Source organism: Streptomyces sp. NPDC092952 (genome assembly GCF_044754785.1).
In the GTDB taxonomy this organism is placed as follows: domain Bacteria; phylum Actinomycetota; class Actinomycetes; order Streptomycetales; family Streptomycetaceae; genus Streptomyces.
Genome location: NZ_JBIVPT010000004.1, coordinates 279,966 through 334,996 on the forward strand (window position 1 = coordinate 279,966; position 55,031 = coordinate 334,996).

At 71.5% G+C, this 55,031-nt stretch carries 51 protein-coding genes, 1 tRNA gene and 1 pseudogene (2 of these 53 cut by a window edge); 25 read left to right on the top strand and 28 right to left on the bottom strand.

Annotated features, from left to right (window positions below; genetic code table 11):
- The 4 genes in view from ACIQGQ_RS12310 to ACIQGQ_RS12325 are tightly spaced (at most 6 nt apart) and all read right to left on the bottom strand, a layout consistent with a single transcriptional unit that may run on beyond the window.
- Positions 1–129, bottom strand: partial view of a Rieske (2Fe-2S) protein gene (locus ACIQGQ_RS12310; protein WP_402394065.1) — the 5' portion only. 543 nt of this gene lie to the left of the window's left edge; 129 of the gene's 672 nt are visible here — the first part of the coding sequence; the start codon lies at positions 127–129; the stop codon falls past the left edge of the window.
- Entirely contained in the window at positions 126–728 is a 603-nt protein-coding gene (locus tag ACIQGQ_RS12315; protein ID WP_352278151.1) for a 4Fe-4S dicluster domain-containing protein, read from the bottom strand. Before ACIQGQ_RS12315 ends, ACIQGQ_RS12310 begins: the two co-directional genes overlap by 4 nt.
- Before the next feature lie 6 nt (positions 729–734).
- On the bottom strand, positions 735–3,110 hold the full coding sequence (locus tag ACIQGQ_RS12320) for a molybdopterin oxidoreductase family protein (protein WP_402394067.1): 2,376 nt from the start codon (positions 3,108–3,110) through the stop codon (positions 735–737).
- Positions 3,107–4,231 carry an MFS transporter gene (locus tag ACIQGQ_RS12325; protein ID WP_402394070.1) on the bottom strand — a complete coding sequence of 375 codons (1,125 nt, stop codon included), beginning with the start codon at positions 4,229–4,231 and terminating at the stop codon, positions 3,107–3,109. Before ACIQGQ_RS12325 ends, ACIQGQ_RS12320 begins: the two co-directional genes overlap by 4 nt.
- A gap of 124 nt (positions 4,232–4,355) precedes the next feature.
- Between ACIQGQ_RS12325 and ACIQGQ_RS12330 the strand changes: the two genes are divergently transcribed.
- The 3 genes from ACIQGQ_RS12330 (at position 4,356) to ACIQGQ_RS12340 (ending at position 7,651) form a co-directional block, all read left to right on the top strand.
- Positions 4,356–5,519: a low temperature requirement protein A gene (locus ACIQGQ_RS12330; protein ID WP_402394073.1), complete on the top strand. Its 1,164-nt coding sequence runs from the start codon at positions 4,356–4,358 to the stop codon at positions 5,517–5,519.
- 40 nt (positions 5,520–5,559) lie between these two features.
- Positions 5,560–6,738, top strand: coding sequence for a P1 family peptidase (locus tag ACIQGQ_RS12335; RefSeq protein WP_402394076.1), 1,179 nt, complete (start codon positions 5,560–5,562; stop codon positions 6,736–6,738).
- Positions 6,739–6,880: 142 nt separating this feature from the next.
- Positions 6,881–7,651, top strand: a complete 771-nt coding sequence (locus ACIQGQ_RS12340) for a DUF6227 family protein (RefSeq protein WP_402394079.1) — start codon at positions 6,881–6,883, stop codon at positions 7,649–7,651.
- A 97-nt stretch (positions 7,652–7,748) separates the two neighbouring features.
- On the opposite strand, the gene ACIQGQ_RS12345 is transcribed toward ACIQGQ_RS12340, so the two are convergent.
- Complete coding sequence (locus ACIQGQ_RS12345; RefSeq protein ID WP_402394082.1) at positions 7,749–9,332, bottom strand: MFS transporter; 1,584 nt, start codon at positions 9,330–9,332, stop codon at positions 7,749–7,751.
- Between the two features lie 120 nt (positions 9,333–9,452).
- On the opposite strand from ACIQGQ_RS12345, the gene ACIQGQ_RS12350 reads away from it, so the two are divergent.
- A complete protein-coding gene (locus tag ACIQGQ_RS12350) occupies positions 9,453–10,415 on the top strand; it encodes a helix-turn-helix transcriptional regulator (RefSeq protein WP_402394084.1) in 963 nt (320 codons plus the stop codon).
- A 161-nt stretch (positions 10,416–10,576) separates the two neighbouring features.
- Here the strand turns inward: ACIQGQ_RS12350 and ACIQGQ_RS12355 are convergent, their stop codons facing one another.
- A complete protein-coding gene (locus ACIQGQ_RS12355) occupies positions 10,577–11,575 on the bottom strand; it encodes an RNA polymerase sigma factor RpoD/SigA (protein ID WP_402394087.1) in 999 nt (332 codons plus the stop codon).
- Between the two features lie 458 nt (positions 11,576–12,033).
- Here ACIQGQ_RS12355 and ACIQGQ_RS12360 point away from each other — a divergent pair, with 458 nt between their 5' ends.
- Positions 12,034–13,074, top strand: a complete 1,041-nt coding sequence (locus ACIQGQ_RS12360) for a questin oxidase family protein (RefSeq protein WP_402394090.1) — start codon at positions 12,034–12,036, stop codon at positions 13,072–13,074.
- 42 nt (positions 13,075–13,116) lie between these two features.
- On the opposite strand, the gene ACIQGQ_RS12365 is transcribed toward ACIQGQ_RS12360, so the two are convergent.
- Positions 13,117–13,899 (bottom strand): dioxygenase, encoded by a 783-nt coding sequence (locus tag ACIQGQ_RS12365; RefSeq protein WP_402394093.1) that lies wholly within the window; start codon positions 13,897–13,899, stop codon positions 13,117–13,119.
- A 138-nt stretch (positions 13,900–14,037) separates the two neighbouring features.
- On the opposite strand from ACIQGQ_RS12365, the gene ACIQGQ_RS12370 reads away from it, so the two are divergent.
- Positions 14,038–14,550, top strand: a complete 513-nt coding sequence (locus tag ACIQGQ_RS12370; protein WP_366292565.1) for a MarR family transcriptional regulator — start codon at positions 14,038–14,040, stop codon at positions 14,548–14,550.
- A gap of 121 nt (positions 14,551–14,671) precedes the next feature.
- On the opposite strand, the gene ACIQGQ_RS12375 is transcribed toward ACIQGQ_RS12370, so the two are convergent.
- Together ACIQGQ_RS12375 and ACIQGQ_RS12380 are read right to left on the bottom strand one after the other, a co-directional pair.
- Positions 14,672–16,201, bottom strand: a complete 1,530-nt coding sequence (locus tag ACIQGQ_RS12375; RefSeq protein WP_402394096.1) for an MFS transporter — start codon at positions 16,199–16,201, stop codon at positions 14,672–14,674.
- 249 nt (positions 16,202–16,450) lie between these two features.
- A complete protein-coding gene (locus ACIQGQ_RS12380) occupies positions 16,451–17,143 on the bottom strand; it encodes a TetR/AcrR family transcriptional regulator (protein ID WP_402394098.1) in 693 nt (230 codons plus the stop codon).
- Positions 17,144–17,431: 288 nt separating this feature from the next.
- On the opposite strand from ACIQGQ_RS12380, the gene ACIQGQ_RS12385 reads away from it, so the two are divergent.
- Positions 17,432–18,709 (top strand): M6 family metalloprotease domain-containing protein, encoded by a 1,278-nt coding sequence (locus ACIQGQ_RS12385; protein ID WP_402394100.1) that lies wholly within the window; start codon positions 17,432–17,434, stop codon positions 18,707–18,709.
- A gap of 108 nt (positions 18,710–18,817) precedes the next feature.
- Here the strand turns inward: ACIQGQ_RS12385 and ACIQGQ_RS12390 are convergent, their stop codons facing one another.
- Positions 18,818–19,396, bottom strand: coding sequence for a TlpA family protein disulfide reductase (locus ACIQGQ_RS12390; protein ID WP_402394102.1), 579 nt, complete (start codon positions 19,394–19,396; stop codon positions 18,818–18,820).
- 333 nt (positions 19,397–19,729) lie between these two features.
- On the opposite strand from ACIQGQ_RS12390, the gene ACIQGQ_RS12395 reads away from it, so the two are divergent.
- Positions 19,730–20,248 (top strand): SRPBCC family protein, encoded by a 519-nt coding sequence (locus ACIQGQ_RS12395; RefSeq protein ID WP_402394104.1) that lies wholly within the window; start codon positions 19,730–19,732, stop codon positions 20,246–20,248.
- 203 nt (positions 20,249–20,451) lie between these two features.
- Positions 20,452–20,524: transfer RNA gene (locus ACIQGQ_RS12400), tRNA-Arg, on the top strand.
- 273 nt (positions 20,525–20,797) lie between these two features.
- On the opposite strand, the gene ACIQGQ_RS12405 is transcribed toward ACIQGQ_RS12400, so the two are convergent.
- From ACIQGQ_RS12405 to ACIQGQ_RS12415, 3 genes and pseudogenes are all read right to left on the bottom strand, one after another.
- A complete protein-coding gene (locus tag ACIQGQ_RS12405) occupies positions 20,798–21,277 on the bottom strand; it encodes an SMI1/KNR4 family protein (RefSeq protein WP_402394107.1) in 480 nt (159 codons plus the stop codon).
- Positions 21,278–21,543: 266 nt separating this feature from the next.
- Positions 21,544–21,954, bottom strand: coding sequence for a DUF6193 family natural product biosynthesis protein (locus tag ACIQGQ_RS12410; protein ID WP_402394109.1), 411 nt, complete (start codon positions 21,952–21,954; stop codon positions 21,544–21,546).
- A gap of 361 nt (positions 21,955–22,315) precedes the next feature.
- Positions 22,316–22,384, bottom strand: a pseudogene (locus tag ACIQGQ_RS12415) (oxidoreductase); the annotation flags it as partial.
- A 99-nt stretch (positions 22,385–22,483) separates the two neighbouring features.
- Between ACIQGQ_RS12415 and ACIQGQ_RS12420 the strand changes: the two are divergent.
- Positions 22,484–22,744, top strand: coding sequence for a cold shock domain-containing protein (locus ACIQGQ_RS12420; RefSeq protein WP_402394112.1), 261 nt, complete (start codon positions 22,484–22,486; stop codon positions 22,742–22,744).
- Between the two features lie 104 nt (positions 22,745–22,848).
- Here the strand turns inward: ACIQGQ_RS12420 and ACIQGQ_RS12425 are convergent, their stop codons facing one another.
- Both ACIQGQ_RS12425 and ACIQGQ_RS12430 read right to left on the bottom strand, forming a co-directional pair.
- Positions 22,849–24,681, bottom strand: coding sequence for an MFS transporter (locus ACIQGQ_RS12425; RefSeq protein ID WP_402394115.1), 1,833 nt, complete (start codon positions 24,679–24,681; stop codon positions 22,849–22,851).
- 285 nt (positions 24,682–24,966) lie between these two features.
- Positions 24,967–27,546, bottom strand: coding sequence for a serine hydrolase (locus tag ACIQGQ_RS12430; RefSeq protein WP_402394116.1), 2,580 nt, complete (start codon positions 27,544–27,546; stop codon positions 24,967–24,969).
- Between the two features lie 194 nt (positions 27,547–27,740).
- On the opposite strand from ACIQGQ_RS12430, the gene ACIQGQ_RS12435 reads away from it, so the two are divergent.
- The 3 genes from ACIQGQ_RS12435 to ACIQGQ_RS12445 all read left to right on the top strand — a co-directional run bounded on the left by ACIQGQ_RS12435 (position 27,741) and on the right by ACIQGQ_RS12445 (position 30,174).
- The gene (locus ACIQGQ_RS12435; RefSeq protein ID WP_402394118.1) at positions 27,741–28,463 is read left to right on the top strand and encodes a GPP34 family phosphoprotein; all 723 of its coding nucleotides are present in this window, start codon (positions 27,741–27,743) and stop codon (positions 28,461–28,463) included.
- 404 nt (positions 28,464–28,867) lie between these two features.
- Complete coding sequence (locus ACIQGQ_RS12440; RefSeq protein WP_402394121.1) at positions 28,868–29,734, top strand: helix-turn-helix domain-containing protein; 867 nt, start codon at positions 28,868–28,870, stop codon at positions 29,732–29,734.
- 233 nt (positions 29,735–29,967) lie between these two features.
- Positions 29,968–30,174: a DUF397 domain-containing protein gene (locus ACIQGQ_RS12445; protein ID WP_366292587.1), complete on the top strand. Its 207-nt coding sequence runs from the start codon at positions 29,968–29,970 to the stop codon at positions 30,172–30,174.
- 118 nt (positions 30,175–30,292) lie between these two features.
- Here ACIQGQ_RS12445 and ACIQGQ_RS12450 read toward each other — a convergent pair whose 3' ends face one another.
- Positions 30,293–31,153 carry a hypothetical protein gene (locus tag ACIQGQ_RS12450; protein ID WP_402394123.1) on the bottom strand — a complete coding sequence of 287 codons (861 nt, stop codon included), beginning with the start codon at positions 31,151–31,153 and terminating at the stop codon, positions 30,293–30,295.
- Between the two features lie 91 nt (positions 31,154–31,244).
- On the opposite strand from ACIQGQ_RS12450, the gene ACIQGQ_RS12455 reads away from it, so the two are divergent.
- Positions 31,245–32,027 carry an SDR family oxidoreductase gene (locus ACIQGQ_RS12455; protein WP_402394125.1) on the top strand — a complete coding sequence of 261 codons (783 nt, stop codon included), beginning with the start codon at positions 31,245–31,247 and terminating at the stop codon, positions 32,025–32,027.
- 34 nt (positions 32,028–32,061) lie between these two features.
- Here ACIQGQ_RS12455 and ACIQGQ_RS12460 read toward each other — a convergent pair whose 3' ends face one another.
- On the bottom strand, positions 32,062–33,177 hold the full coding sequence (locus ACIQGQ_RS12460; protein WP_402394128.1) for an ADP-ribosylglycohydrolase family protein: 1,116 nt from the start codon (positions 33,175–33,177) through the stop codon (positions 32,062–32,064).
- A 263-nt stretch (positions 33,178–33,440) separates the two neighbouring features.
- Here ACIQGQ_RS12460 and ACIQGQ_RS12465 point away from each other — a divergent pair, with 263 nt between their 5' ends.
- Positions 33,441–34,505, top strand: a complete 1,065-nt coding sequence (locus ACIQGQ_RS12465) for a cobalamin-independent methionine synthase II family protein (protein ID WP_402394131.1) — start codon at positions 33,441–33,443, stop codon at positions 34,503–34,505.
- A 74-nt stretch (positions 34,506–34,579) separates the two neighbouring features.
- Here the strand turns inward: ACIQGQ_RS12465 and ACIQGQ_RS12470 are convergent, their stop codons facing one another.
- Both ACIQGQ_RS12470 and ACIQGQ_RS12475 read right to left on the bottom strand, forming a co-directional pair.
- Positions 34,580–37,162 (bottom strand): bifunctional FO biosynthesis protein CofGH, encoded by a 2,583-nt coding sequence (locus tag ACIQGQ_RS12470; protein ID WP_402394133.1) that lies wholly within the window; start codon positions 37,160–37,162, stop codon positions 34,580–34,582.
- Positions 37,163–37,584: 422 nt separating this feature from the next.
- The gene (locus tag ACIQGQ_RS12475; protein WP_402394136.1) at positions 37,585–38,700 is read right to left on the bottom strand and encodes a bile acid:sodium symporter family protein; all 1,116 of its coding nucleotides are present in this window, start codon (positions 38,698–38,700) and stop codon (positions 37,585–37,587) included.
- A gap of 221 nt (positions 38,701–38,921) precedes the next feature.
- Between ACIQGQ_RS12475 and ACIQGQ_RS12480 the strand changes: the two genes are divergently transcribed.
- The gene (locus ACIQGQ_RS12480; RefSeq protein ID WP_402394138.1) at positions 38,922–40,463 is read left to right on the top strand and encodes an FMN-binding glutamate synthase family protein; all 1,542 of its coding nucleotides are present in this window, start codon (positions 38,922–38,924) and stop codon (positions 40,461–40,463) included.
- Positions 40,464–40,961: 498 nt separating this feature from the next.
- Here the strand turns inward: ACIQGQ_RS12480 and ACIQGQ_RS12485 are convergent, their stop codons facing one another.
- Entirely contained in the window at positions 40,962–41,723 is a 762-nt protein-coding gene (locus ACIQGQ_RS12485; RefSeq protein ID WP_402394141.1) for a DUF1963 domain-containing protein, read from the bottom strand.
- A gap of 92 nt (positions 41,724–41,815) precedes the next feature.
- Complete coding sequence (locus ACIQGQ_RS12490) at positions 41,816–42,373, bottom strand: AAA family ATPase (protein WP_402394143.1); 558 nt, start codon at positions 42,371–42,373, stop codon at positions 41,816–41,818.
- 131 nt (positions 42,374–42,504) lie between these two features.
- Here ACIQGQ_RS12490 and ACIQGQ_RS12495 point away from each other — a divergent pair, with 131 nt between their 5' ends.
- From ACIQGQ_RS12495 to ACIQGQ_RS12505, 3 genes are all read left to right on the top strand, one after another.
- Positions 42,505–43,119: a GNAT family N-acetyltransferase gene (locus ACIQGQ_RS12495; RefSeq protein ID WP_402394145.1), complete on the top strand. Its 615-nt coding sequence runs from the start codon at positions 42,505–42,507 to the stop codon at positions 43,117–43,119.
- A gap of 125 nt (positions 43,120–43,244) precedes the next feature.
- Positions 43,245–44,189 carry an aldo/keto reductase gene (locus tag ACIQGQ_RS12500; protein ID WP_402394147.1) on the top strand — a complete coding sequence of 315 codons (945 nt, stop codon included), beginning with the start codon at positions 43,245–43,247 and terminating at the stop codon, positions 44,187–44,189.
- A 79-nt stretch (positions 44,190–44,268) separates the two neighbouring features.
- A complete protein-coding gene (locus ACIQGQ_RS12505; RefSeq protein ID WP_402394150.1) occupies positions 44,269–45,270 on the top strand; it encodes a linear amide C-N hydrolase in 1,002 nt (333 codons plus the stop codon).
- Between the two features lie 74 nt (positions 45,271–45,344).
- Here ACIQGQ_RS12505 and ACIQGQ_RS12510 read toward each other — a convergent pair whose 3' ends face one another.
- Positions 45,345–46,217 carry an AraC family transcriptional regulator gene (locus tag ACIQGQ_RS12510; RefSeq protein WP_402394152.1) on the bottom strand — a complete coding sequence of 291 codons (873 nt, stop codon included), beginning with the start codon at positions 46,215–46,217 and terminating at the stop codon, positions 45,345–45,347.
- 90 nt (positions 46,218–46,307) lie between these two features.
- On the opposite strand from ACIQGQ_RS12510, the gene ACIQGQ_RS12515 reads away from it, so the two are divergent.
- Complete coding sequence (locus ACIQGQ_RS12515; protein ID WP_402394155.1) at positions 46,308–47,522, top strand: MFS transporter; 1,215 nt, start codon at positions 46,308–46,310, stop codon at positions 47,520–47,522.
- 36 nt (positions 47,523–47,558) lie between these two features.
- Here ACIQGQ_RS12515 and ACIQGQ_RS12520 read toward each other — a convergent pair whose 3' ends face one another.
- From ACIQGQ_RS12520 to ACIQGQ_RS12535, 4 genes are read right to left on the bottom strand one after another with little or no spacing between them, the layout of a single operon-like run.
- Positions 47,559–48,218, bottom strand: coding sequence for a LysE family translocator (locus tag ACIQGQ_RS12520; RefSeq protein ID WP_402394157.1), 660 nt, complete (start codon positions 48,216–48,218; stop codon positions 47,559–47,561).
- Positions 48,219–48,234: 16 nt separating this feature from the next.
- On the bottom strand, positions 48,235–48,861 hold the full coding sequence (locus ACIQGQ_RS12525; protein WP_402394160.1) for a putative immunity protein: 627 nt from the start codon (positions 48,859–48,861) through the stop codon (positions 48,235–48,237).
- A 33-nt stretch (positions 48,862–48,894) separates the two neighbouring features.
- The gene (locus tag ACIQGQ_RS12530; protein WP_402394162.1) at positions 48,895–49,560 is read right to left on the bottom strand and encodes a class I SAM-dependent methyltransferase; all 666 of its coding nucleotides are present in this window, start codon (positions 49,558–49,560) and stop codon (positions 48,895–48,897) included.
- Positions 49,557–50,030 (bottom strand): ATP-binding protein, encoded by a 474-nt coding sequence (locus tag ACIQGQ_RS12535; RefSeq protein WP_402394165.1) that lies wholly within the window; start codon positions 50,028–50,030, stop codon positions 49,557–49,559. Before ACIQGQ_RS12535 ends, ACIQGQ_RS12530 begins: the two co-directional genes overlap by 4 nt.
- A gap of 322 nt (positions 50,031–50,352) precedes the next feature.
- On the opposite strand from ACIQGQ_RS12535, the gene ACIQGQ_RS12540 reads away from it, so the two are divergent.
- From ACIQGQ_RS12540 to ACIQGQ_RS12550, 3 genes are all read left to right on the top strand, one after another.
- Positions 50,353–51,210, top strand: a complete 858-nt coding sequence (locus ACIQGQ_RS12540; RefSeq protein WP_402394167.1) for a helix-turn-helix domain-containing protein — start codon at positions 50,353–50,355, stop codon at positions 51,208–51,210.
- Entirely contained in the window at positions 51,207–51,452 is a 246-nt protein-coding gene (locus ACIQGQ_RS12545) for a DUF397 domain-containing protein (protein ID WP_402394170.1), read from the top strand. Before ACIQGQ_RS12540 ends, ACIQGQ_RS12545 begins: the two co-directional genes overlap by 4 nt.
- A 105-nt stretch (positions 51,453–51,557) precedes the next feature.
- Entirely contained in the window at positions 51,558–51,971 is a 414-nt protein-coding gene (locus ACIQGQ_RS12550) for a hypothetical protein (RefSeq protein WP_402394171.1), read from the top strand.
- Between the two features lie 5 nt (positions 51,972–51,976).
- Here ACIQGQ_RS12550 and ACIQGQ_RS12555 read toward each other — a convergent pair whose 3' ends face one another.
- Positions 51,977–52,330, bottom strand: coding sequence for a hypothetical protein (locus ACIQGQ_RS12555; RefSeq protein ID WP_402394174.1), 354 nt, complete (start codon positions 52,328–52,330; stop codon positions 51,977–51,979).
- A gap of 342 nt (positions 52,331–52,672) precedes the next feature.
- Between ACIQGQ_RS12555 and ACIQGQ_RS12560 the strand changes: the two genes are divergently transcribed.
- Both ACIQGQ_RS12560 and ACIQGQ_RS12565 read left to right on the top strand, forming a co-directional pair.
- Positions 52,673–53,506 (top strand): helix-turn-helix domain-containing protein, encoded by an 834-nt coding sequence (locus tag ACIQGQ_RS12560; RefSeq protein WP_402394176.1) that lies wholly within the window; start codon positions 52,673–52,675, stop codon positions 53,504–53,506.
- 176 nt (positions 53,507–53,682) lie between these two features.
- Positions 53,683–54,009 carry a peptidase inhibitor family I36 protein gene (locus ACIQGQ_RS12565; protein WP_402394179.1) on the top strand — a complete coding sequence of 109 codons (327 nt, stop codon included), beginning with the start codon at positions 53,683–53,685 and terminating at the stop codon, positions 54,007–54,009.
- 92 nt (positions 54,010–54,101) lie between these two features.
- On the opposite strand, the gene ACIQGQ_RS12570 is transcribed toward ACIQGQ_RS12565, so the two are convergent.
- Positions 54,102–55,031 carry the 3' portion of a LysR family transcriptional regulator gene (locus ACIQGQ_RS12570; protein ID WP_402394182.1) on the bottom strand. Its footprint extends 6 nt past the window's final position, so the window shows 930 of its 936 coding nt (coding positions 7–936); its start codon lies beyond the right edge, outside the window — the gene reads right to left on this strand; it ends in the stop codon at positions 54,102–54,104.

The following is a 55,031-nucleotide window of genomic DNA, read 5'->3' on the forward strand; positions in this document are numbered from 1 at the left end:
GGCGAGCCCGCCGGAGACGGTCGTCACGATCCGGAGGTAGTCGCGCCGGGTGGTGAGGGAGTCCGCGGCGATCCGGTCGTGCAGGGCTTCGCGCGGGTCTCCGGTGGGCGGCTGGTCGGTGACGCTCATCGGCGGACGTCCTTCCCGTTGATCTCGACGACGGGGAGGCCGCCGGGCACCGGCCACTGGACCCGGTCGGCGGGCACGACCATGGCCACGCCGGTGCGCACCTCGCTCCGGCCGAAGGTGAAGGTGTCGGCGACCTGGACGCCGGGGCGCTCGGCCTGGAGTTCCTCGACGGTCCCGTAGAACAGGGCGCCGGTCGGGCAGACCGTCGCGCACATGGGGGCGAGGCCGTAGGCGGTGCGGTCGTAGCAGAGGTTGCACTTCATCTGGAGCTTCGCCCGGAGGTCGATCTTCGGTACGCCGAAGGGGCAGGCGTTGACGCAGTTGGCGCAGCCGATGCAGCGGGTGGTGTCGGCCTGCTGGACCACGCCGTCGGCGGTCACCAGGATCGCGTCGGCGGGGCAGACCTCGGCGCAGGGGGCGACGGGGTCCTCGCAGTGCATGCAGACCGTGGGAAGGGAGGCCACGGAATGGCCCTCGTCGGTGTAGTCGAGGTGGATCATCGATTTGCCGCGGTGCGAGTCGCACTCCCGGCAGGCGGAGACGCAGGCCTGGCAGCCGATGCAGCGCCCGGGGTCGATGAAGATCGTTCGGCCCATCATGGGCGTTCAGCTCCTCTCCGAGGTGCCGCGCCCCTGCGGGGAGGTGGGCGGCAGCGGGTCGGTGCGGGAGACCTGGGTCTCCGGATAGGCGACGTGGCCGGGTGCGACGGGGGGTGCGGGGACCTCGTCGATCGTCTCGGCGTGCTCGATGCGGCAGGCGCACACCTTGTACTCGGGGATCTTGGAGCGGGGGTCGAGGGCGTCGATGGTGAGCGCGTTGGCCGAGGTGGGGACGGGCCAGTGGTACGGGACGAAGACGGTGTCGGGGCGGATGGCCTCGGTGACCAGCGCGGGGAACACCTCGCTGCCGCGCCGGGTGGTGACCCGGACCGGTTCGCCGTTGCGGAAGCCGTGGGAGGGGTGGAGCTCGGCCCAGGGGCGCGGGGTCTGTTCGACGAGGGCGCCCAGGCGCCGGGTCTGGTTGCCGGAGAGGAAGTGCGCGACGGTCCGCCCGGTGGTGAGGCTCATGGGGTACTCGTCGTCGTACGGGTCCATCGGGGCGTGCCACTCGACGACCTGGAGATGGATCCTGCCGTCGGGGTGGTAGGTCTTCCCGTCCTCGAAGAGCCGGGGGGTGCCGGGGTGGTCGGTGGTGGGGCAGGGCCAGGCGATTCCGCCGGTCTCCTCCAGGCGTTCGTAGGTGATGCCGTAGTAGTCGTTGACGGTGCCGGCGGAGGCGATCCGCAGTTCGTCGAAGACCTCGCGGGAGCCGGCGAAGGCGAACTTGTCGCCCGCGCCGAGCCGCCTGGCGAGTTCGCACATCACCCAGGTGTCGGTGCGTACGCCGGGCGGCGGGTCCTGGGCCTTGTTGTGCTTGACGACCCGGGCCTCGGCGTTGGCCATCACCCCTTCGTCCTCGGCCCAGGTGGTGACGGGGAAGACGACGTGGGCGTTGGCGGCGGTCTCGGAGAGGAAGAAGTCGAACTGGGCGTGGAACTCGGTGGTGTCGTACCCGTCCTTGACCACCCGGTAGTTGGGGAGGGAGACGAAGGGGTTGTTGCAGATGCCGATCAGTCCGCGGATCTCGCCGCGCTGCATCTGCCAGACCATCTCCATCATCGAGGTTCCGGCGGGCGGGAGTTCGGACTCCTCGATGCCCCAGATCTCGCAGATCTGCCGGCGGTGCTCCTCGTTCATGATCGAGCGGCCGCCGGGGAGGAGGTCGGCCTTCTGCCCGTGTTCCCGGCCGCCCTGGCCGTTGCCCTGGCCGGTGATGGTGCCGTACCCGGCGCCGGGCCTGCCGATCTGGCCGGTGGCGGCGCAGAGGTTGATCACGCTGAGGCAGTTCTCGACGCCCTGCGAGTGGTGCTCGATGCCCCGGGCGTGCCAGGCCATCGCCCTGGGCGCGCGGGCGAAGGCGCGGGCGACCTGGACGATCTGTTCGGCGGGGATGCCGCAGATCCCGGCGGCGCGGGCCGGCGGGTACTCGGCGACCTTGGCCTTCACCTCCGCCCAGCCGGTGGCGTGGGCGGCGAGATAGGCCTCGTCGGTGAGGCCCTCCTCGACGACGACGTGGAGCACGGAGTTGAAGAACGCCGAGTCGGTGCCGGGCTTGAGCGCGACATGGATGTCGGCGGTGCGGGCGATCGCGGTCTCCCGCGGGTCGACCACGATCAGGCTCGCGCCGCGGTCCCGGGCTCCCCACACGTACTGGGTCATCACGGGGAAGCACTCGCCGACGTTGGAGCCCGCGATCAGCAGGCAGTCGGTGAGCAGGATGTCGGAGAAGGGGTTCCCGGCCCGGTCGATGCCGAAGGCCAGCTTGTTGGCACCGGCGGCGCTGACCATGCAGAGCCGCCCGTTGTAGTCGACGTGCCGGGACTTGAGGGCGACCCGGGCGAACTTGCCGACCAGATAGGTCTTCTCGGAGAAGAGGCTGGCGCCGCCGAGGAGCCCGAAGGCGTCGTTCCCGTAGCTGTGCTGGATGCGCCTGATCTCGGAGACGGTGAAGTCGAGCGCCTCGTCCCAGGAGACCTCGCGGAACGCTTCGTCGCGGGAGCGGCGCAGCAGCGGGGCGGTGAGCCGGTCGGGGTGGTTGACCTGCTGGTACGCGTTGATGCCCTTGGGGCAGAGCCGCATCCGGTTGATGTCGTGGTTGCGGGGTTCGACGCCGAAGACCTTGCCGCCGTGGTCGACGCGGAGGTACATCCCGCACTGCACCCCGCAGAAGCAGCAGTGGGTGGGGACGAGCGTCTCGCCCTCCTGGTCGGCGCGCCATTGGTCGGCGGGGATGCCTCCGGCATCGCGGAAGGCCCGGGTGCCGGGCGGGGCGAGCGACGGGTCGAGCGGTACGGCCGTACGGGGACCGGAGCCGGTACGGGGACCGGAGCCGGTACGGGGGGCGGTGGCGCCGGGGTCGGCCGGACGCGGGTCCGCGGTCACTTGAAGCCCTTCTTCACCTGGGAGAGATAGGCGCTGCCGCGCAGTACCCGCTTGCAGCGCGGGCAGTACTCGGCCCACTCGTCGAAGCCGAGGTCGAGATCGCGCATGGTGCCGCGCAGGTTCTCGACGTACGGCCCGGTGTCGATGGGCTCCTCGCAGCGGCGGCAGCCCTGGACCTCCTCGTCCTGCCGGGCGGTGTACTTGAACAGCTGCATGCCGACCGCGGCCGGGCGCTGGACGATGTGGAAGAACTTCCCGAACGGGATGTAGATGAGGGTGAACACCACCGCCACCATGTGGAGGACGGCCAGGAACTGGTAGCCGCCGCCGTGCAGGAAGATCGAGGAGAAGGTGAGCAGCAGACCGGTCACCGAGATGACGACGAGCGCGATCAGCGGCACCAGGTCGTAGCCGAAGCGCTGCCCGGTGATGGCGCCGCGGTCCTTCATCCGGCGCCACAGGAAGTACGAGGCGCCGGGGATGACGAGCACGGCGGCGATGTCCAGGCCGTGGAACATCAGCCAGCCCAGGACGGAGAGGGAGTCGAAGCCGAGGATCTTGAACCCCCAGATCCGCATCTCGTAGCCGGGGCCCGAGCCGCTGCCGGAGGTGAAGGTGAACCAGCCCCAGGTCAGCGGGAAGGTGATCAGCGCGGCCAGGACGCAGCCCCAGAAGATCAGCTGGTGGGCGGCCCAGCGGGCGTGCGAGCGGGCGCCGAGGAACTTCTGGAAGCCGAGGTAGGTGGCGATCATCCGGGGCAGCGCGGTGGGCGCCTTGCGGAAGTTGGCCACCGAGAAGAAGCTCCGCCAGCCCTGCCTGAACAGCCGCCGGGCGCCGGGGGCGGAGACCCAGACCGTGTAGCGGTGGGCGACGCCGAAGGCGAGGAAGACGGTGGCGACGGCGTACGGGAGGAGGGCGGAGTCGAAGTTCTCCAGGAGCCGGCTGCCGAACACGATGGCCAGGATCAGCAGGACGGAGACGGCGGTCCCGGCCGCGGTCGCGCGGGCGGCGACGGAACGGGAAGCGGCGGCGGTGCGCGTGCCGCCGGTGCCCGGGGCGTCGGCCCGGGGCCCGTCGGTCTGTGCGGGGACGGGTTCGGGGGCGTCTGGCGGCTCGGTCACCCCGCCAACGTAGGCCCGTACATGGCGATTCATCCCGTTTTGCAGATCGGGTGGGTGAATCGTTGCGCCGTCCGGGGGTGTGCCCCCTCCGGCGGGGTGGCGCGCGTCTGGTGTGCTGGCTGCCATGCCTGTCATGACGGCTCGCAGCCGTACCGAGAAGCACCGCGCGTCGACGCCGCTGGAGCTCTTCTTCGACCTCTGTTTCGTGGTCGCGGTGTCCCAGGCGGGCGCGCGGCTGGTCCACGCCGTCGCCGGGGACCACGCCCTGGCCGGGATCGGCGGCTACGCGGCCGTCTTCTTCGCGATCTGGTGGGCGTGGGTCAACTTCAGCTGGTTCGCCTCGGCGTACGACACCGACGACGCGCTGTACCGCGTCGTGACGCTGGTCCAGATCACCGGGGTGCTCGTCCTCGCCGCCGGGGTGCCGCGCGCCTTCGACGCGGGCGACTGGACGGTCGTCGTCGCCGGGTACGTGGTGATGCGGCTCGCGCTGACCAGTCAGTGGCTGCGCGCCGCGCACTGCACCCAAGGCGCCGAGCGGCGGGTCGCGCAGCGGTACGCCGCCGGGATCACGCTGGTGCAGCTGGGCTGGATCGCCATGCTGTTCCTGCCCGGCAACGCCTCCGCCGGGGTCCGCGCCGCCGTGTTCGTCGTCCTCGTGCTCGCGGAGATCACCGTTCCGGCGGTCGCCGAGCGCGACCGGCCGACGAGCTGGCACCCGCATCACATCGGGGAGCGGTACGGGCTGTTCACGATCATCGTGCTGGGCGAGTCGATCGCGTCGGCCACGGTCGCGGTGCAGGAGGCACTGGACGAGCACGACGCGCTCGGCGAACTGCTCCCGATCGCCGCGGGCGGGCTGCTGATCGTCTTCTCCGCCTGGTGGATCTATTTCGCCGTGCCGATCCATGACTACCTGCGCGGAAGCAGGGAAGCGTTCCTCTGGGGGTACGGGCACTATCTGATCCTCGGTTCCGCGGCGGCCATCGGCGCGGGCATCGAGGTCTCGGTGGAGGAGGCCGTGGGCAAGGCCCACGTCCCGACCACGGTGGCCGCCGCCGCGGTGACCCTCCCCTCCGCGCTCTTCCTGTTGACGGTATGGGCGCTGCACGCCCGCCACTTCAAGCGCGACCTCGCGGAGCAGTTGCCGCTCCCCGTGGCCGCGGCGGCCATCCTGGCCTGCACGTTCGTCGGCGGGTGGGCGGTGCTCGCGGCCGGTCTGGTGGCCGCGGCGGCGGTGGCCGCCGGGGTGCTGCTGTCCCGGCGGTCCGTGCCGGCGGCCGGCTGAGCGCGGTGTGCGGGCAGGGCGGCGTGGTGAGGAGCTGCGGATGACGGAAGCACCCCGGGGACCGGCGGAGCGCACCGGACCGCCCGCTGCCGGACCGCAGGACTCCGGACCGCCCGGTGCCGGGCCGCTGGACGCGCTGACCGATGTGGCGGGGCTGTGCGTCGGTCATGCCCGGGTGCCCGGCGAGGGCGCCCTGAGCGGGACGACCGTGGTCCTGGCCCCCGAGGGCGGCGTGGTCGCCGCCGTCGACGTACGCGGTGGCGGCCCCGGCACCCGGGAGACGGACGCGCTCGATCCGCGCAACCTGGTGCAGCGGATCGACGCCGTGGTGCTGACCGGCGGCAGCGCGTACGGGCTGGACGCGGCGTCCGGCGTGATGGCCTGGCTGGAGGAGCGGGGGCGCGGGGTGCGGGTCGGCCCCGATCCGGCGCAGGTGGTGCCGGTGGTCCCCGCCGCCTGCCTCTTCGACCTGGGGCGGGGCGGTGACTGGCGGGCCCGCCCGGACGCCGGGACGGGCCGCGCCGCGGTGGAGGACGCGGCGGGCACGGGGCCGGGGGCGCCGGTCCCCGAGGGATGCGTGGGGGCCGGTACGGGGGCGGTGGCCGGTTCGCTCAAGGGCGGCGTGGGCACCGCGAGCCTCCGGCTGCCCTCCGGGATCACGGTGGCCGCGCTCGCGGCGGTGAACGCGGCGGGTTCGGTCGTCGATCCGCGCACCGGCGTGCTGTACGGGGAGTACGGCGCCGCCGGAGCACCGGCGCACCACCCGGCGCCCGAAACCGTGCGTGCGGCGGAGGAGCGCCTGGCCGGGCTGCGGGAGGCCAACGCCCGGCCGCCGCTCAACACCACACTGGCCGTGGTCGCCACGGACGCCGACCTCACCCGGGCACAGGCGCAGAAACTCGCGGGCACGGCGCACGACGGGCTCGCGCGCGCCGTGCGCCCGGTGCATCTGCTCACCGACGGGGACACCGTCTTCGCACTGGCCACGGGCGCCCGGTCGCTCGCCCCGGGCGGTCCGGCGGCGTTCAACGAGCTGCTGGCGGCCGGGGCGGAGGTGCTGGCGCGGGCCATCGTGAAAGCGGTCCGCGCGGCCCACGGCGTCGACGCCCGCCCCGGCGGCGGCTGTTACCCCTCGTACAGCGATCTGTACGGCATACGGGCGCGCGCCTCGCCCGCGCCGGAGGACGGGCCGCCGACTCCCGACTTGCCCGCCGGGTAGGGAAGTTCGGACGTTCGGACGAACCATCAGGAACCATCTTTGCGCGCCATACGTTTTCCCGAACCCCGGCCACGATGTCGGCCCCAGGGACTACGTTAAGCACGCAGCAAGTAACACGCGGCAACGGCCTGGAGACAGCACCTTGAGCGATCCGTACGAGACAACCGAGCAGCACCTCGACCGACTCCTGCGACGGGCACTCAACTCTTTCGACCTGCCCGACAGCACGGTCGAGAGACTCGGTACCGCGCTCGCCCACAGCAGTTCCCTGCACTCCTCGCACCACAGTTCCGTGCTCCACCGCGAGACCTACCGCCACACGTACCTCCTGTCGGACGGCACGGCGTTCAGCCTGTGGGAGCTGGTGCACGGCGGGCCGCGGAGCACGGCCGACCCGCAGGCGCGCACGGAGCCCGGCCTCACGCACCACGAGCTGTACGACGACGAGGGCGACGCCCAGGTGGCCGCGGCCCGGCTGGCTGGCAGCCTCGGCGACGTCCCGGTCTTCGCGGACGACGCGGTCCAGGCCGACCTGGAGACGCTCTCGTTCCTGATGGCGGCTCCCCCGGCCCCGCTCCCCCGGGAGTACGCGCCGGACAACTCCGCCGACCACGCCCGCCGCGTCCTGCGCCGCGCCGAGAACAACGACGGTCCCGGCGAGGAGACCGCCCGGCTGCTGCGTGCCGCCTTCGCCCACCACATCACCCAGGTCTGCGGCCGCCACTGCCAGGTGGAGGGGCGGGACGCCGGGTTCACCCTGTACGAGCACGCCTTCCTGCTGCTCGACGGCAGCGAGACGAGCCTGTGGGAGGTCGAGCACACGGCCACCCCGGACGGCCGCCACATGTGCGAGGTGTACGGGGACGAGGACACCGCGCGCGGCGTGATGGAGAACCGCACCCACATCTGCTGACCGGGGTCGCGGTCCGCGATCCGGTCGACGCGGACATGCCGGTGCCCGCGCCCCGGAGCGGGGCGCGGGCACCGTGTTCCGGCGTGGAGGCCGGTCGTCAGGGGGTGAGCGCGGGCTTCCTGGCGTCCTCGACGCCGTCCGTCGCCGCCCCGGCGGTGTCGGGGGCGATGCCGGCGGCGCCCGTGTCGGGCCCGTCGCCGCCCTCCAGGTGCTGGCGCGGCCGCGCGGGCAGCGCGAACATCACCAGGAAGATCACCGCGAGCACACCGGCCACCCACCACAGCGAGTGGCGGAACGCCTCGGCGAACGCCGGGCCCACCTCCTGCGGCATCAGCCGGTCGCCGATCGCGCCGAGGAAGACGACGGAGACCAGTCCGAGCCCGAGCGCGTTGCCCATCTGCTGCACGGTGTTGATCAGTCCGGAGGCCGAGCCGGCGTGCTCCTTCGGCACCTCGGACAGGACCGCGTCGGTCAGCGGCGCCACGATCAGGCCCATGCCGAGTCCCATGACGACCAGCGGCAGGATCATCTGCCAGGGCGTGATCGCCATGCCGTAGTGGTCGGACTCCCAGATGTAGATCAGCAGGCCCGTGACCATCAGCAGCGCACCGGCCTGGAGGACCTTGCGGCCGAACCGGGGCACCAGCTTCTGCACGGAGATCCCGGCGGCGACCGAGACGGCGACCGAGAACGGCACACCGGTCAGACCGGCCCGCAGCGCGCTCCAGCCGAGCCCCATCTGCATGTACAGCGTCCAGACCAGGAAGAAGATGCCGAGCCCGACGCCGAAGGTCAGCTGGACGGCGATGCCCGCGGCGAAGCTCTTGACCCGGAACAGGTCCAGCTCGATCAGCGGCGATCCGCTCCGCCGCTTCTTGGCCCGCTCGAACAGCACCAGGGCGAGGAAGACCAGCAGGCTGCCGGCCATCGAGAGGTGGCCCCAGAGCGGCCAGCCCAGCTCGTGGCCACGGGTCAGCGGGTAGATCAGCATCAGCATCCCGAGGGTGACCAGGAAGACGCCGACCAGGTCGAGCCGGAGCGCCTTCGGGGCCTTGGACTCGGTGATGAACTTCCGGCCGAGGAGCAGGCCGGCGATGCCCACGGGCAGGTTGATCAGGAAGATCGGCCGCCATTCGAGACCGGCGATGTTCCACTCGGTGAGCAGCGCGCCCAGCAGCGGTCCGGAGACCGCGCCGAGGCCGACGATCGCGCCGAAGAGGCCGAAGACCTTGCCGCGCTCGTGCGCCGGGAAGGTGGCGTGCACGATCGACAGCACCTGCGGGACCATCAGCGCGGCGGTGCCGCCCTGGAGGATGCGGGAGGCCACCAGCATCTCCGGGTTGACGGCGAAGCCGCAGAGCGCGGAGGCCAGGGTGAAGCCGCCGATGCCGATGAGGAACAGCCGCTTGCGGCCGTAGATGTCACCCAGGCGGCCACCGGTGATCAGACCGGCGGCGAAGGCCAGGGCGTATCCGGCGGTGATCCACTGGATCGAGGTGAACGAGGCTCCGGTGTCCTCCCGGATGCTCGGTATCGCGATGTTGACGATCGTGACGTCGACCAGGTCCATGAAGGCCGCGGTCATCACGATGGCGAGCGCGAACCAGCGCCGCCGGTCCGACGGGTCCGGGGACGCCGCGGGTCCGGATGGAGCGGACGACAGAGATGAGGAGGAAGTCATGGGGACAACCTAGACAGCCATTAGGTCAGGGAATGACCCAATGGGCCATCATCCTGATGGGACGCCCGACACACCGGGCGACCCGTCCCTGGGTGCCCGAACACCGGCGGAAGGCCAGCCATGACCGACACTCCGGCACGACTGCTGAACCTGCTGTCGCTCCTCCAGACGCCCCGCGAGTGGCCGGGCAGCGAGCTGGCCGAGCGGCTCGACGTCAGTCCGCGCACCATCCGCCGCGACATCGACCGGCTGCGCGAGCTGGGCTATCCGGTCGAGGCCACCCGGGGCTCGGTCGGCGGCTACCGGCTCGTCGCGGGCGCCGCGATGCCGCCGCTGGTCCTCGACGACGAGGAGGCGGTGGCCATCGCGGTGGGGCTGCGGGCGGGGGCGGGGCACGCCATCGAGGGGGTGGACGAGGCGTCCGTACGGGCGCTGGCCAAGCTGGAGCAGGTGCTGCCGTCCCGACTGCGGCACCGGGTCTCGGTCCTGCAGAACGCGACGATGCCGCTGGCCAGGGGCGACGGCTCGACCGTCGATCCGCGGACACTGACGGTGATGGCGGCGGCGGTCACCGGGAAGGAGCGGCTGCGGTTCTCCTACCGGGCGGGCGACGGTACGGGGACGAAGCGGGAGGCCGAGCCGTACCGGCTGGTCAGCACGGGGTGGCGGTGGTATCTCGTCGCGTACGACCTCGGGCGCGAGGACTGGCGCACGTTCCGGGTCGACCGGGTCAGCGAGCCGTTCGCGACCGGGGCCCGCTTCACGCCGCGCGAGCTGCCCACCGGGGACGCGGCGGAGTTCCTCGCCGGGTCCATCACCCGGCGGCAGCCGGAGCTGGCGGTGGACGTGAGCTTCGCGGCTCCGGCCGAGTTCGTCGCCGCGCGGCTGCCGGGGTCGATGAGGCCGCTGGAGCGGACCGGGGAGGACGGCTGCCGGCTGCGGGCGGTGCTCGCGGACTCGCTGGAGTGGGTGGCGCTCCGGCTGGCACTGGTGGACTGCGAGTTCACCGTGCACGAGCCGCCGCAGCTGGTGGACCACCTGGCCCGGCTGGGCGCCCGCCTGACCCGCGCGGCGAACCGCTGAAGGGACCTCGGCGGCGGCCCCCGTACGCCTGTCCGGCCCGCGGAGGAATCAGCCCGGACCAAAGAAATGAGCCCCGGCGCCAGGGGGGGGGTGGGCGCCGGGACTCAGCTCGGGGCGGGTCACTCGAAGCGACCCATTTCATATGTTACTGGATGAATCGGTCAGGCCGCAGCGTCAAAGCCCGTGTCGTGGGCCATTCGCTTCAGCTCCAGCAACGCGTGCTTCTCGATCTGGCGGATCCGCTCGCGGGTGAGGCCGTGCTGCTTGCCGACCTCGGTGAGCGTCCGCTCGCGGCCGTCCTCGATGCCGTACCGCATGCGGATGATCGACGCCGTGCGGTGGTCGAGCTTGCCGATCAGGTCCTCCAGCTCCTCGCTGCGCAGCAGCGTCAGCACGGACTGCTCGGGCGAGACCGCGGAGGTGTCCTCCAGCAGGTCGCCGAACTGCGTCTCGCCCTCGTCGTCCACGGACATGTTGAGGCTGACCGGATCACGGGCCCAGTCCAGCACGTCGCCCACGCGCTCCGGCGTGGAGTCCAGCTCGGCCGCGATCTCCGCGTGCTCCGGCTCGCGGCCGTGCTCACGGTTGAACTCGCGCTGCACCCGGCGTATCCGGCCGAGCTCCTCCACCAGGTGGACGGGGAGCCGGATCGTGCGGGACTGGTCGGCTATGGAACGGGTGATCGCCTGACGGATCCACCAGGTGGCGTACGTGGAGAACTTGAAGCCCTTGGCGTAGTCGAACTTCTCGACCGCGCGGACCAGGCCCGCGTTGCCCTCCTGGATCAGGTCGAGCAGGGGCAGCCCGGCCCGCGGGTAGCGGCGGGCCACGGCGACGACGAGCCTCAGGTTGGAGCGGATGAATACGTCCTTGGCGCGCTCGCCGTCGGCGACCAGCGCCTCCAGCTCCTCACGCGTGGCCCCGCCCGCCTCGCTGTCCACCTCGCCGTCGAGTATCCGTTGGGCGTAGACGCCCGCCTCGACGGCCTGTGACAGCTCGACTTCCTTCGCTGCGTCGAGCAGGGGCGTTCGCGCGATCTCGTCCAAGTACATGCCGACCAGGTCGCGATCGGCGATCTCTCCGCCCGAGGCGCGAACACTGCTCGCCCGGCTGGTCCCAGAGGTGGCGGACGAACGACGGGCGACGGCACGGGTTGCCATGCGTGCTCCCTTGCTGAGTAGGTCGCGACACCCTCCCGGGTGCCCTGCATCCGATGGAAACAACGACTGGAATCCGGACAGAATTCCCACGCCTGGCATTCATTTTCTCGATCATGCAGTATCCTGCGCCGCGACATGACGGCGCGCATGCGGAAATGCCCTGCGGAACCGCAGGTCAGGCGGGGCTTCGCGAGCGTTCCGACGGCCCCCCGGAACGCTCGCCGCCCACCGTCACATGAGACCGCGCTCACACATCCAGGCCCCCTCGCCTCCTGAACGGCGGACGCCCCACTCGCGTTCCCGCCAGGAGAGACGGCCCGGCCCACTCCCGGGTTGCTCGTACGGCCCCGGGACCCGGGTCGCAGGACACCGGGCCACAGCCCTAAGCCCTGAGCACGGGGCGACCCGGGACCGTGGCCCGTTACACCGCGTCCGGCCCGTACCTAGCGTGTTTCCGTATGGAGAACACATCGAGCGACCACACATCGAGCGACCGCACCGGCACGCTGGACGAGGCGCTGGAACGGCTGCACGCCTCCGGGCCCGAACACGGCGGCTGGCTCAGCAACCACGCCCCGATGGCCGTCGAGGCCCTGGTCAGGCACGGTCAGGCACCGGCCGTCCACCACTGGCTCGACGGCTACCGGCACAAGCTGGAGGACATGCCGGACACCTCGGCCCGGGTGACCGCCGGCAACTGGCGCGAGGCGCTCGGCGACCCCCGCCGGGTCGCCGACTGGACGGAGTACTTCGTACGGGAGACCGGGGAGCGCCCCTGGCGGGAGGTGCTGGCCGAGTGGTGGCCCCGGCTGCTGCCCGGCATCGCGGCGGGCGCCACCCACCCGGTGATCCGGGTCGGCCACTCCGTACGCACCCTGCTCGCCGGGGAGGAGACCGCGCCCCGGGTCGCGGAGCTGGCGCACGGGCTCGGTTACTGGGCCGCCCGCCATCAGCCGCTGCCCGCGCTGACCCCGTTGGCACCCGCCCGGTCCGCGGCGGCGGCGCTGGACGCGGTGCCTCCCGTTCCGGACCAGAACGGCGGCATCCGGGACCGGCTGGCGCAGCTCACCGCGTTCCCGGTCTGGCCCGGCGAGGTCACCGGCGACCCGGACGAGGCGCGGGCCCGGCTGACGGAGCTGGTCACGGCCGCCACGCACCGGTACGCCACGCACGGTCACGGGGAGCCGGTCATGCTGGTGCACGCGGCGACCGCGCCCAACGCGGTGCTGCGCGCCCTGCCCGCGCTCCCCCGCGCGCTGTGGGCGCCGAGCACGGCTGCGGCCTGGGCCGCGAGCGCCGCGGTCACCGCCGCGTACGGCCCGGCCGAGGCCGCCCCGTACCGGCCGGCGGGCGCCTCCGCCGAGGAGCTGTTCGCGCGGGCGGCGGCGCACGGCGACGACCACACCATCAAGTTCACCGACACCGCGCTGGACGTCGGCGACGCGACGGCCCTCGCCGCCGCGCTCCGCTCGATCGAGCTGAACCCGCCGGTCGGGTAGCGCGGGAGGGGCCCGCCGGCCGGACAGAGCCGACGGGACGGCTCAGCCGAACTGCACCGAGCGCTTCGCGAGCCCCATCCAGAAGCCGTCGATGACGCTGCGCCCCTGGTCCAGCTCGCCCTCCGAGGCACCGAGCGTCACGAAGAGCGGCGCGAAGTGCTCGGTGCGCGGGTGGGCCAGGCGGCCGGCCGGGGACTTGTGCTCGAAGTCCAGCAGCGCGTCGACGTCCTGCGCCTGGAGCGCCCGGTTCCCCCAGTCGTCGAACTCCGCCGACCAGCCGGGGACACCGCCGCCGGTGTGGCGCAGGGCGGCCAGGTTGTGGGTGAAGAAGCCGCTGCCGACGATCAGCACGCCCTCGTCGCGCAGCGGCGCGAGCTTCCGCCCGATCTCCATGAGCCGCTGCGGGTCCAGCGTCGGCAGGGAGATCTGGAGTACGGGGACGTCGGCGTCCGGGAACATCTCGACGAGCGGGACGTACGCGCCGTGGTCGAGCCCGCGGTCCGGGATGTCCTGGACCGGCGTACCGGCGCCGCGGAGCAGTTTGCGGACGCTCTCCGCCAGCTCCGGGGCGCCCGGGGCGGCGTACTGGACGCGGTAGTAGTGCTCGGGGAAACCCCAGAAGTCGTAGACGAGCGGGACCCGCTCCGTGGCGCCGAGCGCCAGCGGGGCCTCCTCCCAGTGGGCGGAGACCATCAGGATCGCGCGCGGGCGGGGCAGCTCGGCCGACCAGGCGGCCAGCTCGCCGGGCCAGACCGGGTCGTCGGCCAGCGGCGGGGCGCCGTGCGAGAGGTAGAGGGCGGGCATGCGCTCCGCGGTGACTGTCATGGCACTCCCCATCCGTCGCCGATCCGGGTAAGTCTTCTACTGGCGGGTTTTTGAGAAGGAAGCATTCTTTAATCTTCAAGCTTCCTTCGTCGGAGACCTTAGCCCTATCTAGTTCAACATTCAAGAAAAGGTCGTAGAGTGGAGCACATGACCACGGCATCCACCGGTGAGCCCCGCTGGCTCTCCGCCGACGAGCAGCACGTCTGGCGCGCCTACCTCCATGCCACCACCCTCATGGAGGATCACCTCGACCGCCAGTTGCAGCGCGATGCCGGTATGCCGCACATCTACTACGGCCTGCTCGTCCAGCTCTCCCAGGCCCCCCGCCGCCAGAAGCGGATGACGGAGCTGGCCAAGGACGCCAAGATCACCCGTTCGCGGCTCTCGCACGCCGTCGCCCGGCTGGAGAAGAACGGATGGGTGCGCCGCGAGGAGTGCCCGTCCGACAAGCGCGGCCAGAACGCGGTCCTCACCGATGACGGTTTCGAGATGCTGCGCCGCTCGGCCCCGGGCCACGTGGACGCCGTCCGCCAGGCGATCTTCGACCGGCTCACCCCCGAGCAGGCGGACTCGCTGGGCGAGATCATGCGGGTCATCGCCGCCGGCCTGGAGCCGGAGGGCACGGACGCGGACCTGCCCTGGCTCCGCTGACCGCCGCGCACGAAAGCGACCCGGCCCGCGTACGGCCGTGACCCGGACCTCCGTGCGTACGACCGCGCCCCGGCCCCCGCGTGCACGGGGACCGGGGCGCGGCGCGCGTTCACCCGGCGGGTCAGTGGGCGACGACCGGCACCCGCACCTCGTCCTCGACACCGTCGGCGCCCGCCCCCGGGCCTCCGGACGCCGGGCCCGACCCGGGACGGCCCGCGTCGATGAAGGTCACCGCGATCGCGGAGGCGGCCACCAGGATGCCCACCGCCCACCAGATGGCACCGGTGAAGCCGTGCACCATCGCCTGGAGCTTCAGCAGCTCCGGGTCCCGGGCGCCGAGCGCGGCGTGCGAGGAGGCGTACGCGGTCGCGGCCGAGGCGGCGATGGTGTTCAGCAGCGCCGTACCGATCGCGCCGCCCACCTGCTGCGAGGTGTTGACCATCGCGGAGGCCACCCCGGAGTCCCGGGGCTCGACACCGTGCGTGGCCAGGGACATGGCCGGCATGAACGCCGTACCCATGCCGAGACCCAGCAGCAGCTGTCCGGGCAGGACGACCGCGGCGTACGAGGAGTCGATGTCCAGCCGGGTCAGCAGCAGCATGCCGACGGCGGCGACCAGGAAGCCGGGGCCCATCAGCTTGCGGGCCGGGACCCGGGTCATCAGCCGGGCGCCGATCTGCGTCGAGCCGGTGATCATGCCCGCGATCATCGGGAGGAAGGCGAAGCCGGTCCGGATCGGCGAGTAGCCCCGCACGACCTGCAGGTAGTACGTCAGGAAGAGGAACAGCCCGAACATCGCGATTACGGCGAGCCCCAGCGAGAGGTAGACACCGCCCCGGTTGCGGTCCAGCACCACGCGCAGCGGCAGCAGCGGCGACGCGACCTTGGACTCGGTCAGCACGAAGGCCAGCAGCAGCACGGCGGCGGCGACGAACATGCCGATGGTCAGCCCGTCCGACCAGCCCGCGGACTCGGCGCGGGTGAACCCGTACACCAGCGAGACCAGGCCCAGCGCGGAGAGCACGACGCCCGGGATGTCCAGCGCGGAGCGGTTGCGGCTGCCGGCCGGCTCACGGATCACGAAGTAGGCGCCCGCCGCCGCGACGACGGCGAACGGGATGTTGACGAAGAAGGTCCAGCGCCAGTTCAGCGCCTGGGTCAGGAAGCCGCCGAGGATCAGTCCGACGGCGCCGCCGCCCCCGGCGATCGCACCGTAGATGCCGAACGCCTTGGCGCGCTCCCGGGCGTCGGTGAACATCACGGCCAGGAGCGAGAGCGCGGCCGGGGCGAGCAGCGCCCCGAACACGCCCTGGAGTGCGCGGGAGCCGAAGAGCATGGCCTGGTTCTGCGCGGCGCCGCCCAGCGCGGAGGCCAGCGCGAAGCCGACCAGACCGACGACGAAGGTCCGCTTGCGGCCCCAGAGGTCGGCGATCCGGCCGCCGAAGAGCAGCAGCCCGCCGAAGGCGAGGGCGTACGCCGTGATGACCCACTGCTTGTTGGCGTCGGAGATGTGCAGGGCGGTCTGCGCGTGCGGCAGCGCGATGTTCACGATCGTGGCGTCGAGCACCACCATCAGTTGTGCCAGGGCTATGAACGCCAGGGCCTTCCAGCGGCTGGGGTCCGGGAGTCGGAGGTCGGCTGTTTTCGACATGGGGGTATCCACCTAGGAACGCGCGTGTACGTCGTGTACGTGAGTCGAGTTACGTAAGTCGTGTACGTGGGTCGTGTGCGTGGGACGTGTACGTGGGGTTATGCGTGCGAGGAGTCGTCATGGACCGGCGGCACCGGTGAAGTCGGCGGCCGGTAACGGGAGTCGGGAGTACGGGCTACGAATGCGGGCGGGCGTGGGAGGGCTGCCCCGCGGCGCCTCGGCTGCCGGGGGTGGAGGTCGGGTCGGGGATCAGGGCCGGTGCCGCAGATCCTCCAAGGTCGCTGCCGTGCCCGGGAGTTCGGACCGGGCCGGGGCCCGGAGTCCGTCCAGGAACAGCTGCAGATGGCGGTGGGCGAAGCGGTCGATGTCCGGGCAACCGGTGCCGGGCAGCGGCCGGGTGAGCTGGGAGAGGGCGACGATCACGTCTCCGACGGCGATGTCGGTGCGCAGCCGCCCCTCGTCCATGGCGCGCGTCACGAGCCCGTCGACGGCCTCTTCGAGGTGCCGGCGCTCGGCGAGCAGGTCGGGGTGGTCCTTGTCGAAGCCGCCGGAGAGCATCGGGCACAGGGCCCCGATCCGCTCGTCGGCCGCCGCGTGCACGAAGCGGCTGAGCGCGGCGAAGGCGTCGGCCTCCTCGGCCGCCGCCTCCCGCGCCCGTTCGGTGGTACGGGAGGTGACCGAGAGCACGACCTCGTGCACCAGGGCGGCCCGGTCGGGGAAGTTCCGGTAGAGCGTGGCGTTGCCGACGCCCGCGCGCCGGGCGACCTCGTCGAGCGGGACCTCGGGGCCGAACTCGACGAACATCTCGCGCGCGGCCGTCACGATCCGCTCGCGGTTGCGCAGGGCGTCGGCCCTCGGGCGGGCCGGCCGGGACGCGGCCTGCCGGGAGGGGCCCGGACGGGACGGGGCGGCTCCGGCCGTGGTGCTGCTGGCGGTGTCCATGACGACCGTCCCCTTCCCTGTTCCGTGGGACCACCCGGGGGTGGCCTCGTTCTCCCTCGTACGCCCCGGCACAACCGGGGAGTGCTTCCCCGTTTCGCGGGGGCACGGGTGCAAACGGGGAAGCACTCCCCGGTTATTTCCCACCCCCGCCGTGACCCGCGTCACACCTTCGCGGCGGAGAACCAGCCGAACGGCGCACCCAGCGAGCGCCCGCGCACCACCCGCAACAGGCTGAACCGCAGAGCGCAGTCAGGGTCGGCCGACTGCCGCGGACCCCGAGGCGCCTGCATGGAGAATCCCCGCCGCCGGATACGCGACCACCGCCGCCCGCTCGTGCTCGCCTCCACGACAGCCCTGGTCATAGCCTCCCTGGCCACGGCCAGCAGCATCCTCCCGGACTCCGACCGGGCCTCGGCGGGACCGGTCTCCACCACCAGCGCCGCGGGCATATCCCCGTGCCGAATACCGGCGACCATGGGCGTACAGATGTCGGAGGGGATGCCGACACCGACGGGATACGCCCGCTCGACGGGCCGGATACGCGCCCTCAACCTGATGATCGACTTCCCGGACGCACCGGGCTCCGGTCCGGCGATGAGCCGGTACGCGGAATTCTTCCCGCAGACCACCCAGTGGTTCCGGACCGCCTCGTACGGGCGGCTCGACTACCGCCCCGACGCCCCGCTGAAGACCTGGCTGCGGATGCCCCGGCCGTTCTCCGCGTACGGGATAGACCGGGGATCACCGTACGAGCCGGGCTACCGCAAGCTCGTCAAGGACCTCGTCTCCGTCGCCGACCCGAAGGTCGACTTCGCCAAGTACGACCTGGTCAACGTGTTGGTCACGCCGAACGCCGGCCCCTCCGCACTGGACACCGTGCTGTCCGTGACCTTCTCCGGCAACAACGAGGCCCCCCGGGCGGACGGCGTCCCGCTCGCCAACACCTCGTTCATCTACAGCCGCCAGGACGACGGCTCCGGCTCGTTCGCCCGGGACGGCTACCGCGTACTGCCGCACGAGAACGGCCACGTCTTCGGCCTCCCCGACCTGTACACGCCCACCGGCGGCGGCGCGGTCGGGCACTGGGACATCATGTCCGAGGACTGGGGGGCCAACAACGATCTGCTGGGCTGGCACAAGTGGAAGCTCGGCTGGCTCGACAACAAGCAGATCAGCTGCGCCGCCCGCCCCGGCGTCACCGACCACCTGCTCCGCCCGCTGGCCGCCAGGGGCGGCACCAAGCTGGCGTTCGTCCCGCTGAGCGACACGACCGGCTACGCGGTGGAGGTGCGCGCCCCGGGCGGCAACGACCGGGCGATCTGCCGCCCGGGGGTGCTGATCTACAAGGTGAGCTCGGACGTCGACACCGGCCAGGGGCCGGTCTCCGTCATGGACAGCACCAAGGGCAGCGCCGGATGCACCCGGCTGCCCAATGTGCACGCCGAGCTCTCCGACGCCGCCTTCCTGCCGGGCCAGACCTTCACCGACAAGAAGCACGGCATCCGGATAGCCGTGGTCGACAAGGACGAGGACGGGAACTACCGGGTCCGGATATCCCGCCCGTGAACCCTCCGGCGACGGGCCGGGGCGCCGGAGGGCGGTCGCCAGCGGGCCCGCATCGGCGGGCGGGCGTCAGTGGAGGGTCATCAGTGGCCGGGCGTCAGTGGGCGGGCGTCAGTGGGCGGTCGCGACCAGGCGTTCCAGGCGGCTCTCGGTGACGGGCTCGGAGGCCGTCGCGGCGATCCGCCCGCGCGGGTCCACGATCAGCGTGACGGGCACCCCGTGGGTGGCCAGCACCCCCTTGGGCAGGTTGAGAAGGCGCTTGCCGCTCGGGTCGAGGACGTTCGGGTACGGCATGTCGTGCTTCTCGGTGAAGACGCGGGCCATCTCGGAGGAACTGTCCCGGCTCAGCCCCACGACGGCGGCGTCGCCCCGCTCCGCCGCCTTCCGCTGGAACCGGGCCAGGACCTCGGCCTGCTCGACACAGGGATCGCACGAGGAGGCCCAGGCGGTGATCACGACGATCTTCCCGTCGAAGTCGGACAGCCGCACCGGGCGGCCGTCGAGCCCGATGCCGGTGTAGTCCGGTGCGCCGGGCCGGTACGCGTTCTCGATCGTCAGCGTGCCGTTGTCGCCGCGGTGGTAGCCCTTGGGCGTCCCGGGGCTTCCGCCGGCCGTGATCGCCGCGATCAGGGCTCCGACGCAGGCGAGGGCGGCGAGCAGGGGGACGATGGGGCGTTTCAGGAGTTTCATGGGGGTCCTTGGGGGCGGCGTCGGTCAGGCGCCACCCGACGTCCGGGCCGGGGGTTCCCCGTGCGTGCTGAAGAAACGGACGGGTCCGGACAGCCCGTACCGAACCCCCCGTACCGAACGTTTCCGTTGGGCACTCAGAACCGTACGCCCACCCCAACTTCCGCCCGCTACCACCCCCTTGCCCGGCCGGTCGCCGGGCCCGCCCGCCGCGACCCGGCGGAGGGCGCCCCGGTACGGTGAACACGACCCGCGATCCGGGCCGTTCCCGTACCGCGCGCCGCCGGGCAGGACCGCCGACGGCGGCGCGTCCGATCCGTCCACTGGAGGATGAACATGCGTCTCGCCGATGCCCGTGTGGAGTGCGTGACCGACATCGCCGCCCCGCCGCAGCGAGTGTGGGAACTGGTCTCGGACATCACCACCTCCACCCGGTACAGCCCGGAGCTCCAGGAGGTCGAGTGGATCGACGGCGCCGAGGGCCCGGCGATCGGCGCCTGTTTCGCCGGCCGCAACCACAACGAGATGCTGGGCGACTGGCGCACCGTCAGCCGCATCACGGAACTCTCCGAGCAGAACACCTTCGCATGGGCGGTCGTCTACGGGGACACCCCCGGCGGCGACCCGCTCTCCATCTGGACGTACACCCTGGAGCCCCTCGCCGACGGCACCGCCACCCGCCTGCGCCACGGCATGACCCTCGGCCCGGCCCAGGGCCCGCTGAACGCGTACGTGGAGAAGCACCCGGACCGCGAGGAGGAGATCGTCGGGGGCCGCATCGGCCTGCTCCGCACCGGCATCGAGTCCACCCTGGCCGGCGTCAAGGCCGAGGCCGAGGCCGACACCGCACACTGACCCGAACGCGGGCCCCCGCCTCCACCCCGGGCCACCACGCCGCGGAAGCCGCGATCGCGCACCGGCGCCGCTTCCACCCAACCGCTACACTATCGGCGGTGGCCCGGGCCTTGATCGACCCGCCCGCCACAACCTTGTCGGCAGTCGACCCGAATCCCCTTGCTCTCCGCACAGGCTTTCGGACACACTTCCGGCGCATCCCCGCCTCCGTAGCTCAGGGGATAGAGCACCGCTCTCCTAAAGCGGGTGTCGCAGGTTCGAATCCTGCCGGGGGCACAGCACTAAGGGCCAGTTCAGAGGCTTGACCCTCTCGAACTGGCCCTTTGTCGTGATCGCGGCCGTGCCACGCACGTGCCGCAAAGTCCGCCAGGAGTCCACGTCCCCCCTGGCGCTGGCGGATCATGGCTCCCAGTCGATCAGCGATGGCACGGTCCCGGTCAGCCGTCATGTGCTGGTGGATCAGTGCGGCGCGGGCAGACTCCAGGATGGACGGGGCGCCGTACGCGAGTGCCGGCCGAATCGTGGCGAGCGCCGTGGGCTCCGATCCCGTCAGCTGATCTGCGACGGGGGTTGACTCTCTAGCAGCGTGTCGACCGTGACCGTACCCGTCAACGTGCCGGTCAGCCATTGCGAGAGGCTAATGCCCTGGGGCCAGTGCTCTCCTTCATGGGTGCACCACATGGGGCCCGCAGGATCGCGGAAGTCGACCAGCGACCAGATCGTGCAGCCCCAGTCGTAGATCGGCACCAGGCCGGCAGGGATGCGGCCGGACGGGTCGGGGCCGTCCTCGTACAGCTCGGCGATGTCCGCGAGGTTGCCTTGTGCGGGCCCCCCGCGCACACCCAGGATTCCCTCGTCGGGGCCGAATCCGCCGTTGGCCACTTCGATATACAGGCGCCGCAACAGCGGAGGCAGAGGAAAACCGATGACCTTTTCCGCCTCGACGACATCCTTAGGCGCTGCGGGCGGCGGGAAGGTCCCCGTCTCGGCCACGGTTCGCAACGCCTCGACAACCTCATCGTCAGTCACCGGCTCAGCCTCTCAATTCGGAGCGGTGGAGGCTATCCCTTCGAGTGATCATCTCGGCTGTGGAAAGCCTGATCACAGCACTTTGGGGGCGGGTTTCTACTTGGGGGTCGGCCATCCATGCGACCACCATCACCAGGGGTGGCCTTCCCGTCCGTTCGAAGGCCCTTGAAGGCTCCCCGGGCATACCACCTTCTTCTTGCTGCGGAGCGCGCTGGGCCCCGGTGGCGGGCTGGAGTGCATCTGGCTGACTTGCGCTACGACGGTTTTCAAGGATGCTGGCCGGCTGCATCGGTGCCCAGATCCGCAGGCAGGTGAGCCACCAACAAACTGATGGCATCCTCAGCCGTCGCGACCTCTCCGAGGGTCGCGTAACCGGCCGTGTGGACGCGGTATGGCGGCTCCCCCAGCACGACAAACGACAGATCATCAGTCGGAGGCTCAGGCCACGGGGGAGCATCGCGGATGAACTTGAGCGTGCTGTGGGTGTGAAATGGGAAGAGGGCGCGTAGCACGGGTTCCGCGTATGCGGCAGCCGCGATGGGCGGCAACGAATCGTCGAAGCAGCCGCGGGTCATTGGCCGACGCTCCAACAGCCAGGTCCACGCGGTCTCAGCATCAGGGGCCTCGGGCATGAACGTACGATCTTGCATCCAATGGACGATTGGCAAGGTCTCCATGGCGGTACAGCAGATCCGTACCGCAACCCCAGTAACCGCTCCCGTCCAGTGGCATACCTCTGAGGACCCGTAGCGGCCGGAATGGCCACTGCTGACCGATCCGGCTAGAGCTACAGATCAGAAGCTTCGCCGTGCCACAACCGCGCCAGATCGAGCGGGGACTCACGGGGAACCCCGGTTGCCGACGGCGATCACAGCCAGCAGGCGCCGAAGTCCACGCCCCGCAGATCAGGCCCCAACTCGCCCCACCTCGCTCCTAAAGCGGGTGCCGCAGGTTCGAATCCCGCCGGGGGCATCAGTTCAGAAGGGGTCCAGACCTGACGCAACGGCGCCGGTGGCTGCCGAGCGAGGCGCCTCCTCAGTGAACGTCCATGGTGATGCTGATCTGCGAGTGGCCAAGGATCTCCATCACCACCCGGGGCGCCACTCCGGTCATGAGTGGCGGGGGCGTGCCATGGGGGCGTCGTGAACCGTCGGCCTGACCGGTCAGGCCTTTATGATCTTGTGGGTCGGCTGAGGGGAGAGGCAGATGAGCCGCCGCAAGGTGACCCGTAAGGTCACCGCAGCCGTGGCCGCGACGGTGCGGGAGTGGCGCGACGAGGAGGGGTGGGGTGTACTCGACTCGCCCGAGACTCCGGGAGGGTGCTTCGGCCACTACGCCGACATTCAGGCACCCGGATTCCGCACGCTGACACCGGGGCAACAGGTGGATCTCGTCTGGGAAGCACCCGGGTTCAAGCAGGACGGGTACGACTACCGCGCGGTCAGCATCACTCCCAGGTCCGTCTGACATCCGCACCTGGCGTCAACGACCGCGAACGTCGCCGCCTGTCGAAGCGACCTGCGTCGACGCGGCTGCCGCTGTCGATACGGGTGCGCCCCGGCCCTGGGTCGTCAGCGCAGTTCTTCCGGGCAGGGGGTGCCGGGGGAGATCTGGTACGGGGCGCCCAGGCGGTAGACGCCGGCGCGGGGGGCGAGGAGTTCCGTCCACTCGTCGCCGTCCGCGTCCTCCTCGACCTTGAGGAGGCAGCCGTTGGTGTTGACGAAGGTGCGCGGGGTGCCGTTGTCCGTGCGCCGCTTGGACTCCTCGGTCTCCTGCGGCCGCTCCACGCTCCGGCCCTCGGCGTCGATGAGGGCGAGCCAGCGCGAGTACGGGACGCGGATCAGGACCCGGCCCGGCTTCTTCACGTGGATGGTCAGTTCGCCCGCGCCCGCGCGGTCCACCGTGGCCGGCGGGTCGGCCAGCGGCACCGGGCGCTCCACCGCGTAGAGCCGCCAGTTGCTGTCGGACCACACCGGTTTCAGGTACGGCAGCCCTCCGTCGACGAGCTCCGCCTCCCGCACCGCGCCGCTGGAGTCGGGCCTGCCCTTGGGCAGCACCACGTAGTGCACGGCCCAGCGGTCGAGCCACTGGCGGTAGTTGGCGGAGTTCAGGGTGTCGTCGTAGAAGAGCGGGTTGCGCTCCATGTCGGCCTGCCGGTTCCAGCCGCGGGCCAGGTTGACGTACGGGGCGAGTGCGGACGCCTCGCGGTGGCTGCTCGCGGGGACGACCTCGACCCGGCCCTTCTCCGCGCCGACCTGTTGCAGCTGGTGGACGAGGGGGGCCAGCTCGCGCGCCCAGGAGGCGGTGGGGGCGGTGCGGACGATGTCGTCGACGCCCTTGAAGCCGATCCAGAAGTTCAGCCCGGCGAACGCGATGATCAGCGCGTACCAGCGCCGGGAGCGCGGCACGGTGTAGGGCAGCGCGGCCAGCAGCACCACTCCGGCGTACAGCATCGCCATCCGCGTGATGTTCGAGCCGATCTGCGAGTCGATGACGTACGTGAGCAGCGTCCCGATCCCGTACACGGCGGCGGCGGTGCGCACCGTCCGCCAGTCGCGCGGCACCAGGACGAAGACGAGCGCGGAGAAGAGGAACGGCAGCGAGAGCGTCGCGATCGACATCGGCTGCGTGCCGGAGAACGGGAACAGCAGCGCCGACAGCGCCACCACCGCGACCGGGGCCAGCCCGATGGCGTACGCGCCGGGGCGCCGCTTGTGCAGGAAGAGCGCGGCGGCGACCACGCCCAGGAAGAGCCCGGCCACCGGGCTGCTCGCGGTCGCCAGCCCGGCGAGCGGCGCGGCGACGGCCGCCTTGGCCCACCGCTTGTACCGCCAGCGGTACGGCCAGCAGAACACCGCGGCCGTGGCGCCGACCGCGAACATCATGCCGAGCCCGAAGGTGACCCGCCCGGAGAGCGCGTTGCACAGGTACGCGAAGACCCCGGCGAACGAGCAGGCCAGCGGGTTGCGGACGGCCCGGACCCGGACCAGGATCAGCGCGGTCAGCGCCGCCGACACCGTCCCGGCGATCATCATCGTGGTCCGCACGCCGAGCACGGACATCACGTACGGCGAGACCACGCTGTACGAGACGGGGTGCATGCCCCCGTACCAGGCGAGGTTGTACGCGGTGCCGGGGTGCCGCCCGACGAATTCGGCCCAGGCGTCCTGGGCCGCGAGGTCGCCGCCGCTGTTGGCGCCGAGGAAGAACCAGAGCACGTGCGCGACGGCCGCGACGATCGTCGTCAGCAGGACCGGGTGGCTGCGGCACCAGTGCGTGAATCCGGTGGAGGGGGACGGCGGGGTGCGGTCGCCGGGGTGCCTCGCGCCCTCGGTGCGCTTTGCGTCCGCAGCGCTTTTCGCGTCCTCGCCGGGCTCCGCCCGTCTCGGCTCAGCAGTGGTCACTGCGCATCTCCCCGTCCTTGTCCGGACCATGATCGGAGCCGACGGCGTACCGCGCGGGCCTTGTCTGCCGGAAGACGCGCCCCAGCATCCACACGTTGTCTCCGGGACGCTAGCACGCACCGTTTTACTGGCCGAAAACAGCCGTCTGGAATTGGCTTGCCCGGAAATGACCGGGTGGACCTCACAGCCGTGCCCCACAGCGCGGCGGGCGCTGCGGGGCACGGGTGATACGGGGCCGGGAACCCGGCCCGTCCGGGTCGGCTGATGTGGGTCAGCCGATCCGGGTCAGCTGATGCGGGTCAGTTTCTGGCTGAGGCCGGGGGCCTTCAGGGCGCTCTGGAGGGCCACCGGTGCGCTGACCATGCCGGGTCCGGTCCCGACCGTGACGACGCCCACCTCGGTGCCCGCGGCCGCCTCGTGCGGGATCTCCTTGCCGTTGTCCGACACCGACAGCTCGACCTTGAGCCCCGGCCAGCCCTTGGCCTTCAGGTCGCGGGTCGCGACCAGCGGGGTGTGGCCGCCGAGCCCGTCGTCCACGTACCCGACGACGTCGCCCTTCTTCACGACCCGGGCGGAGGTGACGGCCTTCTGCGCGTCCTTGATCAGCTTGAGGCTGTTGTCCAGGGACATCTTCAGGCTGTCGTACGGCTGGCCGGTGCCCGCCTGCTGGCCCATGACGGCGCCGTAGATCCACAGCTTCTTGCCGTCGACCACGGTGTTCGCGGACCAGAGCAGGTTGCCGCCCGCCGGGGTGGACGAACCGGTCTTGATGCCGCTCACCCCGGGCTCCAGCAGGATGGTGTTGTTGTTGTAGATCGTCTGGTCGATCCCCGGGATGTTGATCTGCGGGGTGTCGACGATCCCCTGGAACACGTCGTTCTGCATGACCGCACGCGCCAGCTTGAGCTGGTCCTCGGCGGTGGAGACGGTCTTCTTGTCCAGACCGCTGGGGTCCGTGTACGTCGTGTTCGTCATGCCGAGGTCCTTGGCCGCGGCGTTCATCTTCGCCACGAACTCCTTCTCGGACGGGGCGTCCCAGCGGGCGAAGAGCCGTGCCGCGTTGTTCCCGGAAGGGATCATCAGCAGCTGGAGGAGCTGCTTCTGCGTGAACTGCTGCCCCTTCCTGATCGGCGCCGTCGACTCGTCCTCGCGCTTGGACTCGTCCTCGGCCTGCTGGTCGACGGTGATCTTCTCGCCCTCCTCCTTGCCCTTGAGGGGGTGGTCCTTGAGGACCACGTACGCCGTCATGACCTTGGCGACGCTGGCGATGGGCGCGGGCTTCTGCGCCCCCGCGCTGCCCATCGAGCCGACGCCGTCCACGGTCACCGCCGACTGTCCCTGCTCGGGCCAGGTGAGGTTCAGCCGGCCGCCGCCGAAGGTGTAGGCCGGGTCGACCGACAGCTTCGGTTCGGGCGTCGGCAGCGGGCGCACCATCTGCACGATCGCAAAGACGACCAGCAGGAGCAGGACCAGCGGCGTCCAGATCTTGACCCTGCGGACGGCGGTACGGACCGGCGTCTCCGGCGGCGGAGGCGTGTTCGTCAGCTCGGCCAGCAGGTCGAGCGGCGCCTTGGGCGGCATCGGCTGCTGCGTGGTCCGCTCGGCCGGGGCCAGCGAGGCGGGCTCCGCCATGGTGGACCCGGCGGGCGCTTCCGGCCGACCCGGCGCGGCCACGGACGCGGACACGGGCGCGGGCGTCTTGGCCTGGGGTACGTCGTCGCCACGCAGGGGGACGAACTTGCTGGTGCGCTCGGGGGCGCCCTCCGGCTTCGACGCGGACTCCGCGTCCGGCTTCGCGTCCGGCTTCGTTCCGGACTTCCTCGCGGCCTTCGACTCCGACGGGGGGATCTTGAGCGCGGTCGTCGGCTGGTCGACCCGGGGGGCGGGCGCCCGGAAGATCGCGGTCGGCTGGTCGACGCCACGCTTGTCGTCGGCGTCCGTGCCGGTGTCGGTGTCGGCGTCCGTGTCGGCGCGCTTGTCATCAGCGGCGTCGGCGTCGTCTCCGGCCTTGTCCTTGCCCTTGTCCTTGCCCTTGTCCTTGCCCTTGTCCTCGGGCTTGGGCTCGGGCTCGGGCTCGGGCTTGTCCTCGGCGGCGCTCTCTTCCTCTTCGGCCTTGGAGTCGGCCTTGGCATCCGCCTTGGAGTCCGTCTTGTCCTCGGGCTTCGCAGCGGCCTTGGTGTCGTCCTTCTCGGGCTTCGCAGCGGCCTTGGCCTCGGGCTGCTCAGGCTCCTCGGCCTGCCCGCCCTCGGACTTCTCGTCCTCGGCCTTCGCCACGGGCTTGTCGTCGGAGTCGACCTCCGCCTCCGCCTCGACCTCCGCCTCGGGCCCCTCCTCACGGGAAGCGGCCTCGGCATCGTCGGAAGCGTCGGAGGACGCCTCGTCCTCTGCCGCGTCCGCGCGCCCCGCAACGCCCTCAGAGGCTTCAGGAGCCGCTTCCGGCCCCTTGGCGCCCGTTCCGGCGTCCGACACCTCGGCGGCCCCCTCGGCGCCCTCGGAGTCCGCAGCGCCCTCGGAGACGTCCTCGCCGCCCCCGGACACGTCCTCCGCGTCCTCGGAGGCGTCCTTCACCGACTTCGTACCGAAGACGGCCGTCGCCGTGTCCGCCTTGCCCTCGTCAGCCGCCGGCTTCGTACCGAAGACGGCCGTGGCCGTGTCCGCCTTGCTCTCGCCGGCCTTCGGCTTCGTACGGAAGACGGCCGTGGCCGTGTCCGGCTTCCCGGATGCCCCTTCGCCGGACCCCGCGTCTTCGGACTCCGCCCGCTCGGCGGGTTCCTCACGGAAGACGGCAAGTCGCGGATCGCTCTCGCTCCGAGCCGTTCCCGACGACTTCTGCTGCTCCGACTTGTCGGGGGACTCGCCCGCCACCGATGCCTCCTCCATACGGCGCGGGAACCCCCCGCGCTGTCCGAACCATCTACCAGTGTCCCGTGGTGAACCACTGGCCCGGCTGCTAGACGAGAACGACATACCTACTGGTTCCCACGCAAAGCACCCTGGCACTCTCGACAGACCAATGTGAGAGGGGTCACCCTGTCATTCATCCACGCGGGGAGGCATGGATGGGCAGGAGCCGCAGAACAATTCCGGAGGAGCTTCTGCTGCTCGCTCTGGACCCGGCCACGGGTACCACAGCGCAGCCGCAGTCGCTCGACCTCGGCCTCGCCGGAGCCCAGCTAGTAGAGCTGGCTCTGGCAGGACGGATAGCCCCTGACGGGGATCGTATCGCCGTGGTGATGCCACGGCCGACAGGAGATCCAACTCTGGACTCCGCACTGGAACTGCTGCGCCGACGCGGCAGTCCGGTCCGGGCGGTCCACTGGATCGGCGGGCCCCGGCTGGGGCTGCGTCAGATCTACCTCGCGCACCTGGAGCGGTGCGGCATGGTGCATGCCGTGGCGGGCCAGATGTGCGGAGTGCTGCCGACAACTCGCTACCAGGCGACGGACACGGCGATCAGCCGGGACATCAGGACCAGGCTGGACAGTGCGATCCGCACCGGCGTACCGCCGGACCCGCGGACCGCGGCGCTCGCCGCGCTGGCCCACTCGGTCGGTCTCGGCAAGCATCTCTACCCCGGGAACGAGGGGCGCTCGTCGCGCTCCAGGCTCCGGGACCTGATCAGGCACGACCCCATGGGCGGACTCGTGGCGCACGCCGTGATGGACGTCCAGAACGGGGCGGCCGCACAACCACGCCGCAGTCAGGCGGCCGGAGTTCCGTTGCAGCCGCAAGCGCCGTCGCGATCACGCCGCACCACCATGGCGCGCGCCGCCGCCCACTAGGCCCTGTCTTCAAACTGCCGTCTGCCGTGCGGCGCCCGGCACGCACGCTCGCCGTGTTGTCGGAGTCGTCCCCGTACGCCCAGTACGGGGACGATCCTCCGCCTTGCGATCGCACGCACCGGACACCGCACGGCCCGGCCTCCGGCCGGACGACGGCACTTTGAAGACAGAGCCCAGGCCCGCAGCACCAGCACCAGCACCAGCACCAGCACCAGCACACAACCGAATACCGCCGCGCCGCCGTCACAGACCCGGTTCGGGAGCCGCACCGAGCGCGGGGCAATCGTCAACAACGGTTGCCCCGCGCACATTCGTATGGCCATTTCCCAGCGCCGCGGGGCGGACGGGTGGCAATCTGCTCAGCAGTAGATACGCACAGCTACATAGCCGGAGGTGCCGTTTCCGTGCCGTCCAACGTCAATCCCACCGTCAGACGACGCCGGTTGGGCCAGGAATTGCGCCGCCTGCGCGAACTCAAGGGCATGACGGCCGAAGAGGTGGCGGAGCGCCTGCTGGTCTCCCAGTCGAAGATCAGCCGCCTGGAGAACGGCCGCCGCTCCATCAGCCAGCGCGACGTACGCGACCTCTGCGGCGTCTACGAGGTCGAGGACCAGCGGATCGTCGACTCGCTCATGCAGATGGCCAAGGATTCGCGGCAGCAGGGCTGGTGGCACGCGTTCGGGGATATTCCGTACAGCGTCTACATCGGCCTGGAGACCGACGCGGAATCGCTGCGGGTGTACGAGCCCCAGGTGGTCCCCGGCCTTCTGCAGACCCGGAGTTACGCCGAGGCGCTGATCAACGGCGCGCTCCCGGAGGCCCCGCAGAGCGAGATCGACAAGCGCGTCAGCGTCCGGGCCCGCCGTCAGGACCGGATCACCGACCCGGAGAGCCCGCTGCGGCTGTGGGCGGTGATCGACGAGTCCGCGCTGCGCCGGACGGTCGGCAACAAGCAGGTGATGATCGAGCAGTTGGAGCAGCTCATCGAGCTCTCCCACCTGCCGCACGTGACCGTGCAGGTGCTCCCGTTCGACATGGGCGCGCACCCCGGCATCAACGGGCAGTACGCCATTCTGGAATTCCCGGACGCCGCGGATTCCAGCGTCGTCTATATCGAGGGCGTCACCAGCGATCTCTACCTGGAGAAGGGCAACGACGTCCAGCTCTACAGCGTCATGTACGAGCACCTTCGGGCCCAGTCGCTGAATGTCGAGCAGACCCGGCACTTCATCGCCGGGATCGCGAAGGAGTACACGGATCTCGACGGCTGATTCCACGGCTGATTCCGTGACCGATTGTCCGGATTGCCGACAATGAAATAATGCTACGGGAGGGGTGGCCGTAAGGTACACCGCCACCCCTCCCGGACGGAAGATCTTATTGGTACACACCACTCGGTCGAGTGAACGCCTCCTTTGCGCCAGAGTCTTGGCGAGTAGCGTCGATCAGACCAGCCGGAACAGTGATTCCGGACATCGCGCGACTCTTCAGAACCGGAGTGAACATGGCCATTCGTCAGGGTGCTACGGACCAGTGGACGAAGTCCTCGTATTCCGGGGGCAACGGCGCCTGCGTCGAAGTCAGGTCCCCCTTGGTGCGGGCGATTTCCGTGCGTGACTCGAAGGCTCCCGAGGGTCCCTCGATCACCTTCGTTCCCGCCGCGTGGAACTGCTTCGTGCGGGATGTCGCCGAGGGCGGCGTCGACGCCTGACCGATGCGCCCCCGTTCGCGTCGCGGCATCACCCGGGGTGTCGCCGTCGGCCCTCTCGACCGGTCCGCCGTCCTGGCCGAGAGGGTCGACGTGCGTGTGTGCGGACGGAGTTCGCCGCTCAGGTGCGGCGCAGCCGGTCGACGTGGAGATCGGTGCCCGGCACGGTCGGGATGAACGGCGCCACCAACTCCACCCTCCCCAGTCCGGATTCCGCGACCTCCGCGTCGAGTCCGGTGAAGTGTTCCGCCCAGCACTCCCCCGGCTCCCGCTGGAGGAACCACAGCAGGGTCAGCCGGGTGTCGACGCCCTCCACCTGCTTCACATAGCTCATCCGGTCGCCGGGCAGCGGTGTCGGGCGGAAGACCGTCACCATCGCCGCCGGTGAGCCGGCCAGCCGTTTCGGCAGGTGCCGGGTGCGCAGCCATTCCAGCAGTTCGGCCCGCCGCTCGGGCCCCTCCGCGTCGACGACTTCGAGGACCAGCCCCGCGTACGGGTGGTCGAGGGCGTGGAAGTCCCGGGGGCCCGCCGCCCCGTCCCGGTAGACCGTCGCCTCGTGGTCCTGGAACGCGGTGAAGACGTGCGTACGGGCCTGGTGGACCCGGCCGTCCTGGTTCAGCCTCCGGTTGATGCCGACGGTCCACCGCATGTGGTCGTCGTAGCGCCCCTCGGTCACCCAGTACGTCGACAGGTAGCAGCCCGCCGTGACCGGCCGCGCCACCGCCGAGGTCTCCGGGTAGCGCAGTTCCTGGAGCGCCCGGGGCGCCACCCAGCGCCGCCCCGCGAAGATCCAGGGCATGGCCATCGCGCCCGCGTAGTAGTGATCGTCCTCGTACCAGCGGTTGTACGCGTACTCCTGGCCCGGGTGCGGTTCGACCATGGTGATCAGCGCATGGCCGGGACGGACGCCGTACGGGCCCAGCGCGGCCAGTTCGGCGTAGGTCTCGCTCCGGGTGCCCCCGGCCGGTGTCTCCTCGCTCATGACGTTCACTCCTGCCCTTCCGTACTCCGTGGCGGCGCTCTACTCTGACGCATCGTCAGAAGAACTGCCAGGGTGTGTCGGGAGGCCGTCGATGTTGCTCGCGGGGAAGACCGTCGTGGTGTCGGGAGTGGGGCCGGGGCTCGGGCACCAGGTCGCGGCGGCCGTGGTGCGGGACGGCGGCAACGCGGTGCTGGGGGCGCGTACCGCGGCGAATCTCGACCGGTCGGCCGCGGAGATCGACCCGGACGGCCGGCACACGGCCCGGCTGCCCACCGACATCACCGACGAGGAGCGGTGCGGGGCGCTCGCCGCACTGGCGGTGGAACGGTTCGGGCGGATCGACGCGGTGGTCCATGTCGCGGCGCTGGACAGCCACTTCGGCGGGATCGAGGACGCCGATCTCGACGCCTGGCGGTCGGTGCTGGACGTCAATCTGCTCGGCACGCTGCGGATGACCCTGGCCTGTCTGCCCGCGCTCAAGGAGCGGGGCGGGGCGGTGGTGATCATCGGTACGCAGTCCGCGGTGGCCGCGCCGACGCAGGTCAGGCAGGCGGCGTACGCGGCCTCGAAGGGGGCGCTGACCTCGGCCATGTACTCCCTGGCCCAGGAGCTGGGGCCGCACCGGATCCGGGTGAACACGGTACTGCCGGGCTGGATGTGGGGGCCGCCGGTGCAGGGGTTCGTACGGGCGACGGCGCGGCGCGAGGGGGTGCCCGAGGCGGAGGTGCTGGGCAGGCTGACCGAGCGCATGGCGCTTCCGGAGCCGGCCACGGACGGCGATGTCGCGGAGGCCGTCGCGTTTCTGGCCTCGGACCGGGCGCGGGCGATCACCGGGCAGTCGCTGCTGGTCAACGCGGGGGAGCTGATGCGGTAGCCGGGTGCGGCGGCCCCGGTTCGGGGGTGGCCGCTCAGGCGCGCGGGTAGCGGGTCAGCCAGCCCGGGGCCGCGGCGGCCGGGCCGTGCAGGGCGGGCCCCTGCGTCATCTCCATGGCGAAGTCGTCGGCGAGCTCCAGCACCGTGGCCCGGCCCTCCAGTTCGGCGAGCCAGGCGGGCGGCAGGGCGGTCTCGCCGTGCAGGGCTCCGAGCAGCGCGCCGCACAGGGCCCCGGTGGTGGCGGACGGTCCGCCGTGGTTGACGGCCAGCCGGAGGCCGTGCCGGACGTCCTCGCCGACCAGCGCGCAGTACACGGCGACCGCGAGGGCCTCCTCCGCCGTGTCGGTGGCCCCCAGCGACTCGATCAGGGCGGGCCCGGGAATGCCCTGGCGCACCGTGCCGAGGGCCTGCTTCAGGGCTTCGGTGACCGGTTCGTGGCCGGGGCGTTCGGCGAGCAGGGCCAGGGTGTGCTGGACGGCTCCGTCGAGGGTCTCGCCCCGGGTCAGCCCGTGGACGAGTACGGCGAGGGCGCCGGCCGCGAGCAGGGTGGTGGGGTGGCCGTGGGTCTGGGCGGCGCACTCGACCGCGAGCTGGAGGACGAGTTGCGGCTCCCAGCCGACGAGGAGCCCGAAGGGGACGGAGCGGGTGAGGGGGGCGGCGTCCCGCGCGTCGGGGTTCTTGGGCCTGTCGAGGGTGCCCATGGTGGTGTCACCGAGGCCCATCAGGCATTCCCGGGTGGGGTCGCGGCGGGCGTAGAGCCATTCCTGGCGGCCGAGCCAGCCGTTGTCCTCGCGGCGCTCGTCGGGCCCCCAGTCGTGCTGGGTGGCCGCCCATCGCAGGTGGGCGCGGTGGATGTCGGTGGGCGGGTGCCAGGCTCCGATGTCGCGGCGCACCTGGGCGCGTATCAGTCCGTCGACGGTGAAGAGGCCGAGCTGGGTGACGGCGGTGACGGTGCCCCTGGTTCCGTGCACGGGCAGGAGGTCGGTGACGCCGTCGGTGCCGTGGGCCTCCCGGATCTCCTCCAGGGCGAGCCGGTCGACGGCCGCCCCGAGGGTGTCCCCGATGGCCCCGCCGAGCAGCGCGCCGCGCACCCGGCTGCGGAAGTCCTGCTGCTCGGCACGGCCCCACACGGCCGTGGTTCCTGCACTCACCGTGCCCTCCCCCGCCGGGCCGTGTTCCGGCCCGCCTGCGACTGCGCAGCACTGTAATCGAACAGGAACCGTCGGTAGAGAGCCGCGGAAGCGGGTACGCGTGGGTATGGCAACGGTCGTCCGGCAGGTCGTTTTTGGCCCTGCGGGGCGACCGGAGCACGGCGTCAACCGCGGCGGCACCCATGCCCGGAAAGAGGCCGAAGTATCAGGCATCTCCCCCCATACACGGTGATTCGCCCGGCCGGTCCTCCTACGCTGCCGCCATGGCAATCCCCACCGAACCCATCGGCAGCATCCCCCGCTCCCCCGAACTGCTCGACGCTCTCGCCGCCTTCCGCTCCGGGGAGCTCGACGAGGCCGCGTTCGCGGACGTCCGGTCCCGCGCCGTCGCGGATACCGTGCGGAGCCTGGAGGAGGCGGGCTCGCCCGTCGTGACCGACGGCGAGCAGACCAAGCCCGGTTTCCTCACCTACCCGGTCGACGGGCTCCCGGGCCTCTCCCCCGACGGCGTGGTCCTCCCCTTCGCCGACGGCCATCAGCGGCAGCTCCCCGTGCTCACCTCGGGGCCGTTCCGGTACCGGACGTACGCGGCGGAGTATCTGCGGGCCGCGCAGCGGCAGGCCGGCGTGCCGGTGAAGCAGGCGGTCGTCGCGCCTTCGGCGCTGAGCCTGCTCTACCCGCCGGCCGGAATCGACGGCTACTCCCGCGAGCAGTTCCTCGACGACCTGGTGGACGAGGCGGAGCAGGACGTCCGCGGCTGCCTGGACGCGGGGGCGCACGTGGTCCAGCTGGACTTCGAGGAGGCCCGTCTGTCGTTGAAGCTGGACCCCAGCGGTGGCGTGCTGCGGGACTTCGTGGAGCTGGACAACAGGCTGCTGGACCGCTTCACCGGGGAGGAGCGGGCCAGGATCGGCGTCTACACCGGCCCCGGCGCCGACCAGGACTCCACCCACAGCCTCGACGTGGACTACGCCGGGCTTCTGCCCGAGCTGTTCAGGCTCAACGCGGGCAGCTTCTACCTCCAGTTGGCGAGCGAGGCCGACCCGGAGAAGGTCCTGAGCATCGTCGCCGAGCACCTGCCCCCCGAGGCCCGGGTCTTCGTCGGTGTGACCGATCCGCTCGACCCCCGGGTGGAGACGGCCGAGGAGGTCCGCGACCGGGTCCTGACCGCCGCCCGGCACCTTCCGGCGGACCGGCTCGGGACCTGCGACGACGCCGGGTTCGCGCCGTTCGCCGACGACCGGTCGACCTCGCGGGAGACCGCGTTCGCCAAGATCCGCGCCCGGGTCGAGGGCACCGCGCTGGCCGCGGAGGCACTGGGGCTGTAGGGCTGCGGGAGGCAGGACGGGGCGCCCGGTCGTACGAAGACCGGGCGCCCCGTCGCTGTTCCGTCGTCAGTCAGTCAGTCGGGCAGGACGGGCAGGAGTTCCGGAAGGTGCCCGTCGGACGCGGCGGCCGCCGCCACCCGCTCCTCGGGGACCTCCCCGTACAGCGTGGTGCGCGGCTTCGCCGGGCGGCCCGCGAGTTCGGCGATGGCGACCAGGTCCCGGACCGAGCGGTACGAGCCGTAGCCGGAGCCCGCCATCCGGGAGATGGTCTCCTCCATCAGGGTGCCGCCCAGGTCGTTGGCGCCGGAGCGGAGCATTTCGGCGGCGCCCTCGGTACCGAGCTTGACCCAGCTGGTCTGGATGTTGGTGATGTGCGGGTGCAGCAGCAGCCGGGCCATCGCGGTGACCGCCCGGTTGTCCCGGTCGGTCGGGCCGGGCCGGGCGATGCCCGCGAGGTAGACCGGTGCGTTGGTGTGGATGAACGGCAGGGTCACGAACTCGGTGAACCCGCCGGTCTCCTGCTGGAGCCGGGCCAGGGTCCGCAGGTGGCCGAGCCAGTGGCGGGGCTGGTCGACGTGGCCGTACATCATCGTGGAGGAGGAGCGCAGGCCGACCTCGTGGGCGGTCCGGACGACCTCCAGCCAGGTGGCGGTGGGCAGTTTGCCCTTGGTGAGGACCCAGCGGACCTCGTCGTCCAGGATCTCGGCCGCCGTGCCGGGGATGGAGCCGAGCCCGGCCTCCTTGGCGGCGGTGAGCCAGTCCCGTACGGACATGCCGGTGCGGGTCGCCCCGTTGACGACCTCCATCGGTGAGAAGGCGTGCACATGGATGCCGGGCACCCGCTCCCGTACCGCCCGCGCGATGTCGAAGTAGGCGGTGCCGGGCAGGTCCGGGTGGATGCCGCCCTGCATGCAGACCTCGACCGCGCCGACGTCCCACGCCTGCGCGGCCCGGTCGGCGACCTGGTCCAGGGAGAGGGTGTACGCGTCGGCGTCGGTGCGGCGCTGCGCGAAGGCGCAGAACCGGCAGCCGGTGTAGCAGACGTTGGTGAAGTTGATGTTCCTGGTGACGATGTACGTGACGTCGTCGCCGACCACGTCGCGGCGGAGGGTGTCCGCGATCCGGCAGAGTTCGTCGAGGGCCGGGCCGTCCGCGTGGAGCAGGGCGAGGGCCTGTTCGTCGGTGAGCTTCGTCGGGTCGTCGGCGGCCTGGCTCAGCGCGTGGCGTACGTCGGTGTCGATGCGGGAGGGCACCATGCCGGGGGCGGCGGCCTCGCGCAGCGCCTCCCAGTCGCCGTACACCTCGTCGAAGTCCTCGCGGCGGTCGCCGGTGCGGCCCTCGGTGTCGATGGTGCGGTGGAGGTCGGTGCGGCCGGACGCGCCGAACTGCTCGTCGGGCTCCTGCCAGGGCAGCCCGGCCGGTGTCGCGTCCTCGCGGGCGAGCCCGGTCTCCGGGTCGGCGAGCGCGCGTACGTGCGGCAGCAGCCGGGGGTCGAGCCAGGGTTCGCCTCGCTGGATGAACTCCGGGTAGATGGTGAGGCGTTCGCGGAGCTCGAAGCCGGACTCGGCCGTCCTGGCGGCGAGTTCGTCGATGTGCGGCCAGGGGCGCTCGGGGTTGACGTGGTCGGGGGTGAGCGGTGACACGCCGCCCCAGTCGTCGATGCCCGCGCCGATGAGGAGCGCGTACTCGGCGTCGACGAGGTTGGGCGGGGCCTGGATGCGGGCGGACGGGCCGAGGATGTGCCGGGCCACGGCGATCGCGGCGGCCAGCTCCTCCAGCTCGGCGTCGGGCATGCCGCGCATCGCGGTGTCCGGCTTGGCCCGGAAGTTCTGCACGATGACTTCCTGGATGCCGTGGTAGGCGCGGGCGGTGCGGCGGAGCTCGAAGAGCGAGTCGGCGCGCTCCTCGTACGTCTCCCCGATGCCGATCAGGATGCCGGTGGTGAACGGCACGTTGGACCGTCCGGCGTCCTCCAGCACCCGCAGCCGTACGGCCGGTTCCTTGTCCGGGGAGCCGTGGTGCGGGCCGCCGGGCTCGGACCAGAGCCGGGTCGCCGTCGTCTCCAGCATCATCCCCATGGAGGGGGCGACGGGCTTGAGCCGCTGGAGGTCGGTCCAGGTCAGCACGCCGGGGTTGAGGTGCGGCAGCAGGCCGGTCTCCTCCAGGACCCGGATGGCCATGGCGCGTACGTAGGCGAGGGTGTCGTCGTACCCTTCGGCCTCCAGCCATTCCCGCGCCTCGGGCCAGCGGTCCTCGGGCCGGTCCCCGAGCGTGAACAGCGCTTCCTTGCAGCCCATGGCCGCGCCCTCGCGGGCGATGGCCAGCACTTCGTCGGGCGACAGGAACATGCCGTGCCCGGCGCGGCGGAGCTTGCCGGGGACGGTGACGAAGGTGCAGTAGTGGCACTTGTCGCGGCAGAGCCGGGTGAGCGGGATGAAGACCTTGCGGGAGTACGTGATGACGCCCGGCCGACCCGCCGCTTCGAGACCGGCGTCCCGGACCCGGGCGGCGGAGGCCGCGAGATCCGTCAGGTCGTCGCCCCGCGCTTGGAGCAGCACGGCGGCCTCGGTCACGTCGAGGGCGACACCGTCGCGGGCCCGCTTGAGGGCGCGCCGCATGGCGTTGGTGGTCGGGCGTCCGTGCTGCTGATCCGTCATGGTCCCGAGCATACGAGCGGAGCGCGTGCCCCGGACCAGGGCCTCTGTGGCGGTCGGGGCCACCTCGCCGGGGCGGAACGGGCTGCCGTGCGTCGAGAACGGCGTTGTCGGTGGTGGCGCTGCCATGGGGGGCGACGGCGTCGTGGGCGGCGGTGGTGTCGCAGGGGGCGACGGCGGCGTAGGTGACGGTGGCGCCGTGGACCCGGCGGGCTGACGGGACTTCCGGAACGCTCCCCGACAGGGGTTCTACTCGCCCGCTTCACCCTTCTCGAACCGGGCCTGCCTGACCCGCCGGGCGCGCCGGGCCGCGCTCCGCCACGCGCCGTCGCCGCCGTGGACCACTGAGTCCGGGTCCTCGGATCGCCTGCCGGCCGCGTATGCCGCGTACCGGCGGCGAAAGGTGACAGTGGAGGGGGCAGATGTCACGTTTGTTCCACACCCATGGGGTCCCGGCGGTGCGGGTGTTCCCCTGCGGCGAGGGGCGGGCGTTCGCCGCTTCCCCTTCTTCCAGGGCGGGGCGGCTTTGCCGCCGCTCCTGCGACGATCTTCTGGAGAAGGCTGTAGGCGAGGATCGGCAGCAGCACCGCGACCCGGTGGGGGAACCAGCAGGTGGCCAGCACGGCCGCCGCGCTGCTGTTGTTCATGCCGGTGGCGAAGGTGAGGGAGACCCCGTCCGGCTGGTCGCAGTGCGTCCAGCCCGACATCCATCGCCCGCAGCAGAAGGCGAGGCAGCACACCGCGCCGGACAGGCAGAGCGCCAGCACCAGCAGGTCCGGGTCCGGGTGGGCGAGGGCCTGTCCGAGCGCGCCGGACGCGTTGATGTAACAGAGCAGCAGGATGTTCACCAGATTGACGCACTTGACGACGGGCAGGCCCCGGGCGGTGCGGTCCTCGCCGAGCACGACCCGTACGACGATCCCGACGAGGCACGGCAGCACCACCGACACCAGCGCGAAGGCCCCGGCCCCGGTCCGGGCGATGGCGTCGACCGTGGTCGTGTCGTCCAGGGCTCCGGCGCCGTCGGGACCGACGAGTTCGCCCGCCACGCCCATCCCGAGGGGCACCGTGAGCGGGCTGAGCAGCGTGGACCCCATCACCATGGCGACGACCAGCGGGACATTGGCGCCCGCGTTCTGCCCCCAGGAAGCGGCACCGCCCGCGATCGGCATCGCCAGTACCAGCATCAGCCCGACCACCAGCCCCTCCGCCTCCGCCGGATCGGGCCAGACACGCAGGCCGAGGGCGATGACCGGGAGCACGAGCAGGGGGAGCAGGGCGTTGGCGCCGATGCCCAGCGCCAGGCGCACCGGCCGGGACATCACCCCGCGCAGATCGGCGACGCGCACCCCCAGACCGGCGTTGAACAGCATCACCGCCAGCAGCACCATCGAGAACGTCAGCGTGCTCGCGCCCACGGGGATCGGCAGCGTCAGCTCGCGCAGCCACTCGCCGGGGGCCGGCATCACACCGGCCATCACGTAGCAGAGCAGCATCAGTCCCAGCAGCCACCGCTGCACAGCATTCACCACTTTGGTCACCCGGCGGAGCCTAATGGTTGCGCAGCGCTATCGGCGGCGCGGACCCGGTGAGCGGGTCCGCCCCGTTCGTTCGCGCCGAGGGCTTCGGGGCTATGGTGTGTCGTTTCGCCGTCGGACGGTCGACCCCGCCAGGTCGGGTCCGGTCCGGCGGGACAGCGCCCACGGCCTTCTCCGTCCCGCGAGGGACGGGGGGTCGAACAGCCGGAGGAGAGGAACGTTTCATGCGCGCTCGGAGCATCGGTGCGGCGGCCGCGACGGCACTGGCGGTGGTCGCGGCCCGCGACCTCGTCCAGAAGAAGCACGCACTCCTCAGAAACTTCCCCGTCGTCGGGCACGCCCGCTACCTGCTGGAGACGATCGGGCCGGAGCTGCGGCAGTACGTCGTGACCTCCAACGAGGAGGAGCGCCCGTTCAGCCGTGACCAGCGCACCTGGATCTACGCGTCGGCGAAGGAGGAGAACAACTACTTCGGCTTCGGTACGGACGTGGACGTCGAGCACGTGCAGGGGCACGCGTACATCAAGCAGCGCACGTTCGCGGGCGCGCTGCCCGATCTGCACGACCCGCAGTCCCCGCTGCCCTCGGCCAAGGTCCTGGGCGGTCCGCGCGGGCGCGCCAAGGCGTTCCGCCCGGCGAGCGTCGTGAACATATCGGCGATGAGCTTCGGTTCGCTGTCGGGTGCGGCCATCACGGCGCTGAACAAGGGCGCGGCGCTGGCCGGGACGATGCACAACACGGGCGAGGGCGGCCTCTCCCCGTACCACCGCAGCGGTGGCGACCTCGTCCTCCAGATCGGGACCTCGTACTTCGGCTGCCGCAACGAGGACGGCACCTTCAACCTGGACAAGCTGAAGGAGGTCGTCGCCGGGGCCCCGGTCCGGGCGATCGAGATCAAGCTCTCCCAGGGTGCGAAGCCGGGGCTCGGCGGGATGCTGCCGGGCGCGAAGGTGACCCCCGAGATCGCCGCGATCCGCGGTATCCCGGCCGGGCAGGACTGCGCCTCGCCCTCGCGGCACACGGCGTTCCACGACGTCGACTCGATGCTCGACTTCGTGGAGCTGCTCGCCACCGAGACCGGTCTGCCGGTCGGGATCAAGAGCGCGGTGGGCGAGATGGGGTTCTGGCAGGAGCTGGCCACGCTGATGGCGCCCGGCGACCGCGGGGTCGACTTCGTCACGATCGACGGCGGCGAGGGCGGCACCGGGGCGGCGCCGCTGATCTTCAGCGACTCGGTGTCGCTGCCGTTCCGGATGGGCTTCTCCCGGGTCTACGGCACGTTCGCCGAGCACGGGCTGACCGACCGGCTGACCTTCATCGGCTCCGGCAAGCTCGGTCTGCCGGAGAACGCGGCCGTGGCCTTCGCGCTGGGCGTCGACATGATCAACGTCGGCCGCGAGGCGATGCTGTCCATCGGCTGCATCCAGGCGCAGAAGTGCCACACCGACAAGTGCCCCACCGGCATCGCCACCCAGAACCCGTGGCTGGTGCGCGGTGTGGACGCCCCCTCGAAGTCCACCCGGGCCGCCGTCTACCTGCGCACCCTGCGCAAGGAACTGCTGAAGGTGTCGGGGGCGGTCGGCGTCGCCCACCCGTCGCTCATCACCGCCGACGACATCGAGATCATGAACGGCGACTACGAGGCCCGCACGCTGGCGAGCGTCTACGGCTACAAGAACGGCTGGGGCGAACTCGGCACGGAGCTCGCCCAGGAGATCACCGCGCTCCTCACCGCCGACCCGACCGACCGACCGGCAACCGGCTGAGTACCCGTTTTCGGTCCCCGGTTTTGAGTAGCTTTGGGTCCTAAGCCGGCTGGGTGTCCGAGGAGGCTGAGGGGCGGGTGTGCGGGGGCTGTGGTGGACGGCTTCGGCCGGACGCACGGCCCGCCGCCGTGCACTGCTCTGCGGTATGCCGTTCCAGGCAGTGGCGCCGGGGCCGCCGGTTGCGCAAGCGGGTGGCGGCCGAGCCAAGCGGTGCCGGCCGGGCCGAGTGCCCCGAGTGCGGGGAGTCCTGGGTGGCTGGCGTGGATCGGCGTTCGAACGCCGTCTACTGCTCACGGCGGTGCGGAAGAATCGGCCCAGGCCCAGGCCCTGGGAATCGGGAGGCTTCTGGGCGGCGGCGGTGACCGTGACCGTCGTCCAGTCAGCCCCGGTGGGCTTCACGAGAGTCCGGCTGACCGATTCGGCGGGTGATGGTGTTGCGCGGGACGTCCGCTTTGCCACGGCCCCCGACCGACTCGCGAGGCGGTGCACGCGGACTGGTCAGGCGACTTCGTAGGATCGGCGGACCTTGCTGAGATTCCCTGCACGCAGGTCCTCATCGCGAATCCAGAAGGAGATGTTGACGATCTCTCCCCAGTTGTTGACGGCTTCGGCCTCCAACTGGAGCAGGGGACGATGGCCTTTGGGCCTGGGGGTGTCCGTGCTGTCGCACCAGCCGAGCAGACGGTGACGCGGAGCGGGACAGCGAGTGGACAGAGCTTCATAGAAGTCGAGCATGCCCATGACGTCGCGATCAGCCGCCGGATCAACCTCCCGGTCCGCCAGGGTGGGCACTGACGGGAGGGCAAGCGGCTCCAGGGGCAGGGCAGGGACGACATGCGCGAGATCGTCTCCGAGCCGATGCCTAAGGTGCTCGGCCGGCACATGCACGACTCGACAGCCATCGTCTCCGAGATCGAAGCTGAACTCGGCGACGAACTCATCGTCGTGGAAGAAAAGCAAGTGCCCGTCCCTGGGCAGCACCCACTCCTCCCCGAGAAGCGGCCCGACCTGGCTACAGTCCAGCTGCGCGAGAAGAACCATCGGGCGTCCGCGATAGCAAGGCCAGTCGAATTCGTCGGTGCTCCGAGGCCGACCGCCGATCGAGCATCCGGTCTCACGCCCGACCATCCCGACAACAAACCCTACAGACGGCCTCACCAGGCCGGTGAGGAGGTCAGCTGCTGCAGCGTCCAAGCGCGCACGGATCAGCTCGTTGACGGCGGAGTACGGAGTGCCCGAATCGTGCTCTTGAAGCTCCATGGGCGCCGAGTCTCTCACCTACCTCTGGCACGGTCGTACTGACCAGCAACCGACCGTCCGGCTGTCCGCTCAAGGACGGCCGGCCGGACGGTTCAGGCGCCGGCCAGACCGGTCGCGGAGAGGATCGCACCGACCGTCTCCTCGACGGTCAGCGCCGCGTTGTCGATCCAGATGCCCTCCCGGTCCAGCTCGGTGCGCATCGCCTCGTCCAGGGGCGACCAGTCCGTGGCCAGGGCCTTCTCCCGGGCCTGGTTGCGCTGCCGGGCCACTGCGGGGCCAGGAGCCAGGACGACGACATGGAACGGTGTGGTCCGCATCGTCGCGCGGTAGAAGTCGAGGTGGGAGCGGCGGACCACGACGTCGTCGAGCACCGGCAGGAATCCGGCCCGTACGAAGCTGTCGGCCAGCAGACACGCGTGGCGGGCCCGCAGGAGGATCTGCCGGTCGGCCTCCGGGTTCGCGGCCGGGGAGGGCCACTGGCCGCCGTTGACGATCAGTTGCTGGAGGCCGTCCACCTCGATGTGGGCCGACATCCGGAGCCGTCCGGCCAGGGCCGCGGCCACGGTCGACTTCCCGCTCCCGGGTATGCCGGTCAGGAGGACGGCCCCGGCGGCGGGCTCACGGTCGACGGGTACCCGGTCCAGGCTCATTCGGTCCTCCAGCGTGAGTGGTCAAGGCCCGGGGAGGATAACCGCAGTTGGCGGCGGTGCGCCGTGGCGGCCGGTGCGTACGGGCGGCGAATGAGCGGGCGCGGCCGCGCGTGTTGTGTTTCCCTGCCGGAATGACCGGAACGAACAGCGAGAGCTTCCCCCTGCCCGCCGACAGCCCGGAACCGCTCGTCCGGCGCAGGACGGACGGCGACCTCGACGCATGCGTACGTGTCCTCGCGGAGGTCCATCACCGTGACGGCTACCCGGTGAACTGGCCCGAGCGGCCGGGCGCGTGGCTGTCGGACGGGCCCGTGCTGGGCACCTGGGTCGCCGAACTCGACGGCCGCCTCGCCGGTCACATCAGCCTGTCGCGGGAAGGCGGCGGCGATGTGGCCCCGGTGGTGTGGAGCGGGCGGAGCGGGGCGGAGCGCGGCAGGGCCGCCGTGGTAGGGCGGCTGTTCGTCGCCCCGTGGGCGCGGGGGCGACGGATCGGCGCGCTGCTGATCGGCCGGGCCGTGGCGGAGGCGGACCGGCACGGGCTGCATCCGGTGCTCGACGTCGTCGCGTCCGACACGGCGGCGGCCGCCCTGTACGAGCGGCTGGGCTGGGAGCTGCTGGACACCGTCGAACAGCGGTGGAGCCCGGGCCAGACGGTGACGATCCGCTGTTACGCGGCGCCCGCACGCCCGTTTCCCACCTCTCCTTCAACTCGCCCCGAGCCGCCGGGATTCCCGGATCCACGGTGACGTTCCCCTCCCCCTCCGCGCCTTCCCGCGACGGCCCCCACCTGCGCATACTCCAGGGCCGCCGCATCCCGAACCGTCCGCGGCGGACGGCCGGGGAACCGGCCGGGCGGAGAGGAGTCGGGGAGATGCCGGAACCCACGCGGCGGGAAGAGCGGAAAGAGGAGAGGCCGGGGACGACATGGGCACTCGGTGATCTGCGGGTGGACCGTGTCGGGTTCGGCGCCATGCGCCTGACCGGCAGGACCGCCTTCGACCGGGGCTCGCACAGCGACCGGGGCCGGGCGATCCGGCTGCTGCGTCGCGCGGTCGAACTCGGCGTCGACCACATCGACACCGCGGCCTTCTACTTCTCCCCGCTGCGCTCGGCCAACGAGCTGATCAACTCGGCACTGGCTCCGTATCCGGACGGGCTGGTCGTCGCGACGAAGGTCGGCCCGGCCCGGGACGTCGACGGCGAGTGGGCCACACCGGCCCGGCCGGACCAGTTGCGCGGCCAGGTGGAGGAGAACCTCCGCCAACTGGGCCGGGACCACCTCGACCTGGTCAACCTGCGCCTCATGGGCCAGGACTCCGTCAGCGAGCACTTCGGCGCCCTGGCCGAGCTGCGCGAGGCGGGGCTCGTCCGCCACCTCGGGCTCTCCGGCGCACGCCCGGAGCACCTGGCCCAGGCGCAGGAGATCGCACCGGTGGTCTGCGTCCAGAACCGCTACGGCGTCGACGCGCGCGGCGGGGAGGAGATGCTCCGGATCTGCGCGGTGCGGGGCATCGCGTTCGTGCCGTTCTTCTCCGTCGCCGGGGAGGGGCGCGAGGCCGGGGCCGTCGGGGCGGAGCACGACGAGGTGCGCGCCGTGGCCCGTGCGCACGGCGTCTCACCCGCGCGGGTCCGCCTGGCGTGGGCGCTGCACCAGGGACCTCATGTGCTGGTCATCCCGGGAACGGGCGACCCGGAACACCTCGCGGACAACGTGGCGGCGAGGACGCTCCGGCTGTCGGAGGACGAACTCCGGCTGCTCGACACGGTCGGCCACCGCACAGGTCACCGCACCGGCCGCCAGTCGGGCCACCGCTGAGCGGAGGGGCTCACCGATCAGGTGAACGCCCGCCCGGTCGCCCATCACAACACCACCCGGAATATCCACAATGCGAACCATGTGTACACGCATTCTGTGGTCGTCGCTGGGCTCCCCCCGTACGGCCCAAGGCGGCACCGACAAAGGCAACGTACTGGTCGGCCGGAGCATGGACTGGTACCAGGACACGGACACGGTCCTGGCCGTGCGTCCGCGCGGGGAGGAGCGTCGGAGCACGCCCAGCAACCCCGAGGACCCCGGCAGCTTCACCTGGACCTCGGAGCACGGCAGCGTCGTCGCGCTCATGTACCGCGAGGCCGCGGTCGACGGGATCAACGAGGCCGGGTTCCAGGTCAGCGGGCTCTATCTCTCCGAGTCGGAGTACGGCGAGCGCGACCCCTCCCGCCCCGGGATCGACCTGTACTGGGCGATCCAGTGGATGCTCGACTGCTTCGGCACCGTCGACGAGGCGGTAGCGGAGATCACGGACCGGAACGTACAGCTCATCGCGGCGGACCTCGGCGGGAAGCCGGGGACCGGGCACCTGGCGTTCGCCGACAGGCACGGCGACTCCGCGATCGTCGAGTTCCGGGACGGCAAGGCGGTCGTGCACCACGACAAGAAGTACACCGTGATGGCGAACTCGCCCTGGTTCGACGAGCAGTTGGAGCTCCAGAAGCGGTACGAGGGGCTCGGCGGCGACCAGCCGCTGCCGGGCGGTGTCGACTCGCCGGACCGCTTCGCCCGCGCCGCGTACTACTCCGCGCGGCTCCCGGCGACCTCGGACACGCGCGAGGCGACGGCGTACATGTTCAGCGTGATCCGCAACGCCTCCGCCCCGTTCGGCACGGCGGACGAGGTCCGGCCGAACATCTCCACCACCCGTTGGCGCACCGTCGCCGACCTCACCGAGGGGCGGTACTTCTACGAGTCCACGACGAGCCCGAACGTGGTGTGGGTCGAGCTGTCGCAGCTTGACTTCTCCAAGGGCCGGCCGGAGCTCCGGCTGGACGTGGCGAAGGAGCCCGATCACGTCGGCAACGTGACGGGCGGGTTCACCCCGGTCCCGGCACCGAGGTAGACCCGGATCAGGGCCGGACGGGCGGTGGGATCTCCGGCAGGAGCCCCCACCGCCCGCCGCGCGCCGACGGGCCGTCACACGGTCCGGGAGCCCGGGGTGTGGCCGAAGACGCGGCGGAACACCTCGATGAAGGTGCTCGCGGACGACCAGCCGCAGCGGTGGGCGACCACCGTGACCGGGGTGTGCTCGGCCAGCAGGACCAGCGCGTGGTGGAGCCGGATCTGGGTGCGCCACTGCGGGTAGCCCAGGCCCAGGTCGTCGTGGAGGCGGCGGGAGAGCGTACGGGCTCCGGCGCCGATCAGGCGGCCGAGTTCGTCGAGGGTGCGGTTGTCCGCCGGGTCGGCGAGCAGGATGGCGTGCAGCTCGCGGAGCAGCGGGTCGGTGGGCGTCGGCAGGTGGAGCGGCAGTTCCGGGGAGAGCGCGCCCGGGAGCTGGTCGAGGAGCACGGCGCGCAGTCGCAGCCGGGGCGGGCTGTCGTCCTCCGGGGCGTTCGTGTACGCGACGATCAGCTCGCGCAGGAGCGGGGACACGGCGAGCACGGCCGGCCGGTCGAGGCCGAGGGGGTTCTCCGCGGCGGGCAGCCCCACGAGGTGGAGGTCGAGCTCGCCGTGGGCCTGGTGGTGGTGGACGGTACCGGCGGGGATCCAGATCGCCCGGGTCGCGGGCGCCACCCAGGACCCGGCGTCGGTGGTGACGGCGATGGCTCCCCGGCCCGCGTAGGCGATCTGGTGGTCGTCGTGGCGGTGGGCGTCGATCTCGCCGCCGGACACGAGCCGCGCGATCGTGGTCGGCGCCTCGGGTGTGTGGCGTATCCCCGGCCCCGAACGAACGCCGGGAACGGGACGACCCCCCGGAGCGGTACGGGCTCCCGGAGCGGTACGGACAACCGGAGCGGTACGAACTCCCGCCGCAGGACGGCTCCCTGAGGCACGGCGGACTTCCGGCATACGGCACCCCTCCGAGGGTTGGCGGGTTTCCCGCATCACCTGGCAATTTATCGAAAGCGGGACACCGGCCGGGCCCACCAGCATGGAGCGATGCGAAGAAATGCATCGATATCCCTGCTCTCCGTGGGGCATGCCTGTGTCGACGTCTATCAGGGCGCCGTCGCGGCGCTGGTCCCGTACTTCGTGTCCGAGCGCGCCTACGGCTACGCGGTGGCCTCCGGCATCGTGCTGGCCGCGTCGTTGCTGTCGTCGGTGGCCCAACCGGTGTTCGGCGCGCTGACCGACCGGTGGGCGATGCCGTGGCTGCTGCCGGTCAGCACGGTGACGAGCGGGGTGGGCATCGCGCTGAGCGGCCTGGGCGGTTCGTACGGGCTGACCCTGGTCTTCGTCGCGGTCTCCGGGGTCGGGGTCGCCGCGTACCACCCCGAATCCGCCCGGGTGGCCCGGCTGGCGAGCGGGGGCAGTCACACGGCGATGAGCTGGTTCTCCCTCGGCGGCAACGTGGGCTTCGCGCTCGCCCCGCTCCTGGTCGCGGTGTCGGTCGGGCAGGGGTCGCTGCGGTGGACGCCGGTGCTGGTGCTGCCGGCGCTCGCGGGGGCCGCCCTGTGCGTCCCGGTGCTCCGCATGCTGGCCCGGAGCGAGGCCGACAAGGCCGCCACGGGGACGGGGACGGCGACGGGCACCGACGACCTCGCCTCGTTCCTGAGGCTGTCGCTCGCGGTGGTCTTCCGCTCCATCGTCTTCACCGGCCTGAGCACCTTCATCTCCCTCTACGCACAACAGCGCGTCCACGGCACCTCGGCCGGAACGCTCGCCCTCTTCCTGCTGTTCCTGGGCGGCGCGGTCGGCTCGCTGCTGGGCGGCGCGCTGGCGAACCGGTACGACCGCGTCCGGGTCTCCGCCTGGTCGTACCTGGTCTCGGTGGCCGCCGTCGCCGGGGTGGTCTACGTACCGGGCCCGGCGATGTTCCTCTTCGTGGCCCTGACCTCGGCGGGGCTGTACGTCCCCTTCTCCCTCCAGGTCACCCTCGGCCAGGACTACCTCCCGTCCAGGATCGGCACCGCCAGCGGCGTGACCCTCGGCCTGACCGTCAGCATCGGCGGCCTGGCCAGCCCGCTGCTGGGCCGCCTGGCCGACGCCACCTCGCTGCGGACGGCGCTCACACCGCTGATCGCCATGCCCGTCCTGAGCTGGCTGCTCTTCCGCGCCCTGCCCGAACCGAAGGCGCCCGGGGCGCCCACCGGCCAGATGTCGACCTCATCACGGGTGGACGCCCCCGGGTACGGGCCCGCGCCCGCCCCATGACGCTCCCGCTCCGGTCCGACGGGCGCCCCGCCGCGCTCAGTCGCCGAGGGCCAGCCGGATGCCGAACCCGGCGATGACGGTGCCGGTGATCCGGTCCAGCAGTCGGCGTGCCCGGGGCTTGCGGAGCCAGTCGCGCAGGACCCGGGCGAACCCGATGAGGACCGCCGACCACACCAGGCCGAGGAGGATGTGCACGGTGGTGAGCAGGAGCCCCATGGTGAAGTGGCTGACCCCGGCCGGGATGAACTGCGGCAGGACGGCCACGTAGAAGGCCCCCATCTTGGGGTTCAGGAGGTTGGTCAGCGTGCCCTGCCGCCATCCGCCGCCGACCGTGTCCGCACCGGAGAGCAGCGCCGACTCGGCGGCCTCCGCCCCGGACCGCCCCTGCCCGCCGGGGGCGAACGTGTCCCGCAGCATCCGCACCCCCATCCACACCAGGTACACCGCACCCGCCCAGCGGAGAGCCGTGTACGCGAGGTGCGAGGCGGTGAGGAGCGCCGTCACCCCGAGCGAGGTGAGCGCGCCCCACAGCAGCGTGCCGGTCTGGATGCCGAGGACGACGCCCCAGGCCCGTCTGCGTCGGCCGACCGCCGACGTCCGCAGGATCAGCGCGGTGTCGAGCCCGGGGGTGAGAGTGAGGAGCCCTACGACGAGGGCGAAGGACCACAGCGCGGTACCAATGGTGCTCATTGCCATGGAATGCCAGCGTACGTCACCCGGCGGGATGATTTCCGCCGCGATCGTCGGGGGCGTCGGTCACCGCGCGCTCGGCGAAGGTGAGGGCGCGCAGCGCGGCGTCGAGTACGCGGATCAGCTCGCCGACCCGGCCGCCGCCGTCCGGGGCCGCCGGGAAGCGGCGCAGTACGTCGACGACGGCGGGCGTCGCGCGCCCCACCAGTCCCGCGAGGTGCCGGTCGCCCACGCCCCGGTCGACGTCCCGGTCGCCCACGCCCCTTTCGGCGGCGGCGAGTTCGGTCGCGTGGGCGGCGTAGGCGGCGGCGCCGAGGATGTGTTTGACCTGGGTGGCCTTGGCCAGGGGGTGCAGGTAGGCGGCGCCCGCCGCGGACATCGCCGACCACGCCGCCTCGCGTGCCGCCGCGCCGTACGCGTCCTTGGCCGCCTTGAGCGCCGCCGCTGCCGTGACGCGCAGGGCCTTCCCGCGTTCGCCGCCCCGGGCGAACTCCCACGCCGCGTCGACGGCCTCCCGGGGCCGCGAGTCGTCCGGCCGGTCGGCCTCGAACACCGCGAGCACGCCCTCCGCGCACGCCGCGGCGAACGCGGTGACCTCACGGAGGTCCTGCTTGCTCAGAACGATCCCGCCCGCTTCCACCGCTGTCATCGCCCCATCTTCCACGACCGCGCCGCCGCCGGGCTATGCCCGCCCGTCCGCCGCCGGGCCGGTGACGTCGTCGGCCCGGAACACCAGAGAGCTCCACCGGACGCCTCCCCGGCCGTGGAGGTCGGCGCGCTCGCTGCGGTGGACCACCCTCAGCCCGTACGCCGCGCCCAACTCGACCGTCTCGTCGGCGGAAACGGCGAACATGCGCCGGCCGTCCGGCACGGGACCGTGGCGCAGATTGACGAAGAACCGGCCGCCGGGCACCAGCAACGCGGCGATCCTGGCCATCGCGCGGCGACGCTCCCCGGCGTCCAGGTGCATCCACACGGCGGTGACGAAGACCGCGTCGAACCGGCCCGGGTGACGGCTCAGCCGCAGGTCCGGAAGAAGGTCGTCGACCCACTCCACACCGCTGTGCACATGGATCCGCTCTCCGTGCGCACGCAGTTCCTTCGTCGGCTCGACAGCCACGACGCCGTGCCCACGGGCCGCCAGCGCGGCGGCGTCGCGCCCGGTCCCCGCGCCCACGTCCAGGATGCGGCCGGGCCCGGCGGGGACCAGGTGCAGCACGTCGCGGTGGACCTCGTCGAAGGTGACTTCCTCGTACTGGACGGCCAGCGCGTCCGCCGCCTCGGCGTACCCGGCGGTTCCTCCGGCCGGACCGCCGCCGGGCCCGGTGGGGGCCAACTGATCACTCATGTCGTCAGGTTACTGACCGCAGGACCCGATTCAGGGGCGGCCTCCGCACTGCCCGCCGCCCCCACGACCTCCGCCCACACCGTCTTGCCGACGATCCGGGGCCGGACGCCCCACACCCGGGAGAGCGCCGCCACCAGATGGAGCCCGTACCCCGAACCGGCCTCCGCGTCGGGAAGACCGAGTTCCGGGAGACGTTCGCCCCGGGAGTCGGAGACCTCGACCCGGACCGAGTCCGGCAGCGCGAGGAGCCTCAGCTCGAAGTCCCGTCCGGACACGTTCCCGTGCAGCACCGCGTTGGCCGTCAGTTCGGAGACGACCAGGGCCACATCGTCGGAGAGCCCCGTCCCGAACGGCACGCCCCAGGTCGCGAGCTGTTGTGAGGCCAGGCGGCGGGCGAGCCTGGCCCCCCGGCGGGTGGCGCTGAAGCGCTGGACGAACTCGTTGCCCGAGAGGGTGATTTCCGCATTCATGTGACTCAGCGTGTCCGCCCGAACCCGCCCTGAACAGCGCCGACACCCCGACTCGGCATTGTTGTCCGGGTCCGGTCGGCCCGTTGTACGGGTCCACGGCCGTAACCCTGCGCAACCCGGCCCTCTGACGGGTGACGCCACGGGGCCGGACGAACTCGATTCCCGCACGGGTGATTTACACGTTTCTCCAGATCGGCCCCGCCGCCGACTCCTACGCTGATCCGCAATGACATGACGACTCGCTGTGACGGTCCGGACCTGTCGGCTCCGGCGTACGGCGGTTCGGCCGTCACCGGTGGTGGACCAGAGAACGGTGCGGGACATGGACGAGGAAGCACGGCCCGAGCGACCGGCCGAAGAGGACGGAACGGCACACCTCTTCAAGGCGCTCGGCAAAATGATCAAGCAGATGCGGGAGAACCTGAAGATGAGCCAGCGTCAGCTGGCCGCCGACACCCACGTCAGCGAGGACCTGATCTCCTCGATGGAACGGGGGGTCCGGACACCGCAGCCCGACTTCCTCGACCTCGCGGACGACGTGCTGGGCGCGCAGAACGTCCTGCGCGCGTCGATCGAGGAGGTACGGGAGGCGCTGGCGAAGGCCCGGACGCGGCATCCGGACTGGTATCGCGGCTACGCGGCACTGGAACGCGCCGCCGCCCAGATCAACGACTACAACAACCAGGCGATCCCCGGACTGCTCCAGACCGAGGCGTACGCGCGGGCGATCTTCTCCCAGCGGCGCCCGCTGCTCAGTGAGGCGATCATCGAGAAGCGGATCGCCGACCGGCTGGATCGACAGCGGGTCTTCGAGCGCTGGCCCTCCCCCGAAGTCCACTTCATCCTGGACGAGAGCGTGCTGATGCGCCCCATCGGGGGCCGGGACGTGCACCGGGAGCAGTTGGGGAGGCTGCTGGAGATCGGCCGACTGCGGACGGTGAACCTTCAGGTGATGCCGCTGGATCGGATCGAACAGCCCAGCATCGACGGTCCGTTCACCCTGCTGACTCAACCGGGGAAGCAGCAGCTCGGCTACCTGGAGATTCACGGGAATCCGAAGCTCGTTGTCGCCCCCGAGGAGGTCCGGGTGCTGGCCGCCCGCTATGGAATTATGCAATCGGTGGCTCTCACGCCTGGGGAGTCCGCGATCATGATTGAGAAGATGCGGAGAGAACTATGAATACCGGGCAACTGGACTGGTTCAAGAGCAGCTACAGCAGCGGCGAGGGCGGCAACTGTGTCGAGGTCGCCTACGACTGGCACAAGAGCAGCTACAGCAGCGGCGGCGGCGGTCAGTGCGTCGAGGTCGCGAGCTGCGACGCCGCCGTCCACGTACGCGACTCGAAGAACATCCCGGGCCCCCGCCTCGACGTCGCCCCCGCCGCCTGGGAAGCCTTCGTCTCGTACGCCCGGAAGAGCTGAACGGGCAGGCCCGTACCGGGTCGTGACGGCCACGACCCGGTGCGCGCGACGCCGCCAGGACCACACCGCCCGGTGGTGGCTTCGACCCTCAGGAAAGGCCGCCCCGTGCCCACGCCCGCCGACCACCTCGCGCAGGCACGCGACGAGAGCGACGGCCCAACCCTGCGGCGCCTCGCCACGTCTCCGTACCCGTTCGTCTGGCAGGCCCTGGCCGCCAATCCCCACACGCCACCCGAAGCCCTCCAGCAACTGAGCGCGGCCCGCGACAGCGTCTGGAACGACAACCGGCTTCTGCGCCTGCTGGCCGACCATCCCCGTGCCGACCAGGCCGTTCTCCGGGCCGTCCTCGAAGCCGTCGCGGCCAAGCTGGACGCGGGCGAGCGGCCCTACGCCGCCGCACTCGCGCTCGCCGACCGGCCGGAGCTCGACGCGGACGAGGTGCGGAGGCTCGGAAGCCTCCGTGGAGCCTCGGCCCGTCTACGTCACCGGCTCGGCCTGCGGCTGGACGACCACGCCTGAGGCGCCTACTCGTCCTCTTCGGGGTCTGCGGGGCCGACGTGGCGCAGGACCGTCTCGTAGTCGCCGGTGGCGACGAGGCCGTCGATGACCTTCGCCATCGACGCCAGTCCCGGTTCGCGGACGATCAGGCCGTCCCAGTACCACCAGTAGTCGCCCTCCGGCTCGCCCGCTTCGCGGTGCCGGTCCATCAGTCGACGGACCTGGTCGAGCGTGACCACCGTTCCGGACCAGCGCTCGCCGTCGTCGCGGACGACCCACATGTCCACGTCGCAGACCTCGTCCAGTTCCTCCCCGGCTCCCGGTACGAAGACGATCTCGTACCCGTCCCGCTCGAAGCGGTAGAAGGGGCCGTCCCACATGTGCGCTCCCTCTCCATCCACAGGCTGTGCATACCTACCGGGTCGTTGCCCACCGGGTCGCGGTGGACCGGGTCGCGGTGGACCGGGGCCCGGCGGCGCAGGGCGTTAAAAGCTTTTAAGTCCTTTGTCTTGAGGACGTTGAAAAAACCCAACCCACCCCGTCTGTAACCTGCGGGCCCCTGTGTCACCCGCTTGGGTGACTTTGGCCAACTGAGCTGGATTTTGGTGCGGCTTGCGGGCATATGCTCGCGCCAACAACACCCCACACATACGTCGGCCCCCGACCGGGACTAGCACTCCCAACCGAGGGCCTGACCACCAAGGAAGAAAAGAGCTTCCCCAATGGGTACCCAGCAGGCTAGCGCGCCCGCGCGCCCCGTGTCCGCCGTACGCGGCGTCGAACACGTCAACACCCGGCACACCAGCCGGTTCACCGTCATCGGCAACCACCTCGCCCAGCACCGCGAGCTCTCCCTCCTCGCGATCGGGCTGGCCACCCACATCCAGTCCCTGCCCAACGGCGCCCGCATCACCATCAAGCACCTCGCCGAACGCTTCCCCGAAGGCGAAACCCGCATCGCCGCCGCATTACGCGAACTCGAAGCCCACGGCTACCTCAGCCGCACCCGCGACCGCCTCCCCAACGGCAGGGTCGTCACCCGCACCCGCTCCTACAACCAGCCCCGGCCGCAGAAGCCGTCCCCCGCGCCTGCGGCCGAGGCCGCCCCCGTACCTGTACCCGTGCCCGTACCCGCGCCTGCGCCTGCGGCCAAGGCCGTCCCCGTGGCCACGCTCCCCCACCCCCGCGAGCCCCACGCGCCCCACGCGCCCCGTGAACCCCGCCCCAAGTACGCCCACGCGGCCGCCGCCCTCCTCTCCGACCTCCACCACCACGCACCCCAAGTCACCCTCACCCAGAACGACATCACCCAGCTCGCCCCCATCGCGGCCACCTGGTTCGAGAACGGCTCGACGCCGAGCGCCCTGCGCCAGGCCCTCACCGCCGACCTGCCGCACCCCCTCAAGTACCCGGCGAAGCTCCTGCGCCACCGCCTCACCGTCCTGCTGCCGTCCCCGCCTACGCAGGTCAGGCTGGTCGACCCGCTCCAGAACTGCGACACCTGCGACCGCGCCTTCCGCGCCCCCACCCCAGGCCGCTGCCGCGAGTGCGCCTGAGCCTGGCGCACGGACAGAACGTTTTGGTTCAGGACAAATGGTCGCGCACCGATCGCCCGTACCCCCGCATGCTGCTTGAGCAAGCACGAAGGACATCAGCAGGGAAGGGGAAAGTCATCACAAGGAACCTGCGGAGGATCGCGGCTGCGGCTGCGGCATCTCTGAGCTTGGCGGCGGTGGGCCTCACGCTCGCACCGTCCGCGTCGGCCTCGACCAGCCAGTGCCCGCGCGAGTACGTGTGCGTGTGGAACAACTCCAGCTTCTCCGGCGCCCCGACGTGGAAGTCGAAGAACAACCTGTCGAACCTCACGTCGTCCAACGGCCTGTCCATCATGAATAACGGCGTGTCCTACCCCGGCGCGGACCACATCCGCTACAAGGTCACCTGGGCAGACGGCCAGTACATGTCGGGCTGCCTCCACTACCCGTCGGACCCCAACACCATGACCTTCTCCAGCGGCAAGATGACGCTGAACTACGCCAACTGGGGCGGGGAGTGCTGACCGGCTGAACCGGCACCGCGCGGCGGGTGGGTGCCCCTCCGGAGGAGCGCGCCCTCCGGAGGGCATTCGCCTGCCCGTGCGGGCGGGGGCGTTCAGTGCGGAACCACCCAGCGCGGTACCCAGGTCCCGGCGGCGCCGTGGCCGGCCGTGGTGGCGGCGAGGTGGGTACGGAGGGTGGCCAGCGCCGGGTGGGGGTTGTCGCGGCGCCAGAGGAGCGAGTGCGGGTAGACGGGTGTCGGGTCGGTCACCGGGATGCGGCGCAGGCCGTGGCCGGCGGGCCAGATGAGGCGGGTGTGCTCGCCCATGAAGGTGGCCAGGGCCGGGGTGTCGGAGATGGTGTCGAGGAGCGCGTCGGAGCCGAAGTTGGGGCCGGTCACCTCGATGGTGAGGCCGAACTCGGCGACGAGATCGTCGTAGTAGGCGCCCCACTCGGTACCGGGGGCGATGCCGGGCATCCAGATCCGGTGCCCGACGAGCTGGGCGACGGTCACGGACCGGGCGCCCGCCAGCGCGTGGCCGGGGCCGACGAGGAGTTGGAGCGGCTCGTCGAGCACCCGGACGGAGGCGATGTCCTCGGGAAGGGGCCGCCCCGGCACGGCGACGGCGCGGAAGGACGCGTCGATCGCACCGGAGCGAATGGCCGTGACGGCGGTCTCGATGTCGAACAGCATCACCACGTCGAGGTCGATCTCGGGGTGTGCGCGGTGGAAACCGCGCATCAGGCTCGACTGCGCGGTGCGCGAGGCGATCACGTCGACGCGCAGCGGACGGTGACCGGGGCGCACGGACGCGCCTGCCCGCTCGACGACGCGGAGCAGCTCGCGCGCGTGGGGCAGGAACGCCTGCCCGTCGATGGTGAGCTCAGCGCCGCGCGGGGCACGGGTGAACAGTCGCACACCGAGGGTGCGCTCCAGCACGGCGATGCGCCTGGAGACGGCCTGCTGGGTGATCGACAGGTCGGTGGCGGCCTTCTGGAACTGGCCCGCTTCCGCGACGGCGACGAAGGTGCGTACTGCTTCGAG

Excerpts from the sequence above, each read along its gene's own strand:
- ACIQGQ_RS12315 (WP_352278151.1), bottom strand. The coding sequence starts at position 728 with ATGATGGGCCGAACGATCTTCATCGACCCCGGGCGCTGCATCGGCTGC.
- ACIQGQ_RS12330 (WP_402394073.1), top strand. The coding sequence starts at position 4,356 with ATGCCTGTCATGACGGCTCGCAGCCGTACCGAGAAGCACCGCGCGTCG.
- ACIQGQ_RS12335 (WP_402394076.1), top strand. The coding sequence starts at position 5,560 with ATGACGGAAGCACCCCGGGGACCGGCGGAGCGCACCGGACCGCCCGCT.
- ACIQGQ_RS12345 (WP_402394082.1), bottom strand. The coding sequence starts at position 9,332 with ATGACTTCCTCCTCATCTCTGTCGTCCGCTCCATCCGGACCCGCGGCG.
- ACIQGQ_RS12350 (WP_402394084.1), top strand. The coding sequence starts at position 9,453 with ATGACCGACACTCCGGCACGACTGCTGAACCTGCTGTCGCTCCTCCAG.
- ACIQGQ_RS12355 (WP_402394087.1), bottom strand. The coding sequence starts at position 11,575 with ATGGCAACCCGTGCCGTCGCCCGTCGTTCGTCCGCCACCTCTGGGACC.
- ACIQGQ_RS12360 (WP_402394090.1), top strand. The coding sequence starts at position 12,034 with ATGGAGAACACATCGAGCGACCACACATCGAGCGACCGCACCGGCACG.
- ACIQGQ_RS12365 (WP_402394093.1), bottom strand. The coding sequence starts at position 13,899 with ATGACAGTCACCGCGGAGCGCATGCCCGCCCTCTACCTCTCGCACGGC.
- ACIQGQ_RS12375 (WP_402394096.1), bottom strand. The coding sequence starts at position 16,201 with ATGTCGAAAACAGCCGACCTCCGACTCCCGGACCCCAGCCGCTGGAAG.
- ACIQGQ_RS12380 (WP_402394098.1), bottom strand. The coding sequence starts at position 17,143 with ATGGACACCGCCAGCAGCACCACGGCCGGAGCCGCCCCGTCCCGTCCG.
- ACIQGQ_RS12385 (WP_402394100.1), top strand. The coding sequence starts at position 17,432 with ATGGAGAATCCCCGCCGCCGGATACGCGACCACCGCCGCCCGCTCGTG.
- ACIQGQ_RS12390 (WP_402394102.1), bottom strand. The coding sequence starts at position 19,396 with ATGAAACTCCTGAAACGCCCCATCGTCCCCCTGCTCGCCGCCCTCGCC.
- ACIQGQ_RS12395 (WP_402394104.1), top strand. The coding sequence starts at position 19,730 with ATGCGTCTCGCCGATGCCCGTGTGGAGTGCGTGACCGACATCGCCGCC.
- ACIQGQ_RS12410 (WP_402394109.1), bottom strand. The coding sequence starts at position 21,954 with ATGGAGACCTTGCCAATCGTCCATTGGATGCAAGATCGTACGTTCATG.
- ACIQGQ_RS12420 (WP_402394112.1), top strand. The coding sequence starts at position 22,484 with ATGAGCCGCCGCAAGGTGACCCGTAAGGTCACCGCAGCCGTGGCCGCG.
- ACIQGQ_RS12435 (WP_402394118.1), top strand. The coding sequence starts at position 27,741 with ATGGGCAGGAGCCGCAGAACAATTCCGGAGGAGCTTCTGCTGCTCGCT.
- ACIQGQ_RS12445 (WP_366292587.1), top strand. The coding sequence starts at position 29,968 with ATGGCCATTCGTCAGGGTGCTACGGACCAGTGGACGAAGTCCTCGTAT.
- ACIQGQ_RS12450 (WP_402394123.1), bottom strand. The coding sequence starts at position 31,153 with ATGAGCGAGGAGACACCGGCCGGGGGCACCCGGAGCGAGACCTACGCC.
- ACIQGQ_RS12455 (WP_402394125.1), top strand. The coding sequence starts at position 31,245 with ATGTTGCTCGCGGGGAAGACCGTCGTGGTGTCGGGAGTGGGGCCGGGG.
- ACIQGQ_RS12465 (WP_402394131.1), top strand. The coding sequence starts at position 33,441 with ATGGCAATCCCCACCGAACCCATCGGCAGCATCCCCCGCTCCCCCGAA.
- ACIQGQ_RS12470 (WP_402394133.1), bottom strand. The coding sequence starts at position 37,162 with ATGACGGATCAGCAGCACGGACGCCCGACCACCAACGCCATGCGGCGC.
- ACIQGQ_RS12480 (WP_402394138.1), top strand. The coding sequence starts at position 38,922 with ATGCGCGCTCGGAGCATCGGTGCGGCGGCCGCGACGGCACTGGCGGTG.
- ACIQGQ_RS12485 (WP_402394141.1), bottom strand. The coding sequence starts at position 41,723 with ATGGAGCTTCAAGAGCACGATTCGGGCACTCCGTACTCCGCCGTCAAC.
- ACIQGQ_RS12490 (WP_402394143.1), bottom strand. The coding sequence starts at position 42,373 with ATGAGCCTGGACCGGGTACCCGTCGACCGTGAGCCCGCCGCCGGGGCC.
- ACIQGQ_RS12495 (WP_402394145.1), top strand. The coding sequence starts at position 42,505 with ATGACCGGAACGAACAGCGAGAGCTTCCCCCTGCCCGCCGACAGCCCG.
- ACIQGQ_RS12500 (WP_402394147.1), top strand. The coding sequence starts at position 43,245 with ATGCCGGAACCCACGCGGCGGGAAGAGCGGAAAGAGGAGAGGCCGGGG.
- ACIQGQ_RS12505 (WP_402394150.1), top strand. The coding sequence starts at position 44,269 with ATGTGTACACGCATTCTGTGGTCGTCGCTGGGCTCCCCCCGTACGGCC.
- ACIQGQ_RS12510 (WP_402394152.1), bottom strand. The coding sequence starts at position 46,217 with ATGCCGGAAGTCCGCCGTGCCTCAGGGAGCCGTCCTGCGGCGGGAGTT.
- ACIQGQ_RS12515 (WP_402394155.1), top strand. The coding sequence starts at position 46,308 with ATGCGAAGAAATGCATCGATATCCCTGCTCTCCGTGGGGCATGCCTGT.
- ACIQGQ_RS12520 (WP_402394157.1), bottom strand. The coding sequence starts at position 48,218 with ATGGCAATGAGCACCATTGGTACCGCGCTGTGGTCCTTCGCCCTCGTC.
- ACIQGQ_RS12525 (WP_402394160.1), bottom strand. The coding sequence starts at position 48,861 with ATGACAGCGGTGGAAGCGGGCGGGATCGTTCTGAGCAAGCAGGACCTC.
- ACIQGQ_RS12530 (WP_402394162.1), bottom strand. The coding sequence starts at position 49,560 with ATGAGTGATCAGTTGGCCCCCACCGGGCCCGGCGGCGGTCCGGCCGGA.
- ACIQGQ_RS12535 (WP_402394165.1), bottom strand. The coding sequence starts at position 50,030 with ATGAATGCGGAAATCACCCTCTCGGGCAACGAGTTCGTCCAGCGCTTC.
- ACIQGQ_RS12540 (WP_402394167.1), top strand. The coding sequence starts at position 50,353 with ATGGACGAGGAAGCACGGCCCGAGCGACCGGCCGAAGAGGACGGAACG.
- ACIQGQ_RS12545 (WP_402394170.1), top strand. The coding sequence starts at position 51,207 with ATGAATACCGGGCAACTGGACTGGTTCAAGAGCAGCTACAGCAGCGGC.
- ACIQGQ_RS12555 (WP_402394174.1), bottom strand. The coding sequence starts at position 52,330 with ATGTGGGACGGCCCCTTCTACCGCTTCGAGCGGGACGGGTACGAGATC.
- ACIQGQ_RS12560 (WP_402394176.1), top strand. The coding sequence starts at position 52,673 with ATGGGTACCCAGCAGGCTAGCGCGCCCGCGCGCCCCGTGTCCGCCGTA.